Origin of the sequence: Rhodococcus sp. 06-156-4 (genome assembly GCF_002259345.1) — a bacterium.
GTDB lineage: Bacteria > Actinomycetota > Actinomycetes > Mycobacteriales > Mycobacteriaceae > Rhodococcoides > Rhodococcoides fascians_E.
Window position 1 is genome coordinate 1 of sequence record NZ_NPGB01000036.1, and the last position, 57,671, is coordinate 57,671.

The window sequence follows — 57,671 nt, forward strand, 5'->3', positions numbered from 1 at the left end:
CTTCACCGAACTGCCCCGGATCCGTTCCGAGCGTCCCGCGTTCGAACTGCACTACCCGCACATGGTCGAACGCCTCCGCGCCGAAGCCCACGTCGGACCGGGTGCCCACGGCGGACACACCACCGAAGTCCTCGAGAAGGCGCGTCGAGAACCACTGGCCACCGGCGACGATGAGCATTCGGGCGACTGAACCGGCAGCGACGAATCAAAGGTACTGCCCCGTCAATTCGGCTGCGCGCCAGCGTCCGTCGGCGATGGTGCGGAGCAGCACCTGGGTGGTCACAGCAGTTCCGTGTTCCAGCACTGCGCGTCGCACGGTTTCTCGCACATCCGCCCCGGAGACCGCAGTAGCGAAAGACCGCGCCACGGCATGGCAGTCCACAGCGTCGGCGCCGGGTATCGACGTCAGTATCCGACGCAGGATCTCGGCTGTCGCGGCGGTGTCCGGGTAGTCGATCTCGATGATCGCATCGAACCGAGCCGACCGCGTTGCCGCGGAATCGAGAGACTTCGGATCGTTGGTCGACGCGATGGTCAGAACGTCGTGGTACTGCCGGGTGCCGTCGAGGACGGTCAGAAACTCCGCCAACGGCTCGTCCCGACCCCCGCTTCCCCTCGTGCCGATGATCAGATCGAGATCCTCGAGGATGACGACGGTGCGTCCGAGATATCTGGTCTCCTCGTAGATGGACCTCAGCGCACGAGATCCAGCGAGGGCGTCGACGATGATGACGGTGGCGTCTCCCATCAGCTCCCCGGCCACGACACGGCTGACGGCACTCTTGCCCACACCGGGAGGACCGGTCAGAAGCACTCCTCGGCTGGTGCCGAGGCCGAGCTGACGCATCAGGTCGGCGCGAGTGGTCACTGCAGCGATATTGGTGTCCAGTTCGTTCCACACTTCGGCTGGCAACACCAGATTCGAGCGGTCCTGACGGGGAAGGTCGACGATCGACAGGCCGAGCACAGGTGTCGCGGTCGCCTGAAGAACACGCCCTCGGAAAAAGTTTCGAGGACCGCGCGCCGCGGTCATCGTCTGCGCGAGCAGTACCCTGCCCGCCTCGGCGTCGACCGTGCGGGTGTAGATACGAAGCTCGAATTCGTCGTTCATGAACGACGCTTCCCTCAGGCACACCACGACGTCGATCGGTGCGAACGAGCCACCGACGAAGAACACGGCAAGTTCCTTGGGCAGCGAGATCGACGTGCCGTCGATTTCCGTTCGCTCCCACGTCGGAGGACACGAATCCTCTGCGGGACCTACCGGAGGGTTCCATGTCGACATCGCGTCCGCGAGGATCGCAGCCACTGCCGGACGCGTGGAGACCGTGAGGAGTTCGGTGGCGCAGACGACGTCGTCGCTCGACACTCCCAGTGAGGTCGAGACGAATGCGTCTGCTGTGGTGGCCGTACGCGAGGCGCCGAGGAGCAGGTTCGCTATCGCGGCGACGGTGCGACGGACGGATTCCGGTTCACCGGACAGGCTTTCGTGCACTTCTGATGCCATGTGGGAGTCACGATTCTTTCACCACGCCGAGTACGTGGACTACTCCGCATGCGCGAAGATCGCCAGAGTACTACATCGACAACACGGTCGCCCAACGCATTTCCACGCGTCACCGACCGAGTAATCCCGTTTCTCAGAACGCTCTCAGCAGTCACGGTCATACTCGTCCAGTGATCCCCCGCGCAGCCCATCGCCCCACAGCGTTGACGCTGCACGGCCGCATCCGTGTCCTCACGATCAGTGTTGCGGCTCTCGCCGTCGCGGTCAGTGCGCTCGCCATCTACGTCGTCGCGGACCAGGCTCTTCGTGATCAGCTCGGTGACCGAGTGTCTCGCAACGCCAAAGCACTCATCACCGGAGCACAGTTGGGCGTCCCGCCGAACGCGTACGGTTTCGGCGTCAGCAGCCCCGATGGCCCCGCGATCAAGGTAGCTCTGGTCTCGTCGACCGGGGAACTCGTCACGTTCAACACCGAGTCCAAGCCGTTCACGAACTCGGCGGGTGTGCTCGACTCCCAGGAGCAGGCAGTCGTCGACGGGACGGCGCCTGATTCCCTCCGCGAGGTGCGCGGATACATGGTCGCGGCCGAGCGGACGACCACCGGCGAAACCGTCATGGTCGCCGAGTCGCTCGAGTCCAACGATCCACTGCTGGGGAAGCTGACGCTCGCTCTCGTGATGATCGGAGCATTCCTGGTCGCCCTGGCCGGAATCGCCGGTTCGGCGGTGGCTCGAACAGGGCTGAGACCGGTCAAACGTCTGCGCAACGCCACCGAGCAGGTGGCGCGCACCGGCGACTTGGAACCCATCGTCGTCAGCGGAGACGACGAACTCGCATCGCTGGCCACCAGCTACAACGAGATGCTCGCCGCGCTCACCGTCTCCGGCCGCCGGCAGAACAAGCTCGTCACCGACGCCGGCGAGGAGTTGATGGAACCGTTGCAGACGCTGCGAGCGAAGATCGACACCGTGATGGCGCTGGACTCGGACGACCCGCCCGCACTGTCCCCCGAGGAGCAGGACGAGCTTCGCGCGGGTGTCATGACCGACATGGACGTGATCATCCGACTGGTCCACGATCTGGTCGATCAGGCCCGCGTCCAGTCGGAGGCGTCGCACTCCTGATCGACGCCACTACCGTTCGATTCGATGCAGGCGAACGTTTCCGAGCGTCGAATCCTCGATGTCGGCGGTCATGAACGTACAAAACGGTTGCCGACGGCGGTCGGTGGGAGATCCTGGATTGAGCAGGCGCAGCCCGTTGTCGGCCGTGGTGTCCCACGGAATGTGACTGTGCCCGAACACGAGTACATCCGTGTCGGGATAGGCCGCCGCCATGCGTTTCTCACGTCCGGTGGCCTGACCTGTCTCGTGGACGACGGTGAGTCGGACGCCGTCGAGTGCGACGTCTGCCCGCTCGGGCATGCGTGCGCGTAAGTCTTCGCCGTCGTTGTTCCCCCAGCATGCGATCAACCGTGTCGACGCGGCCTGCAGCGCGTCGAACAGGTCGACCTCGACCCAGTCGCCGGCGTGGACGACGACATCCGCATCTCGGACGGCATCCCAGACTTGCTGGGGCAGTGCCCTCGCCCGCTTCGGCACATGAGTGTCTGCCAGCAACAGAAGTTTCACGTGCTCCAGTGTGCACGCTCGGCTGTCGCGGGCGGGGAATCCGGATCGGACGATGCGCGGGGTTCACCGGAAATCCCTCGACTTGGATTGCACCCGCAGATCCAGCAGTTGCAGATGATCCGCCACCACGGTGGCGGCCCCTTCGGCGTTCTGCACCTTGCCTCGGATCAGCAATGCAGGAGCGGTGAGCGCAAGCTTTCGATACTTCGCCCACAGTCCGACCGAACACACGACATTGACCATTCCCGTCTCGTCCTCCAGATTGACGAACGTGACTCCGCCCGCTGTCGCAGGCCGTTGACGATGCGTCACCGCTCCCCCGACGAGCACCCGGTCCCCATCGGGAATCGCCAACAGCCGATGCGCCGGAACCACCCCGAGGCGGTCGAGTCGATCTCGAAAGAACTGAGTGGGATACGAATTCGGTGATACCCCCGTTGCCCATACGTCCGCGGACGCCAGATCGAGATCGCTCATACCGGGAAGCACGGGCGCGTGGGTCGACGCCCCGAGACCGGGAAGCAGATGCGGCCGCTCCCCTGCCGCAGCGCCGGCAGCCCACAACGCTTGGCGACGAGTGGTCCCGAAACAGCCGAGAGCGCCTGCTGTCGCCAACGATTCGGCCTGGGCGGTGGACAGCTCCACACGTCCGGTCAGATCGAGGAACGAGGTGTACGGGCCCCCCAGTACCCGAGCTTCGACGATCTTCTCCGCGAGCGCCTGACCGATGTGACGAACATCGGCCAGACCCATACGAATCTCGAGTCCACCACCGCACAAGTCCGCGTACCAGGAGCTGGCGTTGACATCCGGTCCGTGCACCTGCACACCGTGACGCCGTGCATCGGCGACCAACGACTGCGGGGAGTAGAAGCCCATCGGCTGTGCCCGCAGCAGTCCCGCGCAGAACGCTGCCGGATGGTGCAGTTTGAACCACGACGAATAGAACACGAGCGATGCAAAACTCTGCGAATGACTCTCGGGAAAACCGAAGTTGGCGAAGGCGGACAGTTTCTCGTAGATACGATCGGCCGCATCCCCGACGATTCCGTGCAGCTCACGCATACCGTCGTAGAACTTTCCGCGCAGTTCGTTCATGCGCTCCGGGGACCGTTTGGAACCCATGGCTCGGCGGAGTTGATCGGCATCCGCAGCGCTGAAACCCGCGACATCGATCGCCATCTGCATGAGCTGTTCCTGGAACAGCGGAACTCCGAGCGTCCGATCCAGAGCCTTCTTCAACGACGGATGATCGAACGTGACCGGTTCGAGCCCGTTGCGGCGCTTGATGTACGGGTGAACGGATCCACCCTGAATGGGCCCCGGCCTGATCAGTGCCACTTCCACGACCAAGTCGTAGAACTCACTCGGCTTCAGGCGAGGCAACGTCGCCATCTGCGCGCGCGACTCCACCTGGAACACGCCGATCGAATCCGCTCGCTGCAGCATGTCGTAGACAGCCTTCTCGCTCAGATCGATCTCCGCGAGGTCGATCCGGATGCCTTTGTGCTCGTCGATCAGATCGATCATGTAATGCAGGGCCGACAACATCCCGAGTCCCAGCATGTCGAACTTGACCAAACCCACCGCAGCGCAATCGTCCTTGTCCCACTGGAGAACACTGCGGTCGGCCATCGTCGCCCACTCCACCGGACACACGTCCGCAATGGGGCGATCGCAGATCACCATGCCGCCCGAGTGAATACCGAGATGACGCGGAAACCCTTCGATCTGCCGCGCCAGATCCAGTACCGGAGCAGGTATGTCGCTTCCCTCCTGGTCACCGATGTTGGACCAACGGGTGACCTGCTTGCTCCACGCATCCTGTTGCCCCTGAGAGAATCCCAACGCGCGAGCCATGTCACGCACCGAGGATTTACCTCGATAGGTGATCACGTTCGCGACCTGCGCGGCATACGTGCGCCCGTACTTGGAGTAGACGTGCTGAATAGCTTCCTCACGCCTGTCCGATTCGATGTCGACGTCGATATCGGGTGGACCGTCCCGCTCGGGCGCGAGGAATCGCTCGAAGAGCAGCTTGTTGGCAACAGGGTCCACGTTGGTGATGCCGATGGCATAACAGACGGCGGAGTTCGCTGCCGAACCCCGCCCCTGGCACAGAATGTCGTTGTCCTTGCAGAATTTCACGATGTCGTGGACGACGAGAAAGTACCCGGGAAAACCCAACCGCTCGATGATGTCCAGTTCGTACTCGATCTGAGCGTGCGCCGCAGGATGTTCCGTCGGCGAGCCGTACCTGAGGCGCGCACCACGCAGCGCGAGATCACGCAGGTGACTGATCTCGGTATGTCCGGGAGGCACATCGAACGGCGGAAGCTTCGGCGCGATCAAGTGAAGATCGAACGCACACTCACGACCGAGCCGGGCTGCGGCGTCGACCACGCCGGGATGATGTCGGAACAGCGCAGCCATCTCCGCACCGGACCGAAGATGGGTACCACCGGTCGGTGCGAGCCATCCCGATGCCTCGTCCAAGCTGCTTCTGGCGCGCACCGCAGCCATCGCCATGGCAAGACGGCGGTTCTCCGGCGTCGCGTAATGGGCCGCAGTCGTGGCGATCACCGGAAGGCGGAAGCGGGCGGCGGCGTCGAACAGCGCGTCGTTGCGCTCGTCGTCCTCCGGCAATCCGTGATGAGTGAGCTCGACGGTGACACGGTCGGCGCCGAATCTGTCGACCAGGTCCCGGACGGCAGCATCCATCGCGTCCCGCCCGCCGTCGCGCAGGGCACGCCGCACGTGCCCCTTTCTGCACCCGGTGAGGATCTGCCAATGCCCACCCGCGGCATCGGACAACGCGTCGAAGTCGTACCGAGGCTTTCCCTTGACGCCACCGGCCAGATGCGCCGCCGCGATCTCCCTCGACAGTCTGCGATACCCCTCCTGACCGCGAGCGAGCACGAGAAGATGCGTACCGTCCGGGTCGAGCTCACCTGCCCGCGACTTGTCCGTTCCCAGCGACAGTTCGGCACCGAAGACAGTCCCCACACCCAGCGCCTTGGCGGCCTCGGCGAACCTCACGACCCCGTAGAGACCGTCGTGATCGGTGAGGGCGATCGACTCCAGCCCGAGCCTCGCGGCCTCCTCCACCATCGTTTCCGGCTGGCTCGCCCCGTCGAGGAAACTGAACGCGGAATGCGCATGCAACTCCGCATACGGAGTTCCTGTCACGGGTGCCGAAGTGACCGACCCTTCGTACGCCGCACGTTTACGCGACCAGGCAGGACTGTCCCCGCCGTCGCCGACGATCTCGGGCTTGTCCGGCCGCGCAGGACGCCCCGACAGCACCCGCTCCATCTCCGACCACGTCGGTGGACCATCGTTCCAGCCCATGACCATCCCCTCGTTCATCGAGAACTCGAACAGCACGGTCGAACAGAGGGGGAGACACCGTTCGAACGTGTGTTCTATTAGAGCGCACGGCACCGACAGAAATCAACGTGTCGTCTCCAGCCACTAGGCTCGCTCTGCGATCGCATGTAACTAGAGAGCTGGAGTGAGAACGTGACACGTTGGGCTTCGTTCGTCGTTTCCCGTAAACGCTGGGTGCTCACCATCGCCATCGTGGCGGTGGCCCTCAGCGGGGTATGGGGAATCGGCGTGTTCTCCAAGCTCAGCGAAGGCGGCTTCATCGACCCGGGAAGCGAGGCCGCCGAAGTCAGCACACTCGTCGCCGGCCTCGGGCAACCGACACCGGACATCGTCGCCATCTACACCGCACCCGAAGGCAAGACGATCGACGACATCGCACCCGATGTCACAGCCGTGCTCGACGAGTTCCAGAACGAATACTCTGTCGAGAACGTCACGTCCTATTGGACGGCGAACGCCGCAGCCAAGCAGTTCCTCCTGTCCAACGACGGCACCAAGGCGCTCGCGACCGTCACCCTCGGCCCCAAGTCAGGCGTCACGTTCTCGACGTTCGGCGACCTGCCGCCGAAACTCGTCGTCCCCGGCGTGACTTCGCAGTTCGCCGGCGGATCGGTGGTAGGAGTGTCCTTCAGCACCACGCTGCAGAGCGACCTCGTGCGATCCGAGGCGATCGCGATCCCCATCACCCTGGTGCTGTTGATCTTCATCTTCGGCGGCGTGGTCGCGGCCGCGGTGCCGGTGTTCGTGGGCATCCTCAGCGTCATCAGCGCACTGGCAATTCTGCGGGCGCTGACGGTGGTCACCGAAGTCAGCTCGTTCTCCATCAACGTCGCCTCACTTCTCGGGCTCGGCCTCGCCATCGACTACGGACTGTTCATCGTCAGTAGATTTCGAGAGGAGATGCGCGCAGGCGTCGACCCGCAGAACTCCGCAGTTCGCACCGTGCTGACCGCAGGCCGAACCATCGTCTTCTCGGGGCTGCTGCTGATCTGCGCATTCGCGGGAATGCTCGTGTTTCCGCAACCGGTCGTCAAATCGCTCGGATTCGGGGCCATGGCCGCCGTCGCCAGCGCGGCAATCCTGTCGCTGACGGCTGTTCCTGCCCTGCTCGCGATACTCGGTCATCGCATCAACTCGCTCACCTGGAGCCGTAGCGCATCCGACCGCGGCGACGCGCGCGCACAGAAGTTCTGGGGAGCCGTCGTCACCCGGGTGATGCGCACTCCCGGAATCGTCGCTGTAGTCATCGTCGCCGCACTGCTCGTGCTCTCAGCGCCGATTCTCAAGGTCACGCTGGGAGAAGTCGACTACACCGCACTGCCTCAGAACGATCAGGCTCGCGTCGCCGTCGAGACACTGAACTCCGAATTCCCGACCACGGGCGAAGGTGCCACCGTAGTTCTCCGCGGCACCGACGGGCAGAAACCCCAGGGCGCCCCGATCGCAGACATCACCCGCCAAGCAGAAGCCGTCGACGGAATTGCCCGGGTCCAGTTCACCGGGTCCGCGGACGACTTCGTCGTCGTCCAAGCAACATTCAGCGAACCCAGTGAAGGCAAGAGCGAAGTCGAATCGACCAGTGACGCCGTCGCTTCCCTGCGACAGATGACACCGCCGGAGGGAACCGAGATCCTCGTCGGAGGCTCGAGAGCTCTCGTCGACGACGGCAACGCAGCGATCGCCAAGTGGCTGCCGGCGATGATCGCGATCATGGTCGTCTCGACGCTCATCCTGTTGTTCCTCGCCTTCGGCTCGATCGTTCTCCCCATCAAAGCGGTCCTGATGGCAGGGCTGAGCCTCGGAGCCACCTTCGGTGTGTTGACCTGGGTCTTCCAGGAAGGACACGGCGCCGAACTGCTCGGCGTCACCCCGGCACCACTCGAAGCGACATTCGTCGTCCTCATCCTCGCCGTCGTCTTCGGCCTGTCCACCGACTACGAGGTCTTCCTGATGTCCCGAATGGTAGAAGCAAGAGCCGGCGGCGCCACGACGGAAGAAGCAGTGACCGTCGGCGCACAACGGACAGGACGCATCGTCACCGCCGCCGCCCTCATCCTCATCGTCGTAACCGGCGCATTCACCATCTCCGATCTGTCGATCATGAGATTCCTCGGCGTCGGAATGATCCTCGCCTTGATCGTCGACGCCACCATCATCAGAATGCTGCTCGTCCCGTCACTGGTGAAACTGATGGGCGAAGTCAACTGGTGGGCGCCTGCATGGATGAAGAAAGTGCACGAAAAAGTCGGTATCGGTCACTGACCTCGCCGCATCCCTGTCTTCGTGGACCGAACGTGACGTTCGGTCACCTCTAGTGACCCAATGTGACGTTCGGTCCGAAATCAAGGGTGGCCGAGGAACTTACTATCAAGTAAGTTCGAGGGATGGCGAAGTACATCGTTACCGGCGGTACGGGTTTTCTCGGGCAGAATGTGCTGCCCCTGATACTGGAGCGCGATTCGGCTGCGGAGGTGCATGTTCTGGTTCGGCAACAGTCGGTTGCCAAGCTCGAACAGCAGGTCGCCGGGCTGCCCGGTGACGACAGGGTTCATCCGCTCGTGGGAGACCTCACCGAACCGGGGCTCGGGGTGAAGGAGGTGCCGTCGGATGTCGATCACATCGTTCATCTCGGCGCGGTGTACGACCTGACCGCCGGTGATGAGCAGTCCGGGGCGAATGTGGACGGCACCCGAGCCGTGGTCGATCTGGCGGTGGCGACGGGGGCGAGGTTGCACCACGTGTCGTCGATCGCAATTGCCGGTGACCATGTGGGGACGTTCACCGAGAACGATTTCGACAAGGGCCAGGGATTCCCGACGGCGTATCACCGGACCAAGTTCGAGGCGGAGGCGATCGTCCGCGATTCGGCTACCGATTGGCGCGTGTACAGGCCGTCCGCGGTTGTCGGCCATTCCGAGACCGGCGCGATCGACAAGATCGACGGGCCGTACTTCTTCTTTCCGTTCTTCGCCGAACTTGCCAAGTTACCGTCGATCCTGCCTGTCACGGTGCCTGATATCGGTGCGACCAATCTGGTACCGGTGGACTACGTTGCCACTGCCATCGTCGATCTGATCGTGCGGAATCCTCTGGGTCAGAGGGTGTTCCATCTCGTCAACCCCGAGCCTCAGTCGATGGTCGAGGTGTATTCCGCGTTCGGCGCGGCCGCGGGTTCGAAGGCCAAGGTCGTGGGGATACCGGGGGCGGTTGCTGCTCCTGTCGTCTCGCCGCGGACGAGGGTGGTCAAGAACGGTCGCGACGCCGTGCTCACACGGTTCGGTGTTCCACCCGTCATGCTCGATCATCTGACGCTTCCGACGGTGTTCACGTCCACTGCCACCCAGACTGCGCTGAACGGACTCGTTCCGCCGCCGTTGAAGTCCTATGCAGACAAACTGTGGACGCACTGGCAGCGCAACCTCGACCCGGACCGCGCGCGCAAGCAGGATCCACGCGGACCGCTGGTCGGCCGTCACATCGTCATCACCGGGGGTTCCTCTGGAATCGGACAGGCGAGCGCCGTGTCCGCAGCGCGCAAGGGCGCAACGGTTCTTCTGCTGGCGCGCGGCGCCGAGCAGCTGGAAAGCGTTGTTGCGGACATCCGTTCCTCCGGCGGGGACGCGTACGGGTATCCCTGCGACGTCACGGACACCGAGTCGGTGGAGCAGACGGTCAAGGCCATTCTCGGTGAGCACGGGCACGTGGACATGCTCGTCAACAACGCCGGGCGATCCATCCGGCGTTCGCTCTACCGATCGACGGACAGACTGCACGATTACGAAAGAACGATGGCCGTCAACTACTTCGGTGCCGTCCGACTCGTGTTGGCGCTACTTCCGCACATGCGTGAGCGCCGCTTCGGCCATGTCGTGAACGTCAGTAGCGCGGCAGTGCAGGGCCACACACCACGTTTCTCCGCGTACGTGGCGAGCAAGGCCGCTCTCGACGCGTTCTCCGACGTGGCTGCAGCCGAAACTCTGTCCGACGGAATAACGTTCACGACCATCCATATGCCGCTCGTTGCGACGCCGATGATCACACCCACCGGCGACAAGAACGTCGGCCCGGTGGTGTCACCGGAGAAAGCCGCGGCAATGGTGATCAGGGCGTTGACCGACAGGCCGAAGCGCATCGACACTCCACTCGGCACTCTCGGTCAGTTCGGCAGCATCTTCACGCCGAAGGGCAAGGACCGGACGATGCATCAGTTCTACCGGCGGTTCCCCGATTCGGCTGCGGCCAAAGGCGAAGTGACGGAAGACCAGGGCGAATCTCAGCCGATCCCTGTACCTCCGACCTCGACCTACGACGCGTCCAGCGCATCGGCGCGGGTCGGCAAGCTGGCGAGGCGACTCGGAAGGCTGGTTCCCGGAGCCAACTGGTGACGAGACCGGTGCCGATCACCTGCGTATCGAGCGCACCAGCACCGAACCGAAGCCGGCGGTCAGATACCCCAGAGATCCCAGCGCCAGAGTCCATTTGGCGATACTGACGGCCGAGGTGGCTCGCACGACCGAATCGGTGATGTGATCGGGCCGATCCAGCAGGTGCAGGCCGACGATGTTCTCGACGTAATCTCCTGCTGCCGAGAGGACAGGAGCGAGCGCAAGCACACGTGCGGTGGCGGGCGGTATCGGCGTCAGTTCACCCAACCGCTCGGCACCGGCACGAAGCGCGACGGCGTAGATCGCAGGGTGGACGAAATCCGGGTAGTAGTGGCTTCGAAAACGCGCGGTCTCTCGAGAGTCCATCTTCTCGAGAATCTCTCGATATCGTCGTGCCGACCACGCCGTCTGCACTTCGAGGACGCGGGGCCCGGCCGGACCGAGCAGCCGAACGATATTCGCTTGCGAGACAACGAAAAGCGCTGCACTGGCGATCAAGGGAACATCTCGCTTCGACAGTCTCATGCACTGATGGTAGATCCTCACCGCGGATCATTCGTAGATACCTTCCACTCGCCACCCGTCGTCGCCGTAGAGAAGCAGCAGGGCACGGGTTTCTTCGACCAGCACTTGAACGCGCGCGCCCTGTGTACCCACGGTGGGATCCCACCAGCGTTCGTCGATCGGCCATGGTCCGGCCCATCCTCGTAGTGGCCACGCCTTGCTCCCCCACCGCAGTGTGGCCGGGCGGGTGTCGAAACTTCCGCGCATGCCGACGTGCACGTCGTTGCCATTCGCGTCCTCCAGCGTCACCCGAGGAGACGTGTCCATCACTGCTGCCGGTGCGGGCGCCGGGAGCCGGCCGGGCCAGGGAGCAGCAGGATCCGACAGGGGCACCAACTCGTCGCCCAGACTGCGCAGAGTCACCCGGTCGCCGGGGCCACGCCCCCCGCTCAGCACGCCGATCTTCACCGAGTCGCCGCCGAGAAGTCCCTGCACACGGACAAGGGCGCGTCTGGCGCGTTCCTCCTCGTCGCCGACGCTTCCCCAGAGGCCGAGTTGGAGCTCACCGGCTGCGACCACCTCGACCGGTTCCAATCGCAGCATCGTGATGCCCGACGTCGGTTTGGCGACGCTACGCCCGGTGAGCCAGCCGTCGAGTTGCCACCGCACGCGGTCTGCGGTTCCTTCCGGGGTCAGAGGCTCGGCGCATCGCCATGTTCGCGAGAGGTTCTCGCCGTTGCCGGTGGATGCATGGACGAGCAGTCGAGTACAGGCAACGGCAGCGGCCGCCAACTTCGTGTGCAGTTTCTCCGCCATCCCCCTGCCCGCGAAGGCCGCTGCATCCACGCGATCGATCGGCGGATCGCACTGGTACTCCACGTTCAGGTCCGGTGGCAGGGCGCGAGCCGACGGTGGACGCTCCGCCTCACCCCTCGCGCTCCGATGGGCGAGCACGGCGTCGGTCCCGAAACGGGACGCCACATCACCGGGAGTGAGGGCCGCGAAATCACCGATGGTGCGCAGACCCAGACGTCGTAGGAGATCGATCAGCTCTTCCCTGTCCGCCGCGGCCAGACTGGGTTCTGCCGCCAGTTCCGACACCGGCAGCGGGGCGAGATAACGAGCCCCGCCGCCCCGGGGAACGATCACGGCATGCCTGGCTGCGATGACCGCCGTCGACAACTCGTCGGCGATCCCTATCTGACATTCGACGCCGGCCGCGGCCGCCTGATCTATCAACCGCTCGGCTGCGTTGTGCTCGGATCCGAAGTACCTGCTGACACCTCGGGCACCGAGGATCAGCAACCCCGGCCGCAGTACCTCCACACCCGGCGCAACCATGTCGACGGCTGCGGCGACCGGCTCGAACATCCGGCCGTCGCGATCCGAATCAGCAGTCACCACATGCACATCGGGACAGCGAGCCTGGGCCTCACGTTTGCGTAGACCCCGCCGTACACCGTGTGCGCGGGCAGGTGCCGAACATGCGATCACACGATTGGCGGACACCACCGCCACCGGGCTGGTCGCCGGAAGATCGGCGACGGCAGCAGCCGCGACCGCGGGCCAGTCCGGGCACCACAGCGCCAGCACCCGGCTCATGCCTGTTCCCATTTCATGCCAGCACCGCCACTCTGTCGGCACCGACGGCCGCAATGGACGGGACCTCGAACCACTCGACGCGGCCGCGCTCGGAACGTAGGTCGAATCGAGTGGAACGAGTGCGCATCGCCTTCCCCTGCGCGCGCACTTCCAACCGGAGACCACGAAGCCGCCCGCGGCCTGCACCGTCTCCGGTTCCGACACCGTCGACGCCGGCCACGGACGCATCGAGCCGCAGATCCACCCCGTCCCAGTGCCCGTCCGTCACCAGAAGCGACGCACCCTTGCTTCGAGCGCGTGCAACGACGGCACGTGCTCGCGACGGCGGCACCGACCTACCACCGAGACCGAGCACGACCAGGTCCACTCCGTCGAGCAGGATCGCGGCCACTTCCACCGGGTCCTCTCCCGGATCGGGAACCATGGCCAGTCTGTGCAACTGCGCTCCCATCTCGGACGCTGCGAGCAACCCGAAGCGCGGTTGACCGACCACTGCCACGTGACCGCCTGCAGCCGTGACCGACGCAACCATGCCGAGCATCAGAGAACCCGCGCCGGACACTGCGGTCACCGACCCTCGAACCAGGCCTCCGTGAGGGAGGACAGCCGCAAGCGCCTCCGGGACACTCAACACCTCTTTTGCAGGTGCGCGTGTGCTTTTCTGCTGTTCGAGGCGGTTGTCGGGCGCCGATGGCTCGGCCGACACAGGGGCACTCGACCGTGGAACCGAGGGACGGGCGACCGAGCGTGTTTCGCCCTTGGACGGCACAGCGGCCATGCGTCGCCGAAGATGTTCCACCCTCTCCGGCAACGACATGCTCTCCAGCGCAACACCGCCGTCACGAGCAACACTGCCGTCACGAGCAACACTGCCGTCACGAGCAACACTGCCGTCACGAGCAACTCTGTTGTCGCGGGAGATACCGTGCCGAGAGTCGGCGGAAACAGACATGCTTACCTCCCCATGGTGATGGAATCGTGGAACTCGGCCCTCTTCCGAAGACGATGGGGAAGTCCCGCCTTCGAACAGACTTTCGAACACCCCCAAGTTAAGCCGTTCCGGCGACCTCCGTCAAGGCAGCGACGAACCGGCTGGTGACGGCCGGGGCGGCGCGTCACGCCGGACGTCGCGGGCAGCGATGCTCACTGTCAACTAACCTGTGGGCGTGACCGAGCAGCAACGCACCGCACGGGTCGTCGGACCCGATTATCTCCTCGCCGGCAGATACCGCCTCGCCTACAAGCTCGGCGGTGGCGGAATGGGTGCCGTGTGGCTTGCGCAGGACACGCTGATGGGAAGAAAAGTTGCCGTCAAACAGGTCACCTCGACGATCGACCTGAGCGAGAAGGCCGCGCGCGAAGTCCGTAATCGCGCCATGCGTGAGGGACGGATCGCCGCGCGGCTGTCCAGCCCACATGCCATCGCCATGCACGACGTCGCGATCGAGGACGGAGAACCGTGGCTCGTCATGGAGTACATGCCGTCACGGTCGCTGGCGCAGGCACTGAACATCGCCGAGACGCTGCCACCGTACGAGGTAGCGCAGGTGGGCGCCCAGGTTGCCGACGCGCTCACCGAGGCACACGAGGCAGGTATCGTCCACCGCGACATCAAACCGGGCAACATCCTCATCGCCGACCGTGGCCGGACGCTCGGGATCGTCAAGATCAGCGACTTCGGGATCTCGCGTGCGAAAGGTGATGTGGAGGAGTCGGATTCGAGCGTCATCACCGGAACTCCCGCCTACTTCGCTCCCGAGGTCGCACGCGGACAGGATCCGACCGAGGCAAGCGACGTCTTCTCCCTCGGCGCGACGCTGTACACCGCGATCGAGGGCAGACCGCCGTTCGACATCGACGAGGACTCCATCGCACTGCTGCACCGAGTCGCTCGCGGCCAGATCATCTCGCCCAGCAGATCAGGAGATCTCACCCCGGCGTTGCTGCACATGCTCGAGCCGGACCCGTCTCGCAGGCCGACCATGGCACAGGCCAGAGACGAGATCATCCGGAGCGCGGTCAGCAGCAAAGGATCCATTGCGTCGCTTCGCGGTGTTCCACTCACCACATCGGACGGCGTCGTTCCGGGATGGGCACACCGATCCACGCCCGTCGCGGAAACCCGCCGCCCGTCACGCGAATTCGGCAACACTGTCGCAGGGCTTCCCGCAGTGCGCTCGACCGGGCTCTCGGACACCACACCCAAGCCCTACGCCCCGCCCCCGTTCGACGTGCCCAAGAAGAAGAATCCGTTGGACAAGGTGCTCGATGCAGTCGACGACGCCGTGGGAGACAAGGTCGACATCCCGCCTGCGGTGATTCTGGGCGTGGGAGTGGCTGTCGTCCTACTGATGGTGGTGCTGCTGATCGTCCTCCTCTGAATCTCCGTCCAGGAATCGGAAGAACTGCGCGAGAACGCTCGGCGAACGACCGAGGCCGGAGAGCTATCGACTCTCGAACACGGCAATGGCGATCTGCACTCGGTTGGTGCATCCGAGCTTGGCCAACACTCTCGACACGTAGGTCTTGACGGTCGCGACACTCATGAAGAGCGACCCGCTGATCTCGGCATTCGACAATCCCTGCGCCACCGCGATTGCCACTTCACGTTCCCGATCGGTCAGCACGTCCAGTACATCGTCGGCCCCGGCCGTGCGTCGATCCTGCTCGCGCCAGGCCGACACGAGTGTTCCGACGGCCGACGGCGACAGCATCGACTCACCGTCCTGCACTCGCTTGACGGCCTCGATGATGTCCCGCGGAGGAGTGTCCTTCAGCAGGAAGCCGTTGGCGCCCAGCCGAAGTGCTCGAAGGAGGTACTCGTCGGTGTCGAATGTCGTGAGCACCAGGATCGCCGGACCTCCCGTGCTAGTCCTGAGCATCTCGGTTGCGGCCAGACCGTCCATGACGGGCATTCGTATGTCCATCAGAACCACGTCCGGCTCGAGCCGTCGAGCCGCGTCGACACCGCTCGCGCCGTCCGCGGCCTCACCGACCACCCGAATCGAACTGTCGGACTGCAGAATCATCGACAAACCCGATCGGACCAGAGCGTCGTCGTCGACGAGGAGAACATCGATCACCTCGGCCACGGCAACCATGCTTCCAGTACGTATCCGACCGACCCGTCGACGGTCTTCACCCCGTGTTCGAGCCGACCGCCGGCCAAGGACAGCCGCTCGGACAGACCGATCAGCCCCGTGCGAGAACCCGGCACGACCGAGTCGCGCCCGCCCAGCGCGTTGGACACCGACACGAGCATCCCCTCTCCTTCCGGCCGAATCGACACCTGCACTGCAGAGCCCGCCGCATGCTTGCGGGCGTTGGTCAGGCCCTCCTGAACGACACGAAAGACGTTACGCCCCATGGTCGCAGGAACGCCGCCCGCGTCCAACCGACTGTCGAAATCGACCACGACTCCGGCTGCGCGAACCTCGTCGATCAGCGCCGGTACGTCATCGATCGACGATCCCGGTTTCATCGGTGGTGAATCCTCGTCGGATCGCAGTACGCCCAGGATTTCCCGGAGATCGTTCAACGCACCGTGCGCACTGGTTCTGATGGTTCCCGCGATCTTCTCGATGTCGGCTGCATCGGCGTCGGACCGCACCTCGAGCGCACCGGCATGCAAACTCACCATCGAAATCCGGTGTGCCAGGGCATCGTGCATCTCTCTGGCAATCCGCTCACGTTCCTGGCCACGAACCCGATCTGCCCGGTCCGCCGCCGCAGCCTCCGCTCGTTCGGCGCGCTCGCGAAGCGAATCGATGACCTCTCGCCGCGCCTTGACGATCGCACCCCACGCCATCGGGATACTGAGCAGCGCCAAGCTCAGAATTCCCGTCGACACCACCGAGTCACCGACCGAGAAGAAGCGTGCGTACACCAGCGAAGCCACGAGATGCAGCGCAACGATCGCCGCGGTGACCCTCCACGTTCGCATCGATGCCACGGTGTAGATCGCCACCAACTCCGCGCCGCCCGCAGCGTCGGAGAACACCGTCAAGGCTGCGAGCACGAGCGCGATACCGACCGGCCGGCGCCGACGCCACCACAGCAATGCAGTCGCGACGACGCCGATCGCAACCGCGGTCGCCACACGCAAGTTCGAGAAATCGGCGGCGGTCACCCCGTCGAAGACGACCATTGCTGCGATGAACAGCGAGAACGCCATTGCGCCGAGATCGCCGGTACGCCGACGCGACACGGTCATCCGCGCACCAGCGGTCGCCAGTACTGCGTGCTCTTGCGTTCACGAACAACGATTCCCAACCGGTCCAGCGCCTCACGTAGCTCGGACGCATCCTCGCGAGACTTCTTCTGCAACGCCATTTCTCGGGCGCGCATCACGGCGTCGACCTCGGCGGGAAGCGTCGGCGATCCCGGAATCCAACGCTGATACAGGCTTTCGTACGGATCGCCCTCCACGAAGGAGTAGCCGTGTTCGACGAACACACGCTCCACCGCGGGTTCCTTCTCCTCGATCGGTGCGCGAACGACCTGACGCGACGCCGCGTCGAGGACGACGAGTTCCTTGCCGTCGACGAACACCGTCGACGCATCGGCCCGAGCGACCGACGTCGTCCGGCCTTCCTCGGTCAGACGCAGGCCCGACGCGGAGACGACGACGCGGAGACTGTCGTGAAATGCGAAGGCGACGAACGCGGCTCCCAGTGCGACACCGATCCCGGTGGTCAGATACTGCACCCACCAGTGCGACCACGAAGCAACGAACTCGAACACTCCCTGGAACGGGATCCACTTCTGCGACGCTGCCCACGGTGCCCAGCGTGGGAGAAAGAATCCGACGGCGCCACCGACCGCGGGCGCGACCACCGCCAGAAACACCCGGTCGGCGGTGGGAAGCCACAGCACCGATTCGCTCTTGTCCTTCATGACCTCGACGCTAGTGGCACCGAAGGTCGATCCGACAGTCTCCGAAAGTCTATTCCTGCATCCAGCCGTCAATCGATCCGACGCTTGTGGGCCCACCTGGTCAGGGCGTTGCGATTGGATTGCTGTGTCTTCCGCAGCACGTTCGACGCGTGGGTCTCTACGGTCTTGACCGAGATGAACAGATCCTCCGCGATCTCTCGATACGTGTAACCGCGCGCCAACAACCTCAACACTTCGAGTTCGCGCGGTGTCAGCGAATCCAGCTCCGGATCCAGCGGCGGCTCCGGAACGGCCGAATTGCCGGTGAAGGAGTCGAGAACGAACCCGGCGAGTCGAGGCGAGAACACCGCGTCCCCGCCTGCCACCCGCCGCACGCCGTCGGCCAGTTCGGCTCCTGAAATGGTCTTGGTGACGTAACCGCGTGCACCGGCTCGGATCACGGCGATGACGTCCTCGGCTGCGTCGGACACCGACAACGCCAGACACACCGGACCGGACGATATACGTCCGAGTACCGCCACACCACCGCCGTCGGGCATGTGCACGTCCAAGAGGACCACGTCGGGCTTGGTCGAGTCGATTCCCGCTACCGCGTCGGCAACCCCGCCTGCCTCACCGACCACCTCGATATCGCCTTCGCGCGCCAGTTCGGCTCTGACTCCGGAGCGGAACACTGCATGGTCGTCGACGAGAAAGACACGGAAGGTGTCGGTCACCGGGGCTGCTCCTGCGGTAGTGGTTGTTCGGACGTCTGCGATTCAGGGGATGTGATGTGGTCGGCAACATGAATCTGCCTGTCGGGAGCCGAATCGTGCCGGGGCATCAGGATGCGCACTTCGGTTCCTCTGCCCACGGTGGAGCGTACCGACACCTGACCACCTCGACGTTCGATTCTGCCGTGGATGGATTTGGCGAGTCCTTGCCGATCCGTCGGCACCAGGTTCTCGTCGAAACCGCTGCCGCGATCGCGCACGAAGACCGTCACCTTGTCCGCCTCGGTCTCGGCGAAGAGGTCGATGTTGGTCTCGCCGGAGTGCTTGGCTGCGTTGACGAGCGCTTCCCGCGTCGCGCCGAGCAAAGCGGTGAAGTGCTCACGTGGAAGCCCGGAGTCGGAGTTCTCGGCCGAGAGTTGCACGTCGCCGACTGTGATCGGCCGAACCGTGACGCCGTGCTGATCCTCGACCTCGCCTGCGATGGTCTTCAGCGCTTCGGACAGGGACGAATGATCGGTGTCCCCGCCCTCGAACAGCCACTTCCGCAGCTCTCGCTCCTGCCCACGGGCCAGACGCATCACTTCCTGCGGCTGGTCCGACTGTTTCTGGATGAGCGCCAGCGTCTGCAGCACGGAATCGTGCAGATGGGAGGCGATCTCCTCGCGCTCGTCGTTCCGAATACGAGCCGACCGCTCGGCGTTCAAGGTGCGCCACAGACGCAACCAGACCGGGACCGTCAGCAGACCGGCCCCGACCAGTGTCACGATGACCGCGAGCAACGAGGACCTGATCGACGCGATGTCCACCCTGGCCAGCACCACGACGCAGAGTCCGAGAATGATCAACGTCGCGCCGCCGACGACGCGAGCCCAGCTGAGGACGGTCGGCTTCTTCGGCATCCCGAGCAGAGACCTCGGACCTTCGGAGTCGAACTCCCGCCATACGAGCGCCGCACCGACGATCACCACGACGACAGGAACGAGTACCGACGCCGCCGTGCCGTTCAGCAGCCACGCCAAGCCGGCCGCGAGCCCGAGGCCGAGCGCCGCGAGACCCAATGCCCGCTGGCGCTCGGCCGAACTCGGCCGGTCCACGTCGTCACCTGCCGGGGTGAACACCCACAGCAACCCGTAGGCGAAGATTCCGGCGCCCGCCATGACGGCGAGCAACGCAAACGCGACTCGGACCTTGAAGACGTCGACACCCAGATGGTCGGAGAGTCCACCTGCGACTCCGCCCACGATCCTTCCGCCGCCGCGCCGGTAGAACTTCACCGGCTCGGCGCCCGGGGACGAGGACGCGGCATCGACAGGGAGCACGTCATCGATCCTGGCACGAATCGAGCCGCACCCGCATCAGGGTCTCCCCTGATTTCCGCACCGGACCGATGTCAGGACAGAGTCGCGCGCCACTCCTCGGTTCTGTCGGCGGTCGCCTCGGCAAGAGCCTTCTTCGTGGCGTCGGCGTCGTAGTCCTTGCCGTACACCGGCGTACCAGGCTGCTGACGCCACGATTCTTCGAGCGTGCCGGCGTCCACCGGCTCGAATCCCAGAGCGTCGACGACGTCGAAGACGAGCTTCTTGCCCGGCCCGTCGGCACCCGCGACGGGAAGCGCGATTCTCGTCCGGGTGGACGCAGCGTCGGTTCCGGCGGGAACGCCCTTCTCGAGAAGATGCTTCCACCAGATTCCGTTGAACACCTTGAACACATCCGACGATCGATCACCGAAATGCTCGGCAACCCACACGCTTTCGGGCTTGCCGTTCTCGATCTCGGCGATCAGGCCGTCGCGCTGCTGCGGGTAGTAGTTGTTGGTCTCGATGATCGGCGCGCCTGGCTTGGCCGCATCGAGAATGTCCGACGCCAGGTCCGGGGTGTTCTTCTGTGGAATGCTCACGATAACGAGATCGGCGTCGGCGGCTGCGTCCTTGCTCCACACTGCCTCGGCGCCGGTGTCGGCAGCCAACTCGGCCAACGTCTCCGGTGCACGCGAATTCGACACGCGCACGTCGTGTCCGAGTTCGGCCAGCTTGCGGGTCAGGGTGCCGCCGATGAGCCCGGCCCCGATGATTCCGATCTTCACGCGTTTCTCCTTCGTGATGCGAATGGTCGTTCTCGAAGTAGCAAGCCGTGGGATGCCGAGAACATTCCTGCAACTCGTGCGTGAAGGTAGGGAAAACATCAGGGCGATCCCCGATGGTCTCCGTGCACCCGACGGGCCACGATGGTTCCATGAGCAACTTGGCCGTCTCCGAACAGCTACAGCAGATGTGGCGTACGCGCCCGTATCGGTTGCCACAGCGTGGCCATGTCGCGGGTGTCGCCGCCGGCATCGGCTACCGCTACGGCGTCGATCCCGTCCTCGTTCGCGTCGCGCTCGTCGTCGGCACCATCTTCGGCGGAGCAGGCATCGTCCTGTACCTCGCCGCCTGGCTGCTCTTCAGCAAGGCAGGAGATGCAGCCTCTCCCGCCGAGTCGCTGATGGGCAGAGGCACCAGCTCGGAATCCAACACCAAGATCGTGGTCCTGATCGTGGCGCTGATCATCGCGGTCTCCACCCTGGGTCCCGTCGGTGTCGGATTGGGCGGATCCGGCGCCATCAGCATGGTCGCGCTTCTCGCCGGACTGTGGCTACTGCACCAGAGGCAGCCGCAACCACCCGAGTTCCTGCCCGGCGGTGCACAGGTCTACGCGCAACAGGATTTCCCGATCTCGTTCAACACGCCGTACACCCCGACGCCGTGGGCAGGTGCCAACTACCGCCCGCCCAACTATCGACCCGCGGGCTACACACCTCCCGCGTACTCGCCGTACACGACACTGCCCACGACGTACGTTCCGTCCACACCCCCACCCACCGACCGGTCGACGGGTTCCGAGGTGAACCTGAACAAATACGAGTCCGCGGCGCCGGCCCAGCCGACGACGGACACGACCACCGGCCCGACACCACCGTCGTGGGATCCGTTGGGCGTCGCCCCCTTCGCCTGGGACCTACCCGAACCGACGACTGTTCACCTTCCGGCGTCGACCACTCCGAAGAAGCGGCGCTCACGGTGGACGTCGAGTTTCATCGGGTTGGCCCTGCTCGCCGCAGCCGTCACCGGCGGCATCGCGGCGGCAACGGGGTCGGAGTGGCTCTCCCCCGCACGCATCGGGGCCGTAGCTCTCGGTGTCCTCGCCGTCGGACTGATCCTCGGCGCATTCCTACGCAAGGGGTACGGCCTGCTGGTCGTCGCATTCCCTGTACTCGGTTTCGTGATCCTCGCATCCATCGTGGGACCGGTGAACTTCGACGGCGCAACCAGCGGGTCGGTCGATGCACGGCCGACGACGGTCGCGCAACTCCAACCGTCGTACAGCATCGCCGGCGGTGACCTCCAGCTCGACTTGCGCGGCCTCGCCCTCACCGACAACCGAACTGTCGCAATCGATGTCACCGGAGGAAACGCGACCATCTGGGTACCGTCGACGATGACAATCGACCCGACCTGCGTGGCAGTCATGGGATCGGCTGCCTGCGGATCCGGTGGCCTGCAGCGCGGCACCGACGCAGCCGAGGACGCCCCTGTTCTCACCATCGACGGAGATGTCCGTCTCGGAAACTTGGAGATCATCCATGAATAGCAGCGAGTACGGAGACAGTGACACCGACACGGCCGAAGAACGAAACGCGCGCACCCGACCCTCGGCGTTGCTGTTTCTCTCCGGACTCGTGGCCCTGCTGGTCAGCGTCAGCGCTCTGATCGGGTCCTCGGCCCTCGAGTCCCTCGGCAACGTTCAGTTCCGCTGGGTCTTCGTCGTCGCGGCGATCGTCGTCGGACTGGCCCTTCTCCTCGCCCCAGGCCGGGGCGGGAAGAAGAACTAGAGAATTCTCACTCCCACTCGATGGTGCCCGGCGGCTTGCTCGTCACGTCGAGAACGACTCGGTTGACCTCCGGAACCTCGTTGGTCACCCGGGTCGAAATGGTTTCCAACACCTCGTACGGCAACCTCGTCCAGTCCGCCGTCATCGCATCCTCGCTCGATACCGGGCGCAAGACGATGGGATGGCCGTACGTCCGGCCGTCACCCTGAACGCCGACGCTGCGCACATCCGCGAGCAGGACCACGGGGCACTGCCAGATCTGCTGATCCAAGCCCGCCGCGGTCAGTTCCTCACGGACGATCGAATCGGCCTGGCGCAACGTGGCCAATCGGTCTCGCGTGATCTCGCCGACGATGCGAATGGCCAGACCGGGCCCGGGGAAGGGCTGGCGGCCGACGATTTCCTCGGGAAGACCCAACTCGCGGCCCACTGCCCGGACCTCGTCCTTGAACAAGGTACGAAGAGGCTCGACGAGGTCGAACTGCAGATCGTCCGGCAGACCGCCGACGTTGTGGTGGCTCTTGATGTTGGCGGTGCCGGATCCCCCACCGGACTCGACCACGTCCGGGTACAGCGTGCCCTGCACCAAGAACTGAACCTCCGCACCCTGAGCAGCGTTGTCACCCAACACCTCAGCGACAGCACCCTCGAAGCTACGAATGAATTCGCGGCCGATGATCTTGCGCTTCTCCTCGGGATCGGAGACGCCGTCGAGGGCACCGAGGAACGTGTCGACCGCATCGACGGTGACCAGCTTGGCGCCGGTCGACGCGACGAAGTCCTGCTGGACCTGCTCCCGCTCGCCCTCTCGCAGCAGACCGTGGTCGACGAACACACACGTCAGACGGTCACCGATCGCACGCTGCACCAAGGTTGCCGCAACCGCGGAATCCACACCCCCGGACAGTCCGCAGATGGCGTGACCGTCCGGCCCGACCTGCTCCTGGATCTGCTCGATCAATGCGTCGGCGATGTTGGCCGCCGTCCACTCCGCCTTGATTCCGGCTGTCTCGTGCAGGAACCGACCGAGGACCTGCTGACCGTGCGGCGAATGCAGCACCTCGGGGTGGTACTGGACACCGGCGAGCCTGCGCTCGGCGTTCTCGAACGCAGCCACGGGAGCGCCGGCGCTCGTCGCCGTGACCGTGAACCCTTCCGGAGCCTCCGTCACAGCATCACCGTGACTCATCCACACCGGCTGCGTCGCAGGAAGACCGTCGTGCAGGACACCGCCATCGACGGACAGCTGCGTCCGGCCGTACTCACGAGTCCCCGTGTGCGCGACGGTTCCGCCGAGTGCCTGCGCCATCGCCTGGAAGCCGTAGCAGATACCGAAGACCGGAAGATCGAGATCGAACACCTTCGCGTCGAGAGCAGGCGCGCCCTCGGCGTACACACTCGACGGCCCGCCGGACAGAACGAGTGCAACCGGGTTCTTGGCTGCAATCTCCTCGACGGTCGCGGTATGCGAGATCACCTCGGAATACACGTTCGCCTCACGCACACGACGCGCGATGAGCTGGGCGTACTGGGCACCGAAGTCGACTACGAGAACGGGCCGAGGCAGGGCGGGATCAGGCTGCTGCGATGCGGTCACCGGAACAGTCTAGTGGCGCGCGACAGGCTGGTTCCACGCAGCATCTTCTTACGCGGCACCGGTGGTGGCGGGTTTCGGAGAGCGGATCTCGACGATGGGCAGACGCAACGCTGCGGGCGCGGACACCGGCACCACCGGAGCGTTGGGAGCGATCGGCTCGATCCGTTCGTAAGCGAGACCCTGGCGCGGCCGTAGATCCTGCTCACCCTTGTTGGGCCACAGCGCCGCTGCACGCTCCGCCTGAGCACTGATGGTCAGCGACGGATTCACGCCGAGGTTGGCCGACACGGACGACCCGTCGACAACGAACATCGTCGGGTACCCGTGGACGCGGTGATACGGGTCGATGACGCCGTGCTCGGCGTCGGACGCGATGGCGCAGCCACCGAGGAAGTGAGCGGTCAACGGAATGTTGAACAGCTCACCCCATGTGCCGCCCGCGACGCCCCCGATCTTCTTCGCTATACGCCGCGTCGCGTCGTTGCCCTCAGGGATCCACGTCGGGTTCGGTTCGCCGTGTCCCTGCTTGCTGGACACCTTGCGACCGAACAGCCCACGCTTGGTGAAGGTGGTGATCGAGTTGTCGAGGTTCTGCATCACGAGCGCGATGATCGTGCGCTCGCTCCAGTTCTTGGTGTTCACCACCCGCAGGAAGTCGAGCGGATGAGCCAGCAGCGCGAAAACGAACTTGAGCCATCGCGGAATGCGCCCACCCCCGTCGGTCATCAGCGTCTGCAACAGGCCCATCGCGTTGGAACCCTTGCCGTAGCGGCACGGTTCGATGTGGGTGTTCGACGACGGGTGGAACGACGACGTGATCGCCACTCCCCTGGTCAGATCCATCTCCGGGTCGACCTTCAACTTGGCGGCACCGACGATGGATTCGGAGTTGGTACGCGTCAATTCACCGAGCTTGTCGGACAGACGCGGCAGTGCGCCGGTGTCCTTCATCTTGTGCAGCAAATTCTGCGTACCCCACGTGCCCGCGGCCAGGACGACGTGCGACGCGGTGTAGGTCTTGGGGTGCTTGCGAACCCACGCGCCGGTTCGCTCGGTGGCGACGTCCCACGTGCCGTCGGGCAGAGCACGAAGACCTGTCACCGTCGTCATCGGGACGATCTCGGCTCCGGCGCGCTCGGCAAGGGCGAGGTAGTTCTTCAGCAGTGTGTTCTTGGCGCCGTGGCGACACCCGGTCATGCACTCACCACACTCGATGCACCCGGTGCGCTCGGGACCGACGCCGCCGAAGTACGGGTCGCCGACCTTCTTGCCCGGCTCGTCGCCGAAGAACACGCCGACCGGTGTCTGAATGAACGTGTCCCCGACGCCCATGTCCTCGGCGACGGACTTCATGACCTCGTCGGCGGGTGTCATGTGCGGGTTACGCACGACACCGAGCATGCGCGTCGCCTGGTCGTAGAACGGACCGAGCTCGCTGCTCCAGTCGGTGATGTGCGCCCACTGCTTGTCCTTGAAGAACGGCTCCGGCGGCTGGTACAGGGTGTTCGCGTAGTTCAGCGAACCGCCGCCCACCCCTGCACCGGCCAGAATGAGGCAGTCACGCAGCAGGTGAACACGCTGGATGCCGTAGCACCCGAGCTTGGGCGCCCACAGGAACCGCTTCAGGTCCCAGCTGGTCTTGGCGAAATCCTTGTCCTCGTAGCGCCGTCCGGCCTCGAGGATGCCTACCTTGTAGCCCTTCTCGACCAAGCGCAGCGCCGTGACGCTTCCGCCGAAACCGGACCCGACGATCAGAACGTCGTAGTCGGTCGTGCGAGCCTGTGTCCCAGCTGTCCGTGTCTCCACTGTTGACCTCCGCGCCTCGTGCGTTACTCAGCCAGCTCCGCCGCACCGCGCATCACCTCGATGTGACTGCGACCACACTCTAGATGACAGCAGCGGCGAACTGACAACAACCCTGTGACAGTTGACACAAGCCACTGTAGCTGTAACTCCAAGTATCACCAACTGAGGTAAGGCTCACTCCGCGCTGCCCCAGGTGACCGAACGTCACGTTCGCTCGCTCTCGGCCCCCGAACGCGCGGCTTTCAGCCCACGCGCGCACTGCAACCCGCGCACTCGCTGCAACCCGCGCTCCCGGGCCCCCAGGTGACCGAACGTCACGTTCGCTCCCACCCGGCACCCGAGTTCCCCAGCAAACGACGAAGCGCGCACCCCGATTCGGGGTGCGCGCTGTCGAACGTGGGACAGAGAGGGTCAGGCTCGGACGTTCAGGCCGACTTTCTGGAATTCCTTGAGATCCGAGTAACCCGACTTCGCCATGGACCGGCGCAGACCTCCGACGAGGTTGATCGAACCGTAGGGCTCGCTCGACGGACCGTGCAGGACCTGGTCGAGGCTCGGGCGCTCACCGGCTGCGACGGGCAGGAGTGCGCCGCGCGGCATCGACGGGTGCGCTGCCGCGGAGGGCCAGTACCAACCGCCACCGGGCGCCTCGGCTGCCGCCGCGAGAGGGGCACCGAGCACGGCGGCGTCCGCACCGCACGCGATTGCCTTCGCCAGGCCGCCCGACGTGGTGATGTCGCCGTCGGCGATGACGTGAACATAGCGGCCGCCGGTCTCGTCGAGGTAGTCCCGACGAGCTGCCGCGGCGTCCGCGATGGCCGTTGCCATGGGTACACCGATGCCGAGAACTTCACCGGTGGTGGTGCCTCCCTCGACCGACCCGTAGCCGACGATGACTCCGGCAGCGCCGGTGCGCATCAGGTGCAGCGCGGTGCGGTGATCGCTGACGCCACCGGCGATGACCGGTACGTCGAGCTCGGCGATGAACGTCTTGAGGTTGAGCGGCTCCTCGTCGCCGTGCGCCACGTGCTCCGCGGAGATGATGGTGCCCTGGATGACGAGCAGATCGATACCGGCTGCGACCAGCGCAGGCGTCAGGTTCTTGGCGCTCTGCGGGCTGACGCGGACCGCGACGGTGACACCGGCTGCGCGGACCTGCGCGACGGCGGCAGCGAGGAGGTCCGGTTGCAGCGGTGCTGCGTGCAGCTTCTGCAGGAATGCGACGGGAGCGTCGGCGTCGAAGTCGTTCTCGGCGATCGCGACCAGCTCGTCGAGCTTGGCCTGGACGTCCGTGTGGCGAGCCCACAACCCCTCGCCGTTGATGACGCCGAGGCCACCCTGCTTGCCGAGCTCGATCGCGAATTCCGGCGACACCAACGCGTCGGTCGGATGAGCCAGGACCGGAATGTCGAATCGGTAGGCGTCGAGCTGCCAGGCCGTGGACACCTCCTTCGACGACCGAGTACGGCGCGAGGGCACGATGTCGATGTCGTCGAGCTGGTAGGTGCGACGGGCTTCTCTGCCCATGCCGATTTCAACGAGGTCGCGCACGCGCGCCCCTTTCCCTAGGAGTTCGTCTTGAGTTCAGGCCGATGCGAGCGAAGTCAGCGCACGGTGTAGTTGGGAGCTTCCGCGGTCATCGTGATGTCGTGCGGGTGGCTTTCCTTCAGTCCGGCAGCGGTGATCTGCACGAACTGCGCCTCCTGCAGTTCCTCGATGGAGTTGGACCCGGTGTATCCCATCGCGGCACGGAGACCACCGGTCAGCTGATGGATGACCTGGGACAGCGGTCCGCGGTACGGGACCCGGCCTTCGATGCCTTCGGGGACGAGCTTGTCCTCGGCGAGGACGTCGTCCTGGAAGTAACGGTCCTTGGAGAACGACTTGGCCGCTCCGCGTCCCTGCATCGCCCCGAGCGAACCCATGCCGCGGTAGCTCTTGAACTGCTTGCCACCGACGAGAATCAACTCGCCCGGCGACTCGGCCGTACCTGCCAGCAACGAGCCGAGCATGGCCGTCGACGCGCCCGCAGCCAACGCCTTGGCGATGTCGCCGGAGAACTGGAGACCACCGTCGGCGATGACCGGAACACCGTGCGCCTTGCACGCGGCGACCGCCTCGAGGATCGCGGTGATCTGCGGGGCGCCGACGCCTGCGACGACGCGGGTGGTGCAGATCGAGCCGGGACCGACGCCGACCTTGACCGCGTCCGCGCCTGCCTCGACGAGTGCCAATGCGCCCGCGCGGGTCGCGATGTTGCCGCCGACGACCTGGACGCGTTCTCCTACTTCGGCTTTCAGCTTGCTGACCATCTCGAGCACCGACGAGTTGTGCCCGTGCGCGGTGTCGACGATGAGCACGTCGACACCGGCGTCGGTGAGCGCCATGGAACGCGACCACGCGTCCTGCCCGACACCCACTGCCGCTCCGACCAGCAGGCGCCCGTCGCGGTCCTTGGTGGCGAGGGGGTGCTGCTCGGTCTTGACGAAGTCCTTGACCGTGATCAGTCCGGTGAGAGCGCCCTGTCCGTCGACGATGGGGAGTTTCTCGATCTTGTGCCGACGGAGAAGACCGAGAGCTGCCTCGGCGGTGACGCCCTCGCGCGCGGTGATGAGCGGTGCCTTGGTCATCACGTCGGCGACGCGGCGGTTCTGGTCGACCTCGAAACGCATGTCACGGTTGGTGATGATGCCGACGAGGGCACCGGTCTCGTCGGTCACCGGCAGACCCGAGATGCGGAACCGTGCGCACATCGCGTCGACCTCGGCGAGTGTGTCGGTGGGCTTGCAGGTGACCGGGTCGGTGACCATGCCCGCCTCGGACCGCTTGACGGTTTCCACCTGGGACGCCTGATCCTGCAGTGACAGGTTGCGATGCAGGACGCCCATGCCACCCGCGCGGGCCATGGCGATGGCCATGCGCGCCTCGGTGACGGTGTCCATCGCGGAACTGACCAGTGGGACGCGCAGACGGATCTCGCGGGTGAGTTGACTGGAGGTGTCCACGGCGCTGGGAATCAAGTCCGACGCAGCGGGCAACAGCAGAACATCGTCGAAGGTCAAACCGAGCATGGCGACCTTGTTGGGGTCGTCGCCACCGGTACGGACGTGGGCTCCGGAACTACTCATGCGGATCTGGCCCTCCCTAGAGCCTGTGTGCCCTTCTCGCAGCGCGCGGGCGGTGCACCGGAGAAGACGGCGTGTTCGAAAGCGGATGGAGACAGTGCGGACGAAAAAACATGGACGCGTACGCTCGCTCAGCGCCTGCACACATGGTATCGGCTCCGCCGTTCGCTCGTGAACGCGCACCGGACGGCGTCGTTCGAGCAGGTCGACCGCACCCCGACTGCGGCCGATCGGCCGCCCGGTGGACCTCGTCGCGCGTCGACACGAAGCGTGAACGGCTGGCGCAGACCCACCAGTCCTGCGTACCGTGGAGGCGTGCGCGATCAACTGCCTCCAGGTTTACCGCCGGATCCCTTCGCCGGTGACCCCGCCGACCCCTCGGCCGCCCTCGATGCAATCGAGCCCGGCCAGCCTCTGGACCCCCAGGAGCGGCTCGCCGTCGAGGAAGACCTCGCCGATCTCGCGGTGTACGAGGCACTCCTCGGACACCGCGGTATTCGCGGACTCGTGGTGTGCTGCGAGGACTGCCAGCAGGATCACTACCACGACTGGGACATGTTGCGAGCCAACCTTCTCCAGCTCCTGGTCGACGGGACCGTTCGTCCCCACGAGCCTGCGTACGACCCCGTTCCCGATGCGTACGTCACATGGGACTACTGCCGCGGATACGCGGACGCGTCCATGAACGACGCTCTGCACGGCGACGGTTTCGAGAACTAGTCACCCGATCATACGACTGATGCCCTACACGATTTTCGTGTAGGGCGTCAGTCGTATGCGGTGCAGGGCCGGAGGGCGATCAGCCTCCGTTGGTGTCCAGCGTGTCGATCCGGGGAGCAGATGTACCGTCACTCGAACCGCTGGCCGTAGCCGTCGTCTCACCGGTCTGATTCAGAATCGTCGGCCCGGGAGGCGTCGTGGTGACTGCGGGCGGCTCGGTCGTCGGGAGAACCGGATCGCTGGTCGAAGGAACCTGCGACGGGTCGATCGTGCCGGAGACCGGCGGAGGCAGCGGATCCGTGGTGACCGGAACCGAGCCCAACTCGGGTGCACTCTGAACGGGCGCAGGCAACGTCGGATCGACCGGTAGCGGCAACTGCGGAGGAATCGTCGGGATGATCGTCTGGAGTTGCTCGATCAACCGCTGCAGCCAGATCTCCAGATCCGTGCGCTGCGCGTCGTCGGTGACCGCGCCGGCCGCACCCGACGCACCGTCGAGCAGAGCCTGTGCACCTTCGACGTCGCCTGCTGCGATCAGTTGTTCTGCCTGCTCGAGCTTCGACGTCGTGTCGATCTGCGCGACGGTCGAATCTGCTTGCTGCGAGAACACCACGGACTTGACGCTCCACAGCGCGTCGCCCGGGGAGGAGTTGTAGGAGAAGACGACCAAGCCGCCCATCACCAGCGCGATCGCCGCTGCGGCGCCCGCTACCGGGCGGAGCAGACGCTGACGTCCGCGGCTCGACGCCTTGCGGCGTAGCCCTGTCGCGGCAATCTCCTGATCGACGGCTGCCGCCACTTCGTCGAGGTCGGGACCTGCGGGGAGCGCGGGGTGGACGATTTCTGCACGCCAGTTGGCGAGGAGCAGAGCGAGCTGGTACTCGTCCGCGTCGTCCGTCGCGATCGGTCCGTCGCCACGGATTGCCTCGATGAATTCCTCGTCTCGGCGTACCGCTGCGATGTCCACCGGACTCGAACCCACGAGGGTGCTGTCGAGAGAATCCTCGGATGGCGTGGAACCATCCGGGCGGCCGATACGGGGAATGCCATCACGGCCGTTGTTCCTAGCCATACATTTCACCCGCTTTCACAACTTCGTTCTTCAGTTTCGCGATGGCTCGGTGTTGAGCCACGCGGATGGCACCTGCGGTACTACCCACTGCCGCTGCCGTTTCCTCGGCCGACAATCCGACGACGAGTCGGAGCACCAGAATCTCTCGGTGCTTGGCGGGCAAGGTGTCCAGCAGGGCGGTCATCTGTCTACTCGACTCGGAGTCCAGAGCTCGCTGCTCCGGTCCGTGTTCCGTCGACACGACATCTGGTACTTCGGCGGCCGGGTCCGATTTGTTACGGGAGGCGCTTCGATGTGCGTCGGCGACCTTGTGGGCGGCAATGCCGTACACGAAGGCCATGAACGGTCGGCCCTGGTCCTGATAACGCGGCAGGGCGGTCATGACTGCCAAGCAGACCTCCTGAGCCACGTCGTCCGCCGAGAGCTGACCACGCTCGGCGGAGCCCACACGTGCGCGGCAGTACCGCACCACGAGCGGACGGATGATTTCCAGAACTCGGGAGAGTGCGGCTCGCTCGCCCTGCGCTGCGGCAGCGACGAAGGAGTCCAACTCCTCACCCGTGTTGTTCATCGCTCAAGGATTCCCCGCGTTACAGTGACGCCGCCGCATCTCGACAGCGCTTCCACCCGAAGTGGAACCTAGTAAGGATAGCGACCTTCACCCCACTCGATCGAACCACTCGGTCCGTGACTTCACACGGCCGTGAACCGACCACCGCGCCGAGCCAGCTCCGCCTCGCACTCCCGCGCGACCGACTGCGCGGCCGCTCCTCCCCCGACGCCGCTCCACAACATCGCTGCCGCCCAGCGCAACGGTAGGAGTCCGTGCACCTCGCAGGCATCGAGTACACGCTGGGCGCCGTCACCACTTCGTGACAGATCTCCCACGGAGCTGTAGGCGGCAGCCAGCACGAGGTCGGTCTTGACGATGTGGCGTAACGAATCGATCTCGTCGGCACGCCCGCGCGCGTCGAGCGCATGCCGGACCGCGTCGGGCCCTTTTCCCGAGAACATCGCGAGTTCCGCGCGGACCCACCCGAGCCTCAGATGTTGACGCCACAGAACGTCCTCGCGCCCATCTCGCGCCACGATGTGCTCGCATCGAGTCAGCAGCGCGTCCGCGGTGCCGAATCTGCCTACGCCGAGGGCGTCCGCGGCAAGGCCGACGAGAGCATCCGCTCGCGCACGAACGACAGCAGCCTCATTGCCGTCCTCACCCGACGGAGAACTGCGCTCGTCGAGCCCGACCGCAGCGATCGCCGTCCCGTCCACCCGCGCCGCTGCACTGTGCACTCCCCTCTGCCGTATCCATGATGCGCGAGTCGAATACATCTGCGACCGCAGAGACGGTGGAACAGGGCCCGACAGCGCAGCCGCATCGAGCTCGGCCGACGCGGCGAGGTACCTGCCTTGCCCACCGAGTGCGACGGCGCGGTCCCACCGCTCGCGGACGGTCGATGCAGCGGGCAGTGGCCACATACCGGGTTCGGTGCCCCAGGCAGCGCGATGAAGCCGATCGTCCATCGTGTCGACGTTACGACCCGGAGCGGCCCCTGCGACCGTGAGGCTCGGCATTCCTCTCGGTTCACCGTCGAATGGATGGATACTCCTGGCCGCTTCGTGCCCATCGCCGAATATCGTCGAATCCGTCGCGCGACATTCTCGTTTGTTTCACGGAATTAACATGCGCTCCCGGGATGCATTTGATGAGCGCTTTCTGACGAGAATGTAGCCGTAAGGTTAATCGCGGGATTCACTACCCGGGGACCAGTGTTGCTCGCGACCTGATCGAGTCGTTCGAATCCGGCAGACGAATTCCGCGATCCTTCTTCCGACACGACCACGAACCTGCAGGCCAGTGCCCTTTGCTTTCGATCGTGACCGAAGTCCGTCAGACCGCTGTTCATGCTGCGATCGAGAACTCCTCAACGAATCGACCCATGAAGTTGTGTCGAAGTAAATGTCGCCCGCGTTAATTTCTCGAGATACGACTATGCACCTCGCCACGGCGATGGCCTATTGACTCGATTTCATCGCCACGAATAACGTTGGCGTTGTTCACGACAACCGCGATTGCAGTATCTCGCGGAACGAGTTCACCACAAGTTCGGCGCCGCCGCCGGACGAAACCACGAATTCGCATTTCTTCTGTCTTCCACAGGAGCGTCGCCGCATCCGTTGCGGCGAGCAGACACCCTAGGAGTTCTCATGCCGCAGCCGAATCACCTCCCTGGGCCCAATGCAGATATCTGGGATTGGCAGATGCACGGTTTGTGCCGTGGCGTCGACTCGTCGATGTTCTTCCATCCGGACGGCGAACGCGGCCGAGCACGTGCTCAGCGTGAGATGCGTGCCAAGGAGATGTGCCGAACCTGCCCGGTTCTCGCACAGTGCAGGTCCCACGCGCTCAGCGTCTCGGAACCCTATGGAATCTGGGGCGGAATGTCCGAGACCGAGCGGGAGATGTACGCACGCCACAACCGTCGACGAATCGCGGTGTAGCAGGGCCACATACGAGAAGCGGGGCCTTTCCTTCGAAGGAAAGGCCCCGCTTCTCGTGCTGCGAGATACAGAGAATCAGTGACTGTGGCCGTGTCCGGCCGCAGGCTCCTCTTCCTCGGCAGGCTTCTCGACGACAGCACTCTCGGTCGTGAGAATCATCCGCGCAACGGACGCTGCGTTGACGACCGCAGAACGGGTCACCTTGACCGGATCGACGACACCGTCGGCGAGCAGGTCACCGTAGGTCAGGGTCGCGGCGTTGAAGCCGTGGCCCTTGTCGAGTGCCGCGACCTTGCTGACCACGACGGATCCGTCGATGCCCGCATTGGTGGCGATCCAGAACAGCGGCGCGTTGAGTGCAGTACGCACAACAGCGACACCGGTCGCTTCGTCACCCGTCAGACCGAGGTTGTCCGCGAGCGACAACGCAGCCTGTGTCAGTGCCGAACCGCCGCCGGGGACGATGCCCTCCTCGACAGCAGCCTTGGCTGCATTCACGGCGTCGTCGACGCGGAACTTGCGTTCCTTCAGCTCGGTCTCGGTTGCCGCGCCGACCTTGATGACGGCAACTCCGCCGGACAGCTTCGCCAGACGCTCTTCGAGCTTCTCGCGGTCCCATTCGGAATCGGTTGCTTCGATTTCACGACGCAGCTGGGCGACGCGGGTGTCGATGTCCGCCTGCGTGCCTGCACCGTCGACGATCGTCGTGTCGTCCTTGGTGACGACGACGCGGCGAGCGGTTCCGAGCAGCTCGAGGCCTGCTTCCTTCAAGCTGAGGCCGACATCGGCGGTGATTACCGTACCGGCCGTCACGACAGCCAGGTCGTCGAGGAACGCCTTGCGGCGGTCGCCGAAGAACGGTGCCTTGACTGCAACTGCCTTGATGGTCTTGCGGATCGAGTTCACGACCAGCGTGGACAGGACTTCACCCTCGGTGTCCTCGGCGATGATCAGCAGAGGCTTTCCGCTCTCGGCGACCTTCTCCAGCAGGGGAAGGAAGTCGGGAAGGGAGGTGATCTTGTCGCGGTGCAGCAGGACGTAGGCGTCCTCGAGCACTGCCTGCTGCGAGTCGACGTCGGTGACGAAGTACGGCGACAGGTAGCCCTTGTCGAAGCGGACGCCCTCGGTGACCGACAGCTCGGTGCTCAGCGTCGAGGACTCCTCGACGGTGACGACGCCGTCGGCGCCGACGCGAGTGAGTGCTTCACCCACGAGCTCGCCGATCTCCGGGTCACGCGAGGACACCGTGGCGACCTGCGCGATTGCTTCCTTGCCCTCGACGGGTGTCGCTGCCGCGAGCAGTGCCTCGGCAACCTTGTCGGCCGCCTTGGCGATACCGGAACCGAGTGCGATCGGGTTGGCGCCCGCCGCGATGTTCTTCAGGCCCCCGCGCACGAGTGCCTGCGCCAACACGGTGGCCGTGGTGGTGCCGTCGCCCGCAACGTCGTTGGTCTTGGTGGCGACGCTCTTGACGAGCTGCGCGCCGAGGTTCTCGAACGGGTCTTCGAGGTCGATCTCGCGGGCGATGGAAACGCCGTCGTTGGTGACCGTGGGGCCACCGAATGCCTTGGCGAGCACCACGTGTCGTCCGCGCGGTCCGAGCGTCACCTTGACGGCGTCGGCCAATTTGTCGACGCCACGCTCGAGGGCCCGGCGGGCTTCCTCGTTGAATTGGATTTGCTTTGCCATGTTTCGGTATTACTCCTTCGAGTCAGTGAACTCGATTGAACGCACTCCGCCCCGGGACCGAATCGAAATCGGGTTCCGGGGCGGGAAGCGTTTACGGCCTACTTGGCGATGACAGCCAGCACGTCACGTGCCGACAGGATCAGGTACTCCTCGCCGGCGTACTTGATCTCGGTGCCGCCGTACTTGCTGTAGATGACGGTGTCGCCTTCTTTGACGTCGACCGGGATCCGGTTGCCCTTCTCGGTGACACGGCCTTCGCCGACAGCGACGACGGTGCCTTCCTGAGGCTTCTCCTTGGCTGTGTCGGGGATGACCAGACCGGAGGCGGTCGTCGTCTCGGCCTCGTTGGCCTGGACGAGGATCTTGTCCTCGAGCGGCTTGATTTTCACGCTCGCCACGTTGAGCCCTCCATTGTTATGGGGTACGCGTCCGGGGTCGGATCCCCGGACTGCTGTGTTTGTACTGCACGTTCACTGCTCTGCGCTTGTTCCCGTCGTCGCGGGTTCCGGGACTTCACGCATCGCTGTCTAGCACTCTATACACGCGAGTGCCAGCACTCAACCCCTAAGGGTGCAAGGCCGTCGGCGAGTCGTACGCCCGCAGCGAAACCCCGTCGACCACGGCACTCACCAGCCGTGGTGAGCGGAAATGTAGGCCAGGGGAAACTTTCGTACGCACGTATAGAGGCCTGCTGCGCCCTCGACGCAGGGGCGGTGCTGCGTTTCACATTCGCTTGGGCGCTTCTGTAACGTTAAGATAACGAGACTCCGATATGTCCACCGGACGTAAGAAGCGAACGCAGGCACAGCACGGGACCGACAGGACGGGAGGTGGACGGTGAGGACTGCCATCGGCGTATCCACCGGCACCGAGGTCGTCTGTGCCGCTTTGGTCATCGAAGAGGACAACGGTTCCCGCACGGTCGAATACCGCACCGTCTCCGCCGACAGCGAGGTCAACACCGACGTCGGCGATCTGGTCGCGTCGGCAATCGATGTCGTGCTGGCCCTCGCTCCGCCGCCCGACGGCGTCGGTGCCCACACGGGTGAGCGGGTTCGTCCCGAGGCCATCGCGGTCACCCACCGCACCGAGGACCACGCCGCATCCATCAGGTCGGCGTGCGGACGCTCCACCCATACCGTCGTACTCGTGCCCGAGACGGCCGCCGCGCATGCGTTTCTCGACGATGCGGGCTCGATCGCGCGTTACCGGACGGTGACCGTCGTCGACGTCGGCGCCACCGGGACCACCACGTCGGTCATCGACACAGCCTCCGGCGAGGTTCGCCATGCGGAACGCACGTCGCAGTTCGGCGGTGATCTCGCGGACCGTCTGGAGTGGGATCTTCTCGAACGCGGTGGAAGCGACGACGGCCGGGACGAGTTCGAGACCGCACTACGTCCACACGTGGTGAAGGTCGGACACTTCGCACGCCGAGTCGCGGCATCCGCAGGTGCCGATGCAGAGGCGGTCGTCCTCATCGGTGGAGGGGCCCGCATCCCGTCCATCCGCGCCGTTCTCGTGTCGGTGCTGGATCTTCCGGTGATCCTCCCGTCCGACCCGGACACCGTCCTCGCGCAGGGCGCGGCCCTGCTTGCGTTGCACGCCGCCCCAGGACGTTTTCCTACCGTCACCGACGGTAGAGGTTCGAGTGCGCGGTCGTTCGGCCGTTACGGCACTGCGCTCGCGGGGGCCTTGCTCGTCGGCGGAATCGTCTTGGCCTACGGAATCCAGACTCTCACTCCCAGCAACGATTCCGGCGTTTCGCCCGCGGGTTCGGCCGCAACGACGTCCGAGGACGTCGAGGCCGTGAACGTTCCCGCCGGAGACGACAACCCGATCGGCGCGCCGCCGACCGGCACCCGCGGCTCCTCGGCCGCGCCCAGCACCGGTTCTCCTCGGCCGCCGGTCGTCGACTCGACGCAGTACACGTCGGGCAGCACCACCCGACCATCGACGACGCCGTCGCTGCGTCCGGCTCCCGATCTCCCCGTCATACCGTGGCCGGCCAGCCCGCCGGAGCAGTCGACGACCCGGCCCGCGCCGCAGTCTCCGACATCACCGCCCGGCGGCGGAGTGGACTCCCCGCCGACCGACGATCCGGGCGAGACGGTGACCACCCCGCCGGTGACGACGCCGCCAGTGACAACACCTCAGCCGCCCACCTCGGCACCGGGTGGGTCCACCGAACTCAGCCCTCCTCCGTCGACTCCGGGGAGTATCCCGACCACCGATGTCAACGGAACGCCGACGACCCCGGGCTTGAGCCCTCCCACCACCGTGTGGTCGCCCCCGCCGAACGCCGGGGCTTCGGACGAGGACACTGCGCAACCGACGCCGTCGCGCGCTCCGAGCACGTCGTCGACCACACAATCGGATACGGCCGGCGGAGCGACGACGCCGACTGCGTGACCGGACAGTTCGCTATCGGGCAGCGGTGACCCGACTGGTGGACACGGGCAGTCCCGGGTCGGTGGCCACCCGCAGATCCGACGGCTCGGCCCCTCGCGCGACGAGGTGGGCGCCGAGCGCCGCGATCATGACACCGTTGTCGGTGCACAGCCGCGGTCGTGGAATCCTGAGCGTCAAACCTGCTTGCTCACAGCGCGACCCGATGAGAGATCGAATGCGTGAGTTGGCCGTGGCGCCACCACCGAGGACGATGGTGTCGACACCGACGTCGGTCGCGGCGCGCACGGCCTTCATCGTCAACACATCGGCGACCGACTCCTGGAACGAGGCGGCCACGTCGGCGACAGGAACGGCGTCTCCCGCTCGCTGCCTGGCTTCGACGAATCGGGCCACGGCCGTCTTGACCCCGGAGAACGAGAAGTCGTATCGAGCATCGCGCGGTCCGGTCATACCCCGAGGGAACGCTATGGCGGTCGGATCCCCTTGCCGCGCAGCGTCGTCCAGAGCCGGACCACCCGGGTAGCCCAGGCCCAACAGCCGGGCCACCTTGTCGAACGCCTCCCCCGCGGCGTCGTCGACGGTCGTCCCCAACTCGACGATGGGCTCGCCCAGATCGTTCACGTGCAGAAGATGTGTGTGGCCACCGGAGACCAGAAGCGCCACGCAGGACGGCATCGGCCCGTGTTCGAGCGTGTCGACGGCGACGTGTCCACCGAGGTGATTCACCGCGTAGAACGGCACACCCCAGGCAGCCGCATAGGCTTTCGCTGCAGCGACTCCCACCAGAAGCGCTCCGGCGAGACCGGGTCCGATGGTGACGGCCACCGCGTCCGGTCGATCCAGGTCGGCCGCGGCGAGCGCACGCCGCATCGTCGGAACGATTGCTTCCAGGTGCGCGCGGGACGCCACCTCTGGAACGACGCCGCCGTAGCGCGCGTGCTCGTCGACACTGGAGGCGACCTCGTCGGCCAGGAGTTCGCACACTCCCGAGTCCTTCCATCGAACGATGCCGACTCCTGTTTCGTCACAGGAACTTTCGATCCCCATCACGTTCATGCGGTTGCACCTGCCCTCGGATCGGGCCGTTGCATCGTGTAAGCATCTGCGCCACTGGGTTGGTAATAGTTGCGGCGGGTGCCGACCACCACGAAGCCTTCTCGGACGTACAGTTCGATCGCGGGTGTGTTGTCGGTGCGCACCTCGAGAAAAACCGAACCGCCGTGAGCATCCGCTTCGCTCAGCAGTCGGTCCATGAGGGCGCCACCGATTCCGCGGCGATGCGCGCTCGGGTCGACACCGATGGTGTGCACCTCGGATTCCGCCGAGGTGCCGTGTCCGAGCAACGCGATTCCGGCGTACCCCAGAAGCTCTCCGTCTTCTCGCGCCGCGAAGTAACGATTGTGCGGCGCAGCGAGTTCGGAGAGAAACGCCTGTTCGGTCCACGGGTCGTCACCCGGAAACAGGATGCCCTCGAGTTCGGCGCACCGCGGCGCATCCGACCGGACCATCGGGGTGATGTCGACGCTCATCGGCCTGCTGCCTTTGCGGCCTCGCGCTCGGCGATCGTCTTGGCATCGGGCCTGCGCAGGTACAGCGGGATCAACGGCTCGGGGGTGATTCCCGACGTCAAACCGTCGGCTGCCGTCAGGACCAGACTCGCGGGTGTGGGCGACTCGGCTTCTGCCGCAGGGAGATCGAACAATCCGACATGCCCCGCAGATCCGGCGATCATGGTTGCGTCACCGGGATCGACCAGAGCGGGGGCACCCACGTCCGGGCCCGACACTCGCACGCCGGCTCGGTACCGCGCCGAATAGACTTCACGGCGGCGTGCGTCGGTGACCACGAGCAGCTCGGCCACGGTGTCGACCTGCACCGCGATGGCATCGAGACTGCACACGCCGTGCACCGGGACGCCGAGTGCATCACCGAATGCCGCGCCGGTTGCCATTCCGACGCGCAGGCCGGTGAACGGACCAGGGCCGACGCCGACGACGACGGCGTCGAGATCTGCAGGCGTCAGGTTTGCCTCGGCGAGGCATTCGAGAATGTTGGGCGTCAACACCTCAGCGTGCAATCTGGCATCGACGACGACTCGGGCTGCGAGGGTGTGCGCGACACCGCCCTCGAATCGGACGACACCGGAGGTCACAGCGGGCGTGGAGGTATCGACGGCGAGAACGAGCACGGTATCTCAGAGTACCCGCACGAGCACGGCGGGTCAGTGCTGGGCGATCCGCCGCACCTGTACACGACGAGTGTCGGACTCCGGATCACGACGGATGCGCACGGAGATGTGGGAATCGGCCAACTTCTCCACCAATCCCTCTCCCCACTCGACGACGACCACGGCGTCTGCGAGGTCGGAATCGAGGTCGAGCGCATCCAACTCGTCGAGCGCGGATTCGCCGGTCATCCCCAGTCGGTACGCGTCGACGTGAACCAACGTCACCGGATCGAGGCCCTCGCCCCGCCGGCCCGGTCGATGCTCGCGAGCGATGACGAACGTCGGTGAGCTGACACGTCCCTGGACGCCGAGACCCGCCGCGATGCCGCGTGTCATCGCGGTCTTGCCCGCACCGAGGGGGCCGTCGAGAACAACGAGGTCACCGGCGGTCAGGTGCCGGGCGAGTTGCTGTCCGAACGCTTCGGTGTCGGTCGCCGTCTCGAGAAGGCGCTCGGTGCCGTCGAACATGTCCGTGTCGGTGTCCGCGCCCGGGTCCGTGAGGTCAGACAATGCCCCTCCTACCGGATCGACGCTGTGCCCTCAGCTCCATGGCTCGGGTTCCGAGCCGCACCAGTGCGGCGTTCACCTTGTCCGGGAATTCGAGCTGAACGAGGTGGCCGGCCTGACGAATCCGCACCATCTCGGCTTCCGGAAGTGCATCGGCGAGCGCAACCGAACTGTCGAACGGAATGATCCAATCGTCGTCGCCGCACACGACCGTCGTCGGAATGCGCAGCAGCTCGGCGAGCGCATCGCTCTCGTCGTGCAGTTCCAACGTCTCGAGGAAGTTCACGATGGTCACGACAGAGGTGTCGTCGATCATCTTCTGCGAGAAATCCACCAGCCGCGGACTCACTCGCGTTCCGTAGGACGCCGCGCGCAGAACCGGTGCGATGAGCGTCTTCGCCGCGCCGCGGCCGAACTGTACGACGCCCGGCGAGGTGCGTACGGCCAGCCGGAACGCGTCGACCACCGGGTTGTCGAGGCTGCGACCGAGCCCTGTCTCCGCCAGGCCTGCCGCCGTCGTCGAGATCAATCCGACCCCGACGACCCGCTCACGGACCAGTTCGGGTTTCTGCCTTGTCATGGACAGGACGGTCATCCCACCCATCGAATGCCCGATCAGCATCAGGTGTCCTCGCGGCGCGACAGCGCGGATGACCGCGTCGAGGTCGAGGCCGAGCTGGGCGATCGTGCAACTCTCCGGCGTCGGGATCCCGGACTTGCCGTGTCCTCGCTGGTCGTAGAACACCATGCGCACCTTCGAGCCCCACTCCTGCTCGAGCGCCTGACGTTGGAAGTGCCACGACGCCATCCGCAGGCAGTACCCGTGGACGAACACTGCGGTGATGGGCGCGTCGGTGGGCCCGACTTCCCGCACGGCCAGCGGAACTCCGTCGTCGGCGATGACGATCGATCCTCGGTCGGCGTCCATCAGCTCGAGGTTCTCGCCTGCGAGCGGGTCCTTGTTGGACCTCAGCAAAGTCTCGCGCAGCGCGATCCCGACACTGCCGAAGATCCCGAAGCTCTCGGCCAACTTCACCGAGCAACCTCCTCGGTCGTGTCGGCGGCATGTCGCTCGGTCGACGCCGAGTCGGACCCGACGTAGCGTCTGCGTGCCCGTCCGCCTATCCCGGTGACCACCTCGTAGTGAATGGTGTCCAGTACGTCGGCCCATTCCTGCGCTACGGGGGCGTCGTTCTCGCCGGCGCCGAACAGCACCGCCGTGTCGCCTTCGACGACGGATCCGCCGTCGGGTCCGAGATTCACGACGAACTGGTCCATGCAGACTCGCCCGACCGACGGATACCGTCTGCCGTCGATGGTGACGTCGAACCGACCGCTGAGTGTGCGTCGCACACCGTCGGCGTAGCCCATCGGTATCAGCGCCACGACGGTGTCCTCGGGTGACGTCCACGTGTGGCCGTAGGACACGCTGTCTCCTGCCCGCACCTTCTTGATCAGCGCCACCTGCGCGGACACCGTCATCGCCGGGATCAGGTCGAACTGGCCCAGTTCGGGGATCGGCGACAGTCCGTACATCGCAATTCCCGGCCTGACCATGTCGAAGCGGAGATCGTGCCGTGTCACGGTGGCGGCGGAGTTGGACAGGTGAACGATCTCGGGTCGTACACCGGCCGCTGCGGCCCTGACGACGCTTTCCTGCAGCACCATCGCCTGCTGGTCGTTCAGCGGATGCCCGGGCTCGTCGGCGCACGCGAGGTGCGAGAACATGCCGCGAAAGTGAACGGACCCCTCGGCGACCGCGCCGCCGAGGACGGTCAACACGTCGTCGAGGTCCTGTGGTTCGATCCCGTTGCGGTTGAGTCCGGTGTCCACCTTGAGCGTGATTGCCGCGGTGGTACCGACGCGGCGTGCGGCGTCGACGACCGAGGCGAGTTGTGCGCGCGAGGACACTCCGATGCCGACCCCGGCCGTCAGTGCGGGCGCGAAATCGGTGTCCGAACGGTGCAGCCAGGACAGGATGGGCGCCGTGATCCCGGCATCACGCAGTGCGATGCCCTCTCCCACCGTGGTGACTCCCAACTCGGAGGCACCTGCCGCGAGTGCAGTCCGCGCCACCTGGACGGCACCGTGGTTGTATCCGTCCGCCTTCACCACGACCATCGTTGCGGCGTTCTCCGCGTGTTCACGAAGCACACCGACGTTGTGCGCGATTGCTGCGAGGTCGATCGTCACCGACCCGCCCGCACCGGTGTCCGCTTCCTCGGCATCCACCGTTGACGCACTCACGTTGTCCACAGCACCCGATAGTGCCACCACTGCGACGCGATCGTGCATCGGGTCCGTGGAGATCTGTGAACGATCACGCACGCCCTGTGACCGAACGAACAGTTCGGATTGCGTCGGACACTGCCCCCAGCAGCGGACTCGCGGAGATCGGAGCGGCGAACTCGCCGCCGCGACCGTGTGCCGCTGTCGCGGCGGCCAAAGCGTGGACCCGCGCCGCGCAAGCTGCCGCGGTGACCGTGTCCAGTCCGGATGCCAGGAGGGCACCCAGAATCCCGGCCAGCACGTCGCCCGAGCCCGCCGTCGACGCGGCCGACCCGCCGGCATCGCTCACCACCACGGCACCGTCGGGACCCGCGATCACGGTTGCGCGACCTTTGAGAAGAACACTCACACCCCACGTCGACGCGAGTTCCCGCACGGCAGAGACCCGATCGGAGCCGGGAGCCGCACCGGTCAGACGCTCGAACTCACCGGCATGCGGGGTCAGCAGCGTCGGCGCGGTGCGTCCGCGAACCAGCTCCGGCGACGACGACAGGATCGTGAGAGCATCGGCATCGACGACGACGGGCAGGTCCGACGTCAGGACCTGCGACAACACGTCACGGGACGAGGTGTCGGTGCCGAATCCCGGGCCGACCACCCAGGACTGAACCCGTCCTGCTTCCTTCATTCCGGTTGCCGCCACGACTTCCGGATAGTGCGTTACCACGTCCGCCGCAGCGCTTCCGACGTATCTGACCATCCCGGACGTCGCAGCGACCGCGGCTCCGGAGCACAGGATCGCAGCGCCCGGGTACTGCGCGCTGCCCGCGAGGACCCCGACGACTCCCTGCGTGTACTTGTCGTCGGTCGCGGCGGGAACGGGCCATCGAGCACCGACGTCGGGCGGCTCGAATGCTCGCAGGTACGGCGATCCGAGTTTCAGGCCCAGTTCGACGACGTCGACTCTGCCGCAGTATGGGACGGCCAGCACGTGGGCCGGCTTGCGCGCACCGAAGGCCACCGTCACGTCGGCTCGGACGGCCGGGCCGTCCACCGCACCGGTTGTCGGATCGACACCGCTCGGAATGTCGGCCGCCACTATCGGAGCCGACACGCGCGAGACCACGTCGGCGGCCTCGGGCCGCAGCGGTCCACGACCGGAGATCCCCACCACGGCGTCGACGACGACGTCCGGCCGACCGGGCGAATCCACGATCCGCCCGCCCGCGCGGCGGAACGCGGCGAGACCGGCTGCGTGCGTGCGCTCCGGGCTGAGCAGCACAGCGCTGACCGCCACGCCCCGACGTCGCAGCATCGCGCCCGCCCAGAGCCCGTCGCCGCCGTTGTCCCCCGATCCGACGAGCACGCACACGTTGCGCCCGACTACCCCGGAAGTCCTGCTGTGCAGTTCCGCCGCGACCACCCCGGCCAGTCCGTGCGCGGCACGCCGCATGAGGGCACCGTCGGGCAGTGACTGCATCAGCGGACGCTCGGCGTCACGAACCTGGTCGGGTGTGTAGTAGCTGCGCACGATGCCTTCCTGCCGGATCTATTCGACGGTGACGGACTTCGCGAGGTTCCGAGGTTTGTCGACGTCGTATCCGCGAGCCTGTGCCACCTCGGCTGCGAACACCTGCAGCGGAACCGTCGAGAGCAACGGTTGCAGCAGGGTCGGAGCGGCGGGGATCTCGATGAGATGGTCCGCGAACGGCCTGACTGCCTCGTCCCCTTCTTCTGCGATGACGACGGTGAGCGCACCGCGAGCCTGGACCTCGCGGATGTTGGACAGCAGTTTCGAGTGCAGGACCGCGCGGCCCTTCGGCGACGGCATCACGACGATGACCGGCACGCCGTCCTCGATCAGCGCGATGGGGCCGTGCTTGAGTTCACCCGCGGCGAATCCCTCCGCGTGCATGTAGGCCAGCTCTTTGAGCTTCAGCGCACCCTCGAGTGCCACGGGATATCCGACGTGCCGGCCGAGGAACAGGATCGTCGGCGTGTGGGCGAGCTCGCGCGCGAGCACCCGTACCGGCTCCACGGTGTCGAGCACTCGCTGCACCAGCTCCGGCATCGATTCGAGGTCGGCGTACTCGCGAGCGACCTCGTCGGGGTACTTGGTACCGCGGGCCTGGGCGAGCGCGAGTCCGACGACATAGTTCGCGGTGATCTGCGCGAGGAAGGCCTTGGTCGAGGCCACTCCGATCTCGGGTCCGGTCCGGGTGTAGACGACCGCGTCGGCCTCCCGAGGAATCTGCGATCCGTTGGTGTTGCAGACAGCCAGTACCTTGGCGTTCTGCTCTTTCGCGTGCCGCACCGCTTCCAATGTGTCCGCAGTCTCGCCGGACTGGGAGATGGCCACCACCAGCGTCGACCTGTCCAGCACCGGATCCCGGTACCGGAACTCGCTCGCCAGTTCCACCTCGACCGGCAGCCTCGTCCAGTGTTCGATCGCGTACTTGGCCAACAGGCCGGAGTGGTACGAGCTTCCGCAGGCGACCACGAACACCTTGTCGACGTCACGCAACTCCTGATCGGACAGTCGCTGCTCGTCGAGGACGATCCGACGATTCTCGAAGTGACCGAGCAACGTGTCCGCGACGGCGGCCGGCTGTTCCTGGATCTCCTTGAGCATGAAGTAGTCGTAACCGCCCTTCTCGGCGGCAGCGAGATCCCAGTCGATGTGGAAGGGGCGGCCCTCTGCAGGGCTCCCGTCGAAATCGGTGATCGTGTAGCCCTCGGCGGTGATGACGACCACCTGGTCCTGACCGAGCTCCACCGCGTCACGCGTGTGCTCGATGAACGCCGCGACATCCGATCCGAGGAACGTCTCACCCTTGCCGACACCGACGACGAGCGGAGTGGAACGACGAGCAGCGACGATGGTGTCCGGATGATCGGAGTGCGTGAAGACCAGCGTGAACGCGCCCTCGAGTCGACGGAGAACCCTCTTGGCGCTCTCGACGAAGTCACCCGCAGTCGGGCCGTCTGCATACGCCGCGGCGACGAGGTGAACCGCCACCTCGGTATCGGTGTCGGAGGAGAACTCGACGCCCGTGGACTCCAGCTCGGCGCGCAGGGGGCCGAAGTTCTCGATGATGCCGTTGTGCACGACCGCCACCGAGCCGCTCACGTCGCGGTGCGGATGCGCGTTCCGGTCCGTCGGCCGCCCGTGCGTTGCCCATCGCGTGTGGCCCATGCCCGACGTTCCGACGAACTTCTCCGCACCGACCTCGTCGAGCTCCGCTTCGAGATTGGCGAGACGACCGGCCTTGCGTTCGACTGCGGTGTTGCCGTTTCCGTCCAGAATGGCGATGCCTGCAGAGTCGTAGCCCCGGTACTCCATGCGCCTGAGCGCCTCGACGACAACACCCAACGCCGGGCGGTGGCCGACATATCCCACGATTCCACACATGGTGGTTCAGGGTACCCGCCACCGGACCCCGATCAGCGTGGCGCTTGCTCGTTCTCTGCCCCGTACCCACGTAGTTCCGCTCCGATCCGATAGCGTTGCCGCTGTGTCGACATCGAAGAAGCTCGCCGCCCAGCTCGGGAAACGTGGTCCTCACCCAGTGCTCCGCGGCAACCTCGCGTTGGCGGGCCAGCCCGGCGTCGTGTTCACCCCGGCCACGGGCTACAACCTGCCTGCGGTCGCGTTCGGCCACGGCTGGCTGTTGAGTGCCGAACGGTACGCGGACACGCTGAAGCACCTGGCGTCGTGGGGCATCGTCGCCGCCGCTCCGGACACCGAGCGCGGACCGGTTCCGTCACACCGCGGGCTGGCAGCCGACCTCGCCACAACCCTCGACATCGTCACCGGAGTGCGGCTCGGAACCGGAGACATCAGCGTTCACCCGGACAAACTGGCGGTGGCCGGCCACGGCATGGGCGCCAGCATCGCGGTACTCACCGCTGCAGCGCGATCGGACGTCAAGGCCGTCGCTGCTCTGTACCCGGCGCCGTCGGCACCGAGCGCCGAGGACGCGGCAGCGACGCTCGACATCCCGAGCATCGTCCTGGGTGACGCGGCCCTGGCCGACTCGTTGAACGACAACACCGTGTCTCTCGCAGGTGCACTGCGTTCCCCCACGACGTTCCGGCGTCTGGACAAGGCGTCGTCCGACGGAATCGTCGAGGGCCGGCGACTGCTGAGCCCCCTCGGAGTCGGCGGGACGGAGAAGTCGACCGTCCGAACCACCCGCGCTCTCCTGACCGCGTTCCTGTTGTTCCACCTCACCGGCGAAGAGCAGTACGCCGAACTCGCCGGAGCGGGTGAGCTGAAGGGAACGCGAGTCGTCGATCCGCACGCGCCGGTCCAGGACCAGCCGAAGCCCAACCCGTTGACCGCGATCCGTGGCGTGATCGGCCGCTGAACTCGCTGCGGAACCGCCGCCGGGTCAGACCAACCAACTCCTGGTCTCCGCCTGGTGCGGATCTCCCTGTCCGTTCTGTCCGTCGCTGCGGTCCTGCCCGGTCACCGGCCGGACAGTGCGGTCGTGCTGCGCTGGTGTCAGGAACGACGCCGTACGGTACTCGTCCTCCTCCCACGACGCGGGCCGATGTACGTCGGACCCCGGCGAGGGCCCTGTAGCTGCCGCCGCGACCGGGTCCGCCTCGAAGTCACGCGTCAGGACACGTCTGACGACGTCCTCGTATCCGCGGCCCGCGGCCTCGATCGATTCCGCGCATTCCAGGGATGCGCGGTCCATTCGTTCCCGCCACCACCGGCCCGAATCCAGAAAGGGCTGATTCATGACGGTCCCGCCTGGGTCACAGGGGGCCCGCCTGGGTCAGACGAGCACCGGAACCAGCGGGTGCGGGTGCGGGCATGTCCGGCTCTGAAGTAACCGGTAGTTCGGGTGTCGGTGGTTCGGGTGTCGGCGGTTCGGGTGTCGGTAGTTGTGCTGGTGGGAGGTCCGGCGCAGGCGCCTGCCCGGTTCCGGACGCGGCGGATTCAGAGGGGAGCGCGGTGGCTTCCGGTGGAAGCGCAGGTGGCCCCGGTGCGGGAGCGGGAGGCTCCGGGTTCGTCGTGCACTCGACGATCGGAAGACCGAACGGTCCCGGCTTCAGTTCGAAACGACGACTCTCGCCGTCGGGAGTTCCGAGCTGCAACGCCACATTCCCATTGTGCGCCAACGACAATCGAGCACTGTGCCCGTCGAACGCAGCCTCGACATGTCCACGTTCGACGTCGCCGCCCGCAACGGGTGGCGGCATGACGGGCGGTCCGGGAGCGAATGGGGAGACCGGATGATTCTGTGCGACGGATGGATCCGGTCGTTCGTCGGGCCGATTCCGCTCGGTCGTGTCGGCTGGGTCGCCCGCATCGGACGGCCCCGGGCTTCGCGGTGCGTCGTTCGATTCCGCTGGCGGCAAAAGGTTTTCACCGACGCCGTCGGGTGAGCTCAGACGATCGAGAAGAACCTCGATTGCCGCCTCGGTACGTTCGACCATCTCGGCGCCGGAGCGCTCGATGGCGGCGATGATGTCCTTGCCGCTCGGAACCTCACCGAGCAGCGACTCGAGACCGGCGCGTATCTCCGACGGATCGATCCGGCGCTCACCGGAGGTGGCGGGATCGCCAGGAACGGCGACGTTTCCAGGGGTGATCGGAGCCGATCCCGGTTGGCTGTCGACGACGTCCGGCCCGAACTCCTGCACGCGTGCCGGCAGGACCACTCCGTCGTGCCGAGGATCGGGAGGGTTCTGCTGAGCGGGAGGCAGGGTCTGGGTGCCCCCTCCCCCGTCTGCTCGTCGGTTCGGACCGTCGCAACCCCACGGGGGCTGCGGGGCGGACGGGAACGGCTCGGACCGAACGGCTTCGGCGACCAGTGCCACGGTCGTCAGGTGGTCCCGCACTGCCTGATCGATGGATGAGCAGATGTCCGTGAAGGTTCGGCACGCAGCCGAGACCACGGGAACCAGAACCGTGCGCAGCCACTCGTCGCACACGTCCCGAGCGTTCTGCATCAACTTCCGTGGTGCGGAGTCGGCAGACAGCGGTCCGTTGGATGCAGGCCAGTCGAACACCGGCAGCATGTCCACCAGCGCATCCGCGGCTTGTTTCGCGCGATCCAACGACGTCGGGTCCGCAAGGTCCACCGTCGCGACCGTGTCGATACGCTCGACGATCTCCAGCATCTTGCCGTCGATCGCTCCCCACTCGGACGCGACGGTCGGATCGAACCGGGCCGTCTCCGACGCCTTCTGCTCCACCGCTCCGCGAATCCTCTCGGCGGCCTGACCGAGCACCTGTGCCAGCTGTTCGGTCGCGAGCACACGCTGATCGGCCAACGTCGTGTCCGATGCGATGTCGGCAACCGCGGACTCCGCGGCAGAGCCGACCCAGGCCTGAGCGAGGTCGCCCAAGAGTGCGCGTTGCTTGTCGAGCTCTCGCCGAGCCGACACGACGCCGTCGCCGAGAAGCCGCGCGTCCTCGGACAGTACCGCCAGGTCGAGCCCACGCTGTTGGTCGTACCGCGCGCACAGGGCCGGGTACGCCCACGCTGTGTCGGCTGTGAGTCGGTGCAGGATCGGCAGGTACCTCTCGAAGTACAGAAGGCCCACTGCCCCCGCGTCGAGGATCTCGTCGACACTGCGTCCGGTGGGACTCACCGCGGACCTTCCGCGGTCGCGATCGCCCACGACGTCCGGCCGTCGGCGGCCTGGTAGGCGTCGAGGACGGCACGCAGGGACACCGCATTGTCCTCGACGGTCTCGCTCCACCGCCGAATTCCCGTCTCCACGCCGTCGTACCCTGCGGCGATGCGCAGACCGACGTCGCCGTAGTCACGACCGGCCGCGGCCGGCCCGAACGACAGTGTCGTCGCCACCAGAGCTACATCCGCCACCGTCCGGGAGGACGCGTCCAACTCCACCGCCACCCGACCGACCTTCTCGATGTCGATTTCCATACTCGGACGTTCCCCCATGTCGACGAACTGCTCGGCACCCGTTCGGTGCTCCTTCTCTGTTCGACGCAGCCCGAGAACATTCGGTTCCACCGTGCCCAGGTATCGTCCGATAACAAGAACCCGCCGGGTCACAGTGAGCCAGCGGAAAGACTCGACATCGGATAGCACCTACCTGCGAGGAGTCCCATGCACATCGGAACCATGTTGAATTATTCGGGCGGGTTCAACGAGACCGTCGCCGAGGTCGCGGAGCTGGAGAAGGCCGGGGTCGACATCATCTTCGTCCCCGAGGCGTACTCGTTCGACGCCGTCAGCCAGCTCGGGTTCCTCGCCGCCAAGACGTCGACGATCAAGATCGCGTCGGGCATCTTCCAGATCTACACCCGCACGCCGTCGCTGACGGCGATGACGGCAGCCGGCTTGGACTACGTCTCCGACGGCCGGTTCGTTCTGGGCCTCGGCGCATCGGGACCTCAGGTGGTCGAGGGATTCCACGGCGTCAAATACGACGCGCCGATCGCTCGGACCAGGGAAGTGATCGACATCTGCCGCCAGGTGTGGCGCCGCGAGAAGGTCGAACACCAGGGCAAGTACTACCAGATCCCCCTTCCCGCCGAGAAGGGCACCGGTCTCGGAAAGCCACTCAAGCTGATCAATCACCCTGTGCGCGAACGCATCCCCGTGGTCATCGCAGCATTGGGACCCAAGAACGTGGAGTTGACGGCCGAAATCGCCGAAGGCTGGCAGCCGATCTTCTACTTCCCCGAGAAGGCAGAGCAGGTCTGGGGTGACGCCCTGGCCGCAGGCAAGGCCAAGCGCGATCCGTCGCTCGGCGACCTGCAGGTGTTCGCGAGCCCGACGCTCGCCATCGGTGACGACGCCGAGAAGTTCCTGCCCTGGGTGAAGCCGCATCTCGCCCTCTACATCGGCGGAATGGGCGCAAAGGGCAAGAACTTCTACAACGACCTGGCGCAGCGATACGGCTACGAGGCCGAAGCCGAGAAGATCCAGGACCTCTACCTCGCGGGAAAGAAGGAGGAGGCCGCGGCGGCTGTACCCGACGAGCTGGTCCGCGCCGTCAACCTGATCGGTCCCGAAAGCTACGTCAAGGAGCGTGTCGCCGCGTTCGCCGAAGCCGGGGTCACCACGCTGAACGTAGCGCCACTTGCCGAGAACACCGCCGGCCGCGTCGCGCAGCTGACCAAGCTACGGGAACTGACGGCCTGACCACCGGTCAGACCTGGCCGACCCGGCTCGCCAGATCCTCGGCGAGCCGGTTCGCCAGATCCACCTCGGCAGCTTCCACCATCACCCGCACCAACTGCTCGGTTCCACTGGGGCGCAGCAGGACTCGCCCGGAGTCACCCAGGATCCGTTCCGCCTCGGACACCGCATCCAGAACAGCCGGGGCCGACGCGACAGCGCGCTTGTCCGACACCTTCACGTTGATCAGCACCTGAGGCAGCGTCGTCATCACCGATGCCAGGTCGGCCAAGGAACGTCCGGTCTCGGCCATCCGCCCCATCAACAGCAAGGCCGTCAGAACGCCGTCGCCGGTGGTACCGAACGACGGAATCACCACGTGCCCGCTCTGTTCGCCACCGAGCGCGTATCCGCCTGACCGCAGCTCCTCGAGCACGTACCGGTCACCGACCGCGGTGGTACGGACCGAGATCCCTGCCTCGCGCATCGCGATGTGCAGGCCAAGGTTGCTCATCACGGTGGCAACCAGCGTGTCGTCGGTAAGGACGCCCGCGTCCTTGAGACCGACGGCAAGGACGGCCATGATCGCGTCGCCGTCGACGATCGCACCCGTCGAGTCGACGGCGAGGCACCGATCGGCGTCGCCGTCGTGTGCGATTCCCAGGTCGGCGCCGTGCTCCACGACGGCCTTCTGCAGGTCCTCCATGTGAGTCGATCCGCACCCGTCGTTGATGTTCAGACCGTCGGGGTCGGCGTTGATGGCGATCACGTCGGCACCTGCCTGCGCATAGATCGCGGGTGCAACCACCGAGGCCGCCCCGTGCGCGCAGTCGACGACAACGGTCAGCCCGTCGAGACTATGAGTCGACGCACGTCCGACGTGCGCGATGTATCGACCCGCGGCGTCCGACGATGCGCGGACGCGGCCGATTCCTGCACCTGTCGGCGCGGCGCCCTGCAAATCGCCTGCGATGTGCGCTTCGATTCGATCCTCGACATCGTCGTCGAGCTTGTGGCCGCCCGCGGCGAAGATCTTGATTCCGTTGTCCGGCATGGGATTGTGCGATGCCGAGATCATCACACCGAGTGCGGCACCGAGGTCTGCGGTGAGGAATGCGACTGCGGGCGTGGGAAGAACCCCGACGTCGACGACGTCCACTCCGGACGCTGTGAGCCCGGCAGTGACTGCAGCGGTGAGCATTTCGCCGCTCGCACGAGGATCACGTCCTACCACCGCGACGGGAGTCGTACCCGGCGAGCTGGGCGCGAGAACCGCGGCCGCAGCCTTGGCCACCTTCAACGCCAACTCGGGGGTGAGCAGGTCGTTGGCCAGCCCCCGTACTCCGTCGGTACCGAACAGTCGAGTCATGCGGGCATGTCCCCCTTCGCCGAAATGAGCATGCGGTCGCTCCGCAGGCTCCGCTCGAATGGAGCATGCGGTCGCTCCGCAGGCTCCGCTCGAATGGAGCATGCGGTCGCTCCGCAGGCTCCGCTCGAATGGAGCATGCGGTCGCTCCGCAGGCTCCGCTCGAATGTAGAACTGTCGAACAAACGCCGCGAGGGCAGGCATCCGATACTTCGTGGACGCCTGCCCTCGCGGGTAGAACTGTGCGGCGCGTCAGCGCTTGGAGTACTGCGACGCCTTACGTGCCTTCTTCAGGCCGTACTTCTTACGCTCGACTGCACGAGCATCACGCGTGAGGAAGCCGGCAGCCTTCAGCGGCGGGCGATCCTCGGGGGTGACCTCGATCAGGGCGCGAGAGATGGCCAGACGCAGCGCGCCTGCCTGTCCGGACGGTCCGCCACCGTGCAGCAGTGCAACGATGTCGAAGGACTCCGCACGATCGACGAGCACCAGCGGAGCCTTGATGAGCTGCTGGTGAACCTTGTTCGGGAAGTAGTCCTCTAGGCTGCGGCCGTTGAGCTTGAATCCGCCGGTGCCCGGAGCGAACCGGACGCGAGCGACAGCTTCCTTACGACGGCCGACGGTCTGAACCGGGCGGTCGAACAGGATGGGCGCGGGAGCGGCGGCAGCTGCCTCGATCTCCTCGACGACCTCGGGCTCTTCCACGGAGACGAACTCGTCCGCGGCGATCTCCACTGCCTCTTCTGGGATTTCCTGCGACGTCACGTCATTTCCCTCCGGCGCCGTCACTGGGACACCTGCTTGATCTCGAACGGAACGGGCTGCTGAGCTGCGTGCGGGTGGTTCGGTCCCGCGTACACCTTGAGCTTGCCCGCGATTGCATTACCGAGCTTGTTCTTGGGGATCATGCCCTTGACGGCCTTCTCCACGAGACGGTCCGGGTTGTTCTCCAACACCTGACGAGTCGAACGCGACTTCAGTCCGCCCGGGTGGCCGGAGTGGTGGTGGTGGAACTTGCCGTCGAGCTTGTTGCCACTGATGGCAACCTTCTCGGCGTTGACGATGATGACGAAATCGCCACCGTCGACGTTGGGTGCGTAGGTCGGCTTGTGCTTGCCGCGCAGCAGAGTCGCGGCCTGGACGGCAAGGCGTCCGAGCACGACGTCCGTGGCGTCGATCACATGCCAAGTCCGGGTGGTGTCCCCGGCCTTCGGGCTGTATGTAGACACGTAAAAGTCCTGTCTTCATGATGTCGCTGCTGGCCAAGACGTATTGATGACCTCGGCGGCCAGTTGAGACCCGAGATCAAGGAGTCGGCCGCGCAGCATTGTGCGCGGCGTTCCCATACACGCCAACGAGGGACGATACCGGCTGCGTGGCCCCCAGGTCAAAACGCCCGTCGACCGGAAGGTGCGCCCGACTCACCGTGCACGGACGCACCGGATACAGCGGCGTGCCGCGGGCAATGCGTCGAGACGAGCGTCGGCGATGCATTCTCCGCACCGTTCGCAGATCCCGTAGGTGCCGGACGCCACGCGTTCCGTGGCTGCATCGAGCTCGCGCAACTCCAATTCCGCATCGCGGGCAAGCGACGCGACCGTGGCACGCTCGAACGCGATGGTCGAACCCTCCGGGTCGTGTTCGTCGTCGTCGGTGGACCACCGTGAGCCCTCGACGATCGCGGCGAACTGAGACCGCAGAGACTCCAGCCGAGCAGCGACGACCGACCTCGCCTCCTCGATCCTGCCCAGCTGATCCGTCACGCGGTCCAGTGAACATCGCGCGGCGTTCGATGGAAACCCCCGCGTCACCGACAGTCCGGCGCACACGCAATTCGGCCCCGAAGTCGCGAGGACGTCGGGGCCGAATGGACGACGAAGATCAGGAGAAGCGCGCGCGGTTGGCCGCTTCCTGCTCCTGCATCCGCTGGTTGCCGGAGTTCACCGCGCCGATCAGGCTCTGCAGAACGCCGTTGAGTTCGGCCTGCGCAGCGTTCCACTCGTTCTGCTTGACCTGGTACTGATCGGAGTCGGCACCCTGCCACGTCGCGACGAGCGGCTGGATGGACGACTTGACGTCGTCGAGCTTCTCGTTGAGCTGCGACCACTTGGTGGTCATGCCGCCGGCCAGATCGCCGATCGCACCGAAGTTGTACTTGATTTCACCGCTGGTCATCGTTTCCTCGCATTCGTGTCCATCGACTTCAGGCCGACGAGTTGATTGGTCCGTACGTTCGAGAGCCGAGCGCGAGCGATCAGAGGTTCAAGCTGCTCGCGACGGAGTTGAGCTGAGACGTGTTGTCCTGCTCCGACTGGTCGTACTGCACACCACTGGTCTTGATCGACTCCCCGATGCCGGACAGAGCGTTCTCCAGCTTGTTGGCGCTGGAATCCCAGTTGGTCATGACCTGGGCGAATGTCGTCGATGCCGAACCCTGCCAGATACCGGACGCCGCGTGGTTCACATCGCCGCGCAGCGCGGACAGCAGATCGTGAATTTCGCCTCGCAGGCCGTCGACCTTTGCAGACACTGCGAGCATGGTCTGAATATCGGTTTGTGCCATGTCGACCCCTTCGTGTTCATCGGTGTCGAGCACTCTGGTGAATGCTCGGTCGAGGCACCGGTTCGCCATGGCGTACCAGCAGATCTCCCCCTACATCTGATTGGACGCACCCGGCCGGTGGTTCGGTTCCATCGGATCCGAAGAATCTTCGAAGCGATGTGCGAATCTACCGAGCCGGCGAGACGGACAGGCTCGACACCGCCCGCGCACAGTCGTCGATCAACGCGTCCGCGAAGCCCGCAGAACTCTGGCATCCGATGCTGACCTGCAGCCCGCCGTCGACGAAGACGTGCCATTGCACCGTCGAGCCGTCGGGCGGGTTCTCCACGTACGAGATTCCTACTCGCTCACCGAAATCGGTCGCGGCGGTGAATTCCACGATCGACCCGTCGTCGCTGCGCGCGTCGAGTTGTCGCTGCAGATCCTCGGCCACCGAATCCAACGATGCACCCGGTGTCAGTTCCGTCGAGGAGAGGACGATCCGCCGCTCGGGAAAGTCCGGCGGTATCAACAGAATTCGCGTCTGCTCGCTGCGCGTCGTCCAGGTCGCAGGCCCGGCGATACTGACTCTCCCGAACTCCGACCGTGAGACCGGGTCCGGCGTCGAATTCGGTGTCGACACGGGCGTCGAGCGCTCGGCGGCCCGCGTCGACGATCCGGCTACCGGCGGCTCGGACGTCGGCGCCACTGCCGGGACGGGTCGAGAGGATGCAGGCTGGGCGGAAACAGGCTGGGCGGAAGGTACAGGTTTCTCCGCGCGGAACACGAAGAACACCAGCCCGCCGAGCAGGAGGACGAGAGCCAGCGCGCCGACAGCCGGCGCGGGAACACGGCGCGTCGGAGGCGACGGCGCGGTCGCCTCGGTCAACCACGCCGCGGCTCGGCCCAACGGCACCGGCGGGTGCACCGTGGGATCTACTCGAAAGTCACCGGCCCCCACTTCACCGCGCACCCCGGCCGCGTAGATGTCTGCTGCGAACGGACTGGCCCAGTCGGGGGTGTCCGCGGCCGGCTCGTACGCCGAGCCCGCGTCTGCCGAACGGTACGAATCCCCGGGTGCGTCACCCGGATCCGACAGTCCGACGGCGGCCGCCATCGATCGAACGACGGTCGGACCCGTCGCACGGTGAATCCGATACGCGTGCAGGTCGTCCGACGCTGGCTCGCCGACGCCGGGTCCGGTGAGTCCGGGCAGGACGGGTTCGTCGCCTGTCGTCGAGAGGACGAAAACGTCGACTCGTCCACGCCTGGGTTCGGCCGCGACGAGAGCAGCCACACGGTCGAGAACGGAGCGGCTCGCGGCGGCGTCGACATCGATGTCTCTGCTGCCCACCGCGTCCCAGCGCACATCGCGAACGTAGCCGTGTGGCTGCCCGTCGACCCCCGGCTCGTCTCGCCGTCGATCGAGACCGACGACGACCGAGCTGAGATCGTCGACCTCGACGACCACAGCAGTCTCGGGGGCACGCTCTCCGAGCGATCGAACGACCGCCGTCGCGGAGTCGATCACCGTCACCTCACCGGCCGAGGAACGGACGGCTCGCCGTACGACGTCGCGGCGGGCGTCACCCCACGCCGACGGACACGCGATCTCGAGCAGGTCCACGTGGCCCACGACGCCGGACCGTGCGAGTGCGTCGCCCACGATTCCGCCGAACACGCGAGCCGTGGGCACTACGGTCGATCCGACGAGTACGGCTTCGTCGTCGACGAACGACCACGGTCGCCGCTCGGTCTCGGAGACGGCCGCTGCATGCTCGGCTGCCACGTCCGGCGGATCGGAGCGCAGGAAGAGCAGGGTGCCCTCGTCCATCGTCAGCGCGATGTCGAACCTGGTGCACTGCACTCCGGCCGCCGAACTCACCAGCACGGACACGCAATCCTCACCGAGGTGAACTGCGGCATAGGTTCCAGCGGAGTCGGCGGCCCGCACTCTCATGCCGGGGACCAGGCCAGTTGCACGAGCGACTGTCCACGCCGGTCCACCAACATTCCCCGTCCCGGCGGCATCGGCGACGGTTTGACCGTTCCGACGAGGTTGCCCTCGTCACGAGAGCCGCTCATCACCAACCCCGGTGACACGAGATCGCGGATGCGCGAGATCACCGGGTCGTACATCGTCCGCGAGGCTCCGCCGGACCGCCGCGCGACGACGAGGTGCAGGCCGATGTCTCGCGCGTGCGGAAGGTATTCCGTCAACGGCGTCAGGGGATTTCCCGACGCGGTGGCCACGAGATCGTAATCGTCGACGATCACGAAGATGTCCGGCCCGGTCCACCACGACCGTTCGCGAAGTTGCTGCGACGTGACGTCCGGGCCTGGCATGCGTTCGGCCAGTTTGGACGCCAGCTCGGTCATCATGGTGGTCAGAACCGGCTGCGACGCGGCGTATCCGGCCAGATGATCGGTGTCCACCAGACCGAGCATCGTCCGTCGATAGTCCGCGAAGATGATCTTGACCTGCTGAGGCGTGTTCGCTTCCACGAGTGAGGAGCTGATGGACTTCAGCAACGACGTCTTTCCGCATTCGGTGTCTCCGAACACGAGGAAGTGGGCTTGCTCGGCGAAGTCGATCGCGACGGGTTTCAGTTCGGCCTCGTCGATGCCGAGCGGAACCCACAGCTCCGCGACGTCTCCGCGCACCCGCGGCCATCGACCGACCAGTACCCGCCTGAGGTCCGCGAGGGGCAAGCTGTCCGGAAGCATGCGTACGGCAGGAGCGGCTCTGTCGCCGTATCGAGCCGAAACACTGCGCAGCGCAGCGGTGATTCCTGCGCCCAAATCCGTGGTCGACGACGCACCGTCGAGGCGCGGTAGGCCGATCAGCAGGTGCAGCCCGTCCTTCGTGATTCCGCGGCCGGGCCTGTTCTCCGGCACCCTGGCCGCCTTGACCCGTCCGAACTCCGAGTCCGATGCGTCACCGAGACGGAGCTCGATTCGAGTACCGATCAGGTCCTTCGTCGCGGGCCGGATCTCGGCCCACCGCGTCGCAGTGACGACGAGATGGACGCCGTACGACAGCCCCTGCGCGGCGACGGCGGCGAGCTGCTGCTCCAGCGGCTCGAAATCCGTTCTGATGCTCCCCCACCCGTCGATGACCAGGAACACGTCTCCGAACGAATCCTCGGGATCGACGGGATGCTCGGTCCGTCGGCGTCTGAATTCGGCCATCGAATCGATACCCCGTTGGCGGAAGAGACGCTCACGGCGACTGATCACCGACGTCACCTCGGCGACCGTGCGACG

The 57,671-nt window shown here is 65.7% G+C and carries 50 protein-coding genes and 2 pseudogenes (1 of these 52 running past the window's edge); 12 read left to right on the plus strand and 40 right to left on the minus strand.

The window, feature by feature from the left end; all coding sequences use genetic code 11:
- Positions 1–190: pseudogene (locus CH290_RS24890) on the plus strand (cytochrome ubiquinol oxidase subunit I); the annotation flags it as partial.
- Positions 191–205: 15 nt separating this feature from the next.
- On the opposite strand, the gene CH290_RS24895 reads toward CH290_RS24890, so the two are convergent.
- Positions 206–1,507 (minus strand): ATP-binding protein, encoded by a 1,302-nt coding sequence (locus CH290_RS24895; RefSeq protein ID WP_230621034.1) that lies wholly within the window; start codon positions 1,505–1,507, stop codon positions 206–208.
- A gap of 170 nt (positions 1,508–1,677) precedes the next feature.
- Between CH290_RS24895 and CH290_RS24900 the strand changes: the two genes are divergently transcribed.
- Complete coding sequence (locus CH290_RS24900) at positions 1,678–2,631, plus strand: HAMP domain-containing protein (protein WP_019663633.1); 954 nt, start codon at positions 1,678–1,680, stop codon at positions 2,629–2,631.
- Positions 2,632–2,640: 9 nt separating this feature from the next.
- On the opposite strand, the gene CH290_RS24905 is transcribed toward CH290_RS24900, so the two are convergent.
- Together CH290_RS24905 and CH290_RS24910 are read right to left on the minus strand one after the other, a co-directional pair.
- Positions 2,641–3,138, minus strand: coding sequence for a metallophosphoesterase family protein (locus tag CH290_RS24905; protein ID WP_019663632.1), 498 nt, complete (start codon positions 3,136–3,138; stop codon positions 2,641–2,643).
- Between the two features lie 63 nt (positions 3,139–3,201).
- Positions 3,202–6,489, minus strand: coding sequence for an error-prone DNA polymerase (locus CH290_RS24910; protein ID WP_052083219.1), 3,288 nt, complete (start codon positions 6,487–6,489; stop codon positions 3,202–3,204).
- Positions 6,490–6,660: 171 nt separating this feature from the next.
- Between CH290_RS24910 and CH290_RS24915 the strand changes: the two genes are divergently transcribed.
- On the plus strand, positions 6,661–8,790 hold the full coding sequence (locus CH290_RS24915; RefSeq protein WP_033189926.1) for an MMPL family transporter: 2,130 nt from the start codon (positions 6,661–6,663) through the stop codon (positions 8,788–8,790).
- A 122-nt stretch (positions 8,791–8,912) separates the two neighbouring features.
- On the plus strand, positions 8,913–10,913 hold the full coding sequence (locus CH290_RS24920) for an SDR family oxidoreductase (RefSeq protein ID WP_019663629.1): 2,001 nt from the start codon (positions 8,913–8,915) through the stop codon (positions 10,911–10,913).
- A 15-nt stretch (positions 10,914–10,928) separates the two neighbouring features.
- Here CH290_RS24920 and CH290_RS24925 read toward each other — a convergent pair whose 3' ends face one another.
- From CH290_RS24925 to imuA', 3 genes are read right to left on the minus strand one after another with little or no spacing between them, the layout of a single operon-like run.
- On the minus strand, positions 10,929–11,438 hold the full coding sequence (locus CH290_RS24925; RefSeq protein WP_019663628.1) for a hypothetical protein: 510 nt from the start codon (positions 11,436–11,438) through the stop codon (positions 10,929–10,931).
- Between the two features lie 27 nt (positions 11,439–11,465).
- Positions 11,466–13,019, minus strand: coding sequence for a DNA polymerase Y family protein (locus CH290_RS24930; RefSeq protein ID WP_033189999.1), 1,554 nt, complete (start codon positions 13,017–13,019; stop codon positions 11,466–11,468).
- 13 nt (positions 13,020–13,032) lie between these two features.
- On the minus strand, positions 13,033–13,836 hold the full coding sequence (imuA', locus tag CH290_RS24935; RefSeq protein ID WP_230621037.1) for a DnaE2-dependent mutagenesis accessory factor ImuA': 804 nt from the start codon (positions 13,834–13,836) through the stop codon (positions 13,033–13,035).
- A 343-nt stretch (positions 13,837–14,179) separates the two neighbouring features.
- Here imuA' and CH290_RS24940 point away from each other — a divergent pair, with 343 nt between their 5' ends.
- A complete protein-coding gene (locus tag CH290_RS24940) occupies positions 14,180–15,400 on the plus strand; it encodes a serine/threonine-protein kinase (RefSeq protein WP_019663625.1) in 1,221 nt (406 codons plus the stop codon).
- 63 nt (positions 15,401–15,463) lie between these two features.
- Here the strand turns inward: CH290_RS24940 and CH290_RS24945 are convergent, their stop codons facing one another.
- The 6 genes from CH290_RS24945 to CH290_RS24970 form a co-directional block, all read right to left on the minus strand.
- Positions 15,464–16,120: a response regulator gene (locus tag CH290_RS24945; protein ID WP_019663624.1), complete on the minus strand. Its 657-nt coding sequence runs from the start codon at positions 16,118–16,120 to the stop codon at positions 15,464–15,466.
- Positions 16,099–17,232 (minus strand): sensor histidine kinase, encoded by a 1,134-nt coding sequence (locus CH290_RS24950; RefSeq protein WP_019663623.1) that lies wholly within the window; start codon positions 17,230–17,232, stop codon positions 16,099–16,101. Before CH290_RS24950 ends, CH290_RS24945 begins: the two co-directional genes overlap by 22 nt.
- Positions 17,229–17,915 (minus strand): YqeB family protein, encoded by a 687-nt coding sequence (locus tag CH290_RS24955; protein ID WP_033189925.1) that lies wholly within the window; start codon positions 17,913–17,915, stop codon positions 17,229–17,231. Before CH290_RS24955 ends, CH290_RS24950 begins: the two co-directional genes overlap by 4 nt.
- A gap of 68 nt (positions 17,916–17,983) precedes the next feature.
- A complete protein-coding gene (locus CH290_RS24960) occupies positions 17,984–18,631 on the minus strand; it encodes a response regulator (protein ID WP_019663621.1) in 648 nt (215 codons plus the stop codon).
- Positions 18,628–19,947: an ATP-binding protein gene (locus tag CH290_RS24965; RefSeq protein WP_033189924.1), complete on the minus strand. Its 1,320-nt coding sequence runs from the start codon at positions 19,945–19,947 to the stop codon at positions 18,628–18,630. Before CH290_RS24965 ends, CH290_RS24960 begins: the two co-directional genes overlap by 4 nt.
- A gap of 71 nt (positions 19,948–20,018) precedes the next feature.
- A complete protein-coding gene (locus tag CH290_RS24970; RefSeq protein ID WP_254924971.1) occupies positions 20,019–20,810 on the minus strand; it encodes an NADPH-dependent F420 reductase in 792 nt (263 codons plus the stop codon).
- Positions 20,811–20,824: 14 nt separating this feature from the next.
- On the opposite strand from CH290_RS24970, the gene CH290_RS24975 reads away from it, so the two are divergent.
- Both CH290_RS24975 and CH290_RS24980 read left to right on the plus strand, forming a co-directional pair.
- Entirely contained in the window at positions 20,825–22,255 is a 1,431-nt protein-coding gene (locus CH290_RS24975) for a PspC domain-containing protein (protein ID WP_080748763.1), read from the plus strand.
- Positions 22,248–22,496: a hypothetical protein gene (locus CH290_RS24980; protein ID WP_033189921.1), complete on the plus strand. Its 249-nt coding sequence runs from the start codon at positions 22,248–22,250 to the stop codon at positions 22,494–22,496. The genes CH290_RS24975 and CH290_RS24980 overlap by 8 nt, the downstream gene beginning before the upstream one ends.
- 7 nt (positions 22,497–22,503) lie before the next feature.
- Here CH290_RS24980 and guaA read toward each other — a convergent pair whose 3' ends face one another.
- The 4 genes from guaA to guaB form a co-directional block, all read right to left on the minus strand.
- Positions 22,504–24,093 (minus strand): glutamine-hydrolyzing GMP synthase, encoded by a 1,590-nt coding sequence (gene guaA / locus CH290_RS24985; protein WP_020111133.1) that lies wholly within the window; start codon positions 24,091–24,093, stop codon positions 22,504–22,506.
- Positions 24,094–24,141: 48 nt separating this feature from the next.
- Positions 24,142–25,899 carry a GMC oxidoreductase gene (locus CH290_RS24990; RefSeq protein WP_019663615.1) on the minus strand — a complete coding sequence of 586 codons (1,758 nt, stop codon included), beginning with the start codon at positions 25,897–25,899 and terminating at the stop codon, positions 24,142–24,144.
- Positions 25,900–26,310: 411 nt separating this feature from the next.
- Entirely contained in the window at positions 26,311–27,450 is a 1,140-nt protein-coding gene (locus tag CH290_RS24995) for a GuaB3 family IMP dehydrogenase-related protein (protein ID WP_019663614.1), read from the minus strand.
- A gap of 53 nt (positions 27,451–27,503) precedes the next feature.
- Complete coding sequence (gene guaB, locus CH290_RS25000; RefSeq protein ID WP_170945130.1) at positions 27,504–29,027, minus strand: IMP dehydrogenase; 1,524 nt, start codon at positions 29,025–29,027, stop codon at positions 27,504–27,506.
- 312 nt (positions 29,028–29,339) lie between these two features.
- On the opposite strand from guaB, the gene CH290_RS25005 reads away from it, so the two are divergent.
- A complete protein-coding gene (locus CH290_RS25005) occupies positions 29,340–29,744 on the plus strand; it encodes a DUF5319 domain-containing protein (protein ID WP_026347520.1) in 405 nt (134 codons plus the stop codon).
- A 79-nt stretch (positions 29,745–29,823) separates the two neighbouring features.
- Here CH290_RS25005 and CH290_RS25010 read toward each other — a convergent pair whose 3' ends face one another.
- From CH290_RS25010 to CH290_RS25020, 3 genes are all read right to left on the minus strand, one after another.
- Positions 29,824–30,816 (minus strand): anti-sigma-D factor RsdA, encoded by a 993-nt coding sequence (locus tag CH290_RS25010; protein WP_019663611.1) that lies wholly within the window; start codon positions 30,814–30,816, stop codon positions 29,824–29,826.
- Positions 30,809–31,387 (minus strand): sigma-70 family RNA polymerase sigma factor, encoded by a 579-nt coding sequence (locus tag CH290_RS25015; protein ID WP_019663610.1) that lies wholly within the window; start codon positions 31,385–31,387, stop codon positions 30,809–30,811. Before CH290_RS25015 ends, CH290_RS25010 begins: the two co-directional genes overlap by 8 nt.
- A gap of 122 nt (positions 31,388–31,509) precedes the next feature.
- Positions 31,510–32,340, minus strand: coding sequence for a hypothetical protein (locus CH290_RS25020; protein WP_026347519.1), 831 nt, complete (start codon positions 32,338–32,340; stop codon positions 31,510–31,512).
- A 684-nt stretch (positions 32,341–33,024) separates the two neighbouring features.
- On the opposite strand from CH290_RS25020, the gene CH290_RS25025 reads away from it, so the two are divergent.
- Entirely contained in the window at positions 33,025–33,318 is a 294-nt protein-coding gene (locus CH290_RS25025; RefSeq protein WP_026347518.1) for a WhiB family transcriptional regulator, read from the plus strand.
- A gap of 75 nt (positions 33,319–33,393) precedes the next feature.
- Here CH290_RS25025 and groL read toward each other — a convergent pair whose 3' ends face one another.
- Positions 33,394–35,007, minus strand: a complete 1,614-nt coding sequence (gene groL / locus CH290_RS25030; protein ID WP_019663607.1) for a chaperonin GroEL — start codon at positions 35,005–35,007, stop codon at positions 33,394–33,396.
- Between the two features lie 98 nt (positions 35,008–35,105).
- Complete coding sequence (gene groES, locus CH290_RS25035) at positions 35,106–35,405, minus strand: co-chaperone GroES (protein ID WP_008718149.1); 300 nt, start codon at positions 35,403–35,405, stop codon at positions 35,106–35,108.
- A 439-nt stretch (positions 35,406–35,844) separates the two neighbouring features.
- Between groES and CH290_RS25040 the strand changes: the two genes are divergently transcribed.
- A complete protein-coding gene (locus CH290_RS25040) occupies positions 35,845–37,419 on the plus strand; it encodes a DUF7159 family protein (protein ID WP_033189920.1) in 1,575 nt (524 codons plus the stop codon).
- Between the two features lie 12 nt (positions 37,420–37,431).
- Here the strand turns inward: CH290_RS25040 and tsaD are convergent, their stop codons facing one another.
- Genes tsaD through glmS form a run of 8 tightly spaced genes read right to left on the minus strand, consistent with a single transcriptional unit; the run spans position 37,432 to position 45,794 of the window.
- Positions 37,432–38,475, minus strand: coding sequence for a tRNA (adenosine(37)-N6)-threonylcarbamoyltransferase complex transferase subunit TsaD (tsaD, locus tag CH290_RS25045; RefSeq protein WP_019663605.1), 1,044 nt, complete (start codon positions 38,473–38,475; stop codon positions 37,432–37,434).
- Positions 38,472–38,948 (minus strand): ribosomal protein S18-alanine N-acetyltransferase, encoded by a 477-nt coding sequence (gene rimI / locus CH290_RS25050; protein ID WP_019663604.1) that lies wholly within the window; start codon positions 38,946–38,948, stop codon positions 38,472–38,474. Before rimI ends, tsaD begins: the two co-directional genes overlap by 4 nt.
- Positions 38,945–39,607, minus strand: a complete 663-nt coding sequence (gene tsaB, locus CH290_RS25055; protein ID WP_020111136.1) for a tRNA (adenosine(37)-N6)-threonylcarbamoyltransferase complex dimerization subunit type 1 TsaB — start codon at positions 39,605–39,607, stop codon at positions 38,945–38,947. Before tsaB ends, rimI begins: the two co-directional genes overlap by 4 nt.
- Positions 39,608–39,640: 33 nt before the next feature.
- Complete coding sequence (tsaE, locus tag CH290_RS25060) at positions 39,641–40,114, minus strand: tRNA (adenosine(37)-N6)-threonylcarbamoyltransferase complex ATPase subunit type 1 TsaE (RefSeq protein ID WP_026347517.1); 474 nt, start codon at positions 40,112–40,114, stop codon at positions 39,641–39,643.
- Between the two features lie 34 nt (positions 40,115–40,148).
- Complete coding sequence (locus tag CH290_RS25065) at positions 40,149–41,189, minus strand: alpha/beta fold hydrolase (protein WP_019663601.1); 1,041 nt, start codon at positions 41,187–41,189, stop codon at positions 40,149–40,151.
- A complete protein-coding gene (alr, locus tag CH290_RS25070; RefSeq protein WP_020111137.1) occupies positions 41,186–42,481 on the minus strand; it encodes an alanine racemase in 1,296 nt (431 codons plus the stop codon). Before alr ends, CH290_RS25065 begins: the two co-directional genes overlap by 4 nt.
- On the minus strand, positions 42,474–43,913 hold the full coding sequence (locus tag CH290_RS25075; protein ID WP_033189919.1) for a bifunctional ADP-dependent NAD(P)H-hydrate dehydratase/NAD(P)H-hydrate epimerase: 1,440 nt from the start codon (positions 43,911–43,913) through the stop codon (positions 42,474–42,476). The genes alr and CH290_RS25075 overlap by 8 nt, the downstream gene beginning before the upstream one ends.
- An 18-nt stretch (positions 43,914–43,931) precedes the next feature.
- Positions 43,932–45,794 carry a glutamine--fructose-6-phosphate transaminase (isomerizing) gene (glmS, locus tag CH290_RS25080; protein WP_026347516.1) on the minus strand — a complete coding sequence of 621 codons (1,863 nt, stop codon included), beginning with the start codon at positions 45,792–45,794 and terminating at the stop codon, positions 43,932–43,934.
- Positions 45,795–45,897: 103 nt separating this feature from the next.
- On the opposite strand from glmS, the gene CH290_RS25085 reads away from it, so the two are divergent.
- Positions 45,898–46,752 (plus strand): dienelactone hydrolase family protein, encoded by an 855-nt coding sequence (locus CH290_RS25085; protein WP_033189918.1) that lies wholly within the window; start codon positions 45,898–45,900, stop codon positions 46,750–46,752.
- 24 nt (positions 46,753–46,776) lie between these two features.
- Here the strand turns inward: CH290_RS25085 and CH290_RS25090 are convergent, their stop codons facing one another.
- Genes CH290_RS25090 through CH290_RS25100 form a run of 3 tightly spaced genes read right to left on the minus strand, consistent with a single transcriptional unit; the run spans position 46,777 to position 49,383 of the window.
- Positions 46,777–47,133, minus strand: coding sequence for a hypothetical protein (locus CH290_RS25090; protein ID WP_230595861.1), 357 nt, complete (start codon positions 47,131–47,133; stop codon positions 46,777–46,779).
- Positions 47,134–47,149: 16 nt separating this feature from the next.
- Complete coding sequence (locus tag CH290_RS25095; RefSeq protein ID WP_230621038.1) at positions 47,150–48,994, minus strand: hypothetical protein; 1,845 nt, start codon at positions 48,992–48,994, stop codon at positions 47,150–47,152.
- Entirely contained in the window at positions 48,991–49,383 is a 393-nt protein-coding gene (locus tag CH290_RS25100) for a hypothetical protein (RefSeq protein ID WP_033189915.1), read from the minus strand. The genes CH290_RS25095 and CH290_RS25100 overlap by 4 nt, the downstream gene beginning before the upstream one ends.
- A gap of 96 nt (positions 49,384–49,479) precedes the next feature.
- Here CH290_RS25100 and CH290_RS25105 point away from each other — a divergent pair, with 96 nt between their 5' ends.
- The gene (locus CH290_RS25105; RefSeq protein WP_020111143.1) at positions 49,480–50,520 is read left to right on the plus strand and encodes an LLM class F420-dependent oxidoreductase; all 1,041 of its coding nucleotides are present in this window, start codon (positions 49,480–49,482) and stop codon (positions 50,518–50,520) included.
- Positions 50,521–50,527: 7 nt separating this feature from the next.
- On the opposite strand, the gene glmM is transcribed toward CH290_RS25105, so the two are convergent.
- From glmM to eccCb, 8 genes and pseudogenes are all read right to left on the minus strand, one after another.
- A complete protein-coding gene (gene glmM / locus CH290_RS25110) occupies positions 50,528–51,865 on the minus strand; it encodes a phosphoglucosamine mutase (protein WP_033189914.1) in 1,338 nt (445 codons plus the stop codon).
- Positions 51,866–52,114: 249 nt separating this feature from the next.
- Positions 52,115–52,651 (minus strand): 30S ribosomal protein S9, encoded by a 537-nt coding sequence (gene rpsI / locus CH290_RS25115; protein WP_019663591.1) that lies wholly within the window; start codon positions 52,649–52,651, stop codon positions 52,115–52,117.
- Positions 52,648–53,091 (minus strand): 50S ribosomal protein L13, encoded by a 444-nt coding sequence (gene rplM / locus CH290_RS25120; RefSeq protein WP_019663590.1) that lies wholly within the window; start codon positions 53,089–53,091, stop codon positions 52,648–52,650. Before rplM ends, rpsI begins: the two co-directional genes overlap by 4 nt.
- A gap of 192 nt (positions 53,092–53,283) precedes the next feature.
- Complete coding sequence (locus CH290_RS25125) at positions 53,284–53,625, minus strand: TraR/DksA family transcriptional regulator (RefSeq protein WP_019663589.1); 342 nt, start codon at positions 53,623–53,625, stop codon at positions 53,284–53,286.
- Positions 53,626–53,743: 118 nt separating this feature from the next.
- Positions 53,744–54,037 carry a WXG100 family type VII secretion target gene (locus tag CH290_RS25130; protein WP_019663588.1) on the minus strand — a complete coding sequence of 98 codons (294 nt, stop codon included), beginning with the start codon at positions 54,035–54,037 and terminating at the stop codon, positions 53,744–53,746.
- Between the two features lie 79 nt (positions 54,038–54,116).
- Positions 54,117–54,425 carry a WXG100 family type VII secretion target gene (locus CH290_RS25135; RefSeq protein ID WP_230593817.1) on the minus strand — a complete coding sequence of 103 codons (309 nt, stop codon included), beginning with the start codon at positions 54,423–54,425 and terminating at the stop codon, positions 54,117–54,119.
- Positions 54,426–54,591: 166 nt separating this feature from the next.
- Entirely contained in the window at positions 54,592–56,364 is a 1,773-nt protein-coding gene (locus tag CH290_RS25140) for a type VII secretion-associated protein (RefSeq protein ID WP_033189913.1), read from the minus strand.
- Positions 56,361–57,671 (minus strand): annotated as a pseudogene (eccCb, locus tag CH290_RS25145) (type VII secretion protein EccCb) (its annotated part continues 1,257 nt past the right edge of the window); the annotation flags it as partial. The pseudogene eccCb and the gene CH290_RS25140, both read right to left, overlap by 4 nt.

Excerpts from the sequence above, each read along its gene's own strand:
- CH290_RS24895 (WP_230621034.1), bottom strand. The coding sequence starts at position 1,507 with ATGGCATCAGAAGTGCACGAAAGCCTGTCCGGTGAACCGGAATCCGTC.
- CH290_RS24910 (WP_052083219.1), bottom strand. The coding sequence starts at position 6,489 with ATGGGCTGGAACGATGGTCCACCGACGTGGTCGGAGATGGAGCGGGTG.
- CH290_RS24920 (WP_019663629.1), top strand. The coding sequence starts at position 8,913 with ATGGCGAAGTACATCGTTACCGGCGGTACGGGTTTTCTCGGGCAGAAT.
- CH290_RS24925 (WP_019663628.1), bottom strand. The coding sequence starts at position 11,438 with ATGAGACTGTCGAAGCGAGATGTTCCCTTGATCGCCAGTGCAGCGCTT.
- CH290_RS24930 (WP_033189999.1), bottom strand. The coding sequence starts at position 13,019 with ATGAGCCGGGTGCTGGCGCTGTGGTGCCCGGACTGGCCCGCGGTCGCG.
- imuA' (WP_230621037.1), bottom strand. The coding sequence starts at position 13,836 with ATGTCGTTGCCGGAGAGGGTGGAACATCTTCGGCGACGCATGGCCGCT.
- CH290_RS24945 (WP_019663624.1), bottom strand. The coding sequence starts at position 16,120 with ATGGTTGCCGTGGCCGAGGTGATCGATGTTCTCCTCGTCGACGACGAC.
- CH290_RS24950 (WP_019663623.1), bottom strand. The coding sequence starts at position 17,232 with ATGACCGTGTCGCGTCGGCGTACCGGCGATCTCGGCGCAATGGCGTTC.
- CH290_RS24955 (WP_033189925.1), bottom strand. The coding sequence starts at position 17,915 with ATGAAGGACAAGAGCGAATCGGTGCTGTGGCTTCCCACCGCCGACCGG.
- CH290_RS24970 (WP_254924971.1), bottom strand. The coding sequence starts at position 20,810 with ATGTTTTCCCTACCTTCACGCACGAGTTGCAGGAATGTTCTCGGCATC.
- CH290_RS24975 (WP_080748763.1), top strand. The coding sequence starts at position 20,825 with ATGGTCTCCGTGCACCCGACGGGCCACGATGGTTCCATGAGCAACTTG.
- CH290_RS24980 (WP_033189921.1), top strand. The coding sequence starts at position 22,248 with ATGAATAGCAGCGAGTACGGAGACAGTGACACCGACACGGCCGAAGAA.
- guaB (WP_170945130.1), bottom strand. The coding sequence starts at position 29,027 with ATGAGTAGTTCCGGAGCCCACGTCCGTACCGGTGGCGACGACCCCAAC.
- CH290_RS25010 (WP_019663611.1), bottom strand. The coding sequence starts at position 30,816 with ATGGCTAGGAACAACGGCCGTGATGGCATTCCCCGTATCGGCCGCCCG.
- CH290_RS25015 (WP_019663610.1), bottom strand. The coding sequence starts at position 31,387 with ATGAACAACACGGGTGAGGAGTTGGACTCCTTCGTCGCTGCCGCAGCG.
- CH290_RS25020 (WP_026347519.1), bottom strand. The coding sequence starts at position 32,340 with ATGGACGATCGGCTTCATCGCGCTGCCTGGGGCACCGAACCCGGTATG.
- CH290_RS25025 (WP_026347518.1), top strand. The coding sequence starts at position 33,025 with ATGCCGCAGCCGAATCACCTCCCTGGGCCCAATGCAGATATCTGGGAT.
- groL (WP_019663607.1), bottom strand. The coding sequence starts at position 35,007 with ATGGCAAAGCAAATCCAATTCAACGAGGAAGCCCGCCGGGCCCTCGAG.
- tsaD (WP_019663605.1), bottom strand. The coding sequence starts at position 38,475 with ATGAACGTGATGGGGATCGAAAGTTCCTGTGACGAAACAGGAGTCGGC.
- rimI (WP_019663604.1), bottom strand. The coding sequence starts at position 38,948 with ATGAGCGTCGACATCACCCCGATGGTCCGGTCGGATGCGCCGCGGTGC.
- tsaE (WP_026347517.1), bottom strand. The coding sequence starts at position 40,114 with ATGTTCGACGGCACCGAGCGCCTTCTCGAGACGGCGACCGACACCGAA.
- glmS (WP_026347516.1), bottom strand. The coding sequence starts at position 45,794 with ATGTGTGGAATCGTGGGATATGTCGGCCACCGCCCGGCGTTGGGTGTT.
- CH290_RS25090 (WP_230595861.1), bottom strand. The coding sequence starts at position 47,133 with ATGAATCAGCCCTTTCTGGATTCGGGCCGGTGGTGGCGGGAACGAATG.
- CH290_RS25105 (WP_020111143.1), top strand. The coding sequence starts at position 49,480 with ATGCACATCGGAACCATGTTGAATTATTCGGGCGGGTTCAACGAGACC.
- glmM (WP_033189914.1), bottom strand. The coding sequence starts at position 51,865 with ATGACTCGACTGTTCGGTACCGACGGAGTACGGGGGCTGGCCAACGAC.
- CH290_RS25130 (WP_019663588.1), bottom strand. The coding sequence starts at position 54,037 with ATGACCAGCGGTGAAATCAAGTACAACTTCGGTGCGATCGGCGATCTG.
- CH290_RS25135 (WP_230593817.1), bottom strand. The coding sequence starts at position 54,425 with ATGGCACAAACCGATATTCAGACCATGCTCGCAGTGTCTGCAAAGGTC.
- CH290_RS25140 (WP_033189913.1), bottom strand. The coding sequence starts at position 56,364 with ATGAGAGTGCGGGCCGCCGACTCCGCTGGAACCTATGCCGCAGTTCAC.